Raw genomic sequence first — 56841 nt, 5'->3', positions numbered from 1 at the left:
GGAGCAGGCCGGGTTCCACGGTCTGACCGAGTCTGCGGTAATGCGTGAACAGTGCGCGTGAGGCTTCCAGCATGCCGGCGCCGGCGGCCGGGGAAGCCGGACCCGACCCGTCCGACCTCCAGGTCATCAGCGAGGCGACACCGGCACTCATCACCTCACGCCGGCCCACGGGCCCGAAGCAGCTCCGGCCGTCCGGTGACAAGTGCATCATCCAGTTCTCCTCCTCGGCCCGGCCTGGCGCCGACGCGGCAGGTGAATCGACAGCGGTAGGGGTGCTCAGGGCGATCAGTGCCCCGTCGGCACCGAGTGCGGCGTCGCACAGCCGCGCGAGATCACGACTGGGTGCCTTGATGCCCCGCTCGACCTTGCTGAGCTGCGCCTTGCTGTAGTGCACGAGACCGGACAGATCCGTAAGGCTCAGTCCGGCCTCCATACGCCGCTTCCTCAGTTCCTCGCCGAACAGGGTGGACGGATGTGGCACGGGAACCTCCAAACCCGGTCGTCCGGGCTGAGGCGGTACTGCACGGAAAGAGTGCGGTACCAAGTCCCGGACGGACAAGGCGATCGAAGCTGTTTCCCGTTTCCTTCTCCGACGGCGGGGCGCGGCAAGCCTCGTCAGCAAACTCCGATCACACTGCCCCTTCGGGCGGGCCTCTCGTACGCACTGGGCGCACCGACGCGGCTCCACCGGCGTGAGGCTCCGTACCGGGGGAGGCGCTGCGCACTACGGGGAGGCATGACGCGCCAGAGTCCCGGTGCCGAACCGCCGTGACGCTCATTTGACGCTCCGTGTGCCCGGCGGCCCTTGACCAAACTAGTGCGTCGCGATCCTGGAGCCTGCCACGAAGGGCGTCTGACCAGGACAACCTCGATGAGTCACAGGAAACGCCTGCTCAGGCTCCGGGGAAGTCCGTGGTGGGGGCGGAGGCGGCGGTGGCGGCGAGGTTGGCTCGCAGGGCGTCGACCTTCGCGGTGGCGAAGGCGTGCGCGTCGGAGCCCAGGAGCTGGCGCAGGGGGCCGTCCTCGAGGCCGGCGCGCTCGATGATGGCGGCGGCCCCCTTGACGGGGTCGCCGAGCTGGTGGCCCTGAAGCTTGAGGTGGTCCTCGACCATGGCCCGCACAGCCGGGTAGTGCTCCGTGGTCTCGCCGGGCAGGGCCAGCGAGTCCGAGGTGAGGAAGGAAGTGCGGAAGTAGCCGGGCTCTACGACGGTGACCTTGATGCCGAAGTCCGCGACCTCGGCGGCGAGCGCCTCGCTCAGCCCTTCGAGCGCGAACTTGCCCGCGCAGTACAGGGCCCAGCCGGGCATCGTGGTCAGACCCAGGATCGAGGAGACGTTGATGACGCGGCCCGCGCGCTGTTCACGCATGACCGGCAGCGTCGCGCGCAGTACGTTCCACACCCCGCCGACCTGGACGTCGAACATGTCCCGCACGTCCGTGCCGCTGGTCTCCTCGACGGCCGCGAGGTAGCCGTACCCCGCGTTGTTGACGACGACGTCCAGCCGGCCGAATCGCTCGGTGGTCCGGTCCACGGCGTTCTTGACCTCGGTCTCGTCCGTCAGGTCCACGGTCAGCGCGAGGAGGCGGCTGGTGTTCACCGTGCCGCCCAGCGCGGTCCGCAGGCGCTCGGTGGAGCGGGTGGTGGCGGCCACGTTGCTGCCCCGGGCGAGCAGTTGCCGGACCAGCTCCAGCCCGATTCCGCGGGAGGCGCCGGTGACGAACCAGGTGGTGGGGGTGGTGGTGGCAGACATGGGTGTTCCTCTTCCGTAGGTGCCGAGACGGGATGCCGCCGGACCGGGCTGCTGATCCGGCGCTGACTCGATCGTGGACCGCGCAGGAGGGGGTTGTGAGTGCCGTGGCGAGCCCTCCGCGTCCTGGGTCGCGCAGGAGTAGGACTGACAGACCTCCCTTGGAGAGGCCGTCGTCGTTCTGCAGGGGGCAGACTGCTCTCATGTCCCCCACCAACCGTGAGCTCGCGGACTTCCTCAAGCGCTCCCGCGCCCAGTGCGATCCCGAGCGGGCAGGCCTGCCGCCGGACGGCCGCGTCCGGCGCGTGCCCGGCCTCCGGCGGGAGGAGGTCGCCCGCCTGGCGGGTGTGTCCGCCGACTACTACGCCCGCCTTGAGCAGGGCCGCTCCATCAACCCGTCCGCTGCCGTGGTCGAAGCCGTCGGGCAGGCCCTGGGACTGGACGAGGCGAGCCTTGCCCATCTCAGGGATCTCGTGGGCATCACCGCCACTCGCCCCCCGTCTCGCGCGCCCAGCGTCCAGCGTCTGCGCCCCGGGCTCCATCGGTTGCTGGATTCCCTGGACACCTCTGTCCCCGCCCTCGTCCTCGGACGGCAGTCCGCCGTCCTGGGCGCGAACCGGATGGCCAGGGCCCTGTTCGCGGACTTCGACGCCATGCCGGCCGTTGAGCGCAACTACACCCGCTGGCTCTTCCTCGATCAGGACGCGCACGACCTGTTCGTCGACTGGGACGTCCAGGCCCGCGCCGCGGTGGAGAACCTGCGTCTGGACGCGGTGCGCGAATCGGACCGGCGGGCCACGGAGGCGCTCGTCACGGAGCTGAGGACGCGGAGCGACGACTTCGACCGCTGGTGGCAGCAGCACCGCGTGCACCAGCGCACTCATGGTTCCAAGCGGCTTCGGCACCCCTTGGTCGGTGAACTCACCGTGGAGTACGAGACGCTGTCGCTTCCCGGTGACGGCGAAACCACCCTGTTTCTCTACACCGCCGAACCGGGGTCGGCGTCCGCCCAGGCGCTGAGCCTGCTGGCCTCGTGGACACTGGCGGGACCCTCGACGGCTTCGAGGCAGTCGCGCGACTGACGTCGGCCACTGCGCGGTGTGGCCGACACGGTGCGTCGGTTTTCGGTCAGGTGACGGCTGGAAATGTACCAGCCGGGCAATTCATTGTTCATTGAACAACTCAAAGACCGTGTCTGGACTCCCGCTTTCCTCTTTCTTTACTCTGTGCTGCACGGTCCGGCGCGTTTTTTACGCTCAGTGATAGCCGATCTCGTGAGGGCGGCGCCCGCGGCTGCTGGTAGTCGGACCTGCGGCACAATGATCACCGCCGGACAGGGTTCCGTTGTCCATGAACAGGCGCAGATCACCGCGGTGCCGTCGGCATTCCGCTTTCCCTGCCGTGCGACGGAAAAAGATCAACAATGCCGCCCGTATTTTCTGAGGCGTTGACAGAAACCAGTTTCGGACTGTTGTATGACTGTCATCCAGGGGGAGAGAGGGCAAAAGGTGACCGGCCGGAAGGCCCGACGCCGTAGCGGCGTCGTATCGACCTGTTGCCGTCTCCGGTAGGGGGAGATGAATTGAGCAAGATTAAGCACACGCTTCCGATCGCGGCCGCGGCCATAGTCCTGACGGCCGGAAGCATCGCCGGCCCCAGATTCATCCAGACCGAGCCGGTGGCCGCCGCCGCGACCACCACCGCCGGGAGCCCGTCGACCACCGGGGCTTCGTCCGGCGCCGAGACTCCCGCGAACGCCGCAGCCAAGACCAAGGCGGGGGCGTGGCGGGCCGAGGCCACGTCCCCCGAGCAGCTGCTGAAGCTTCTGGGTGAGCGCATCGTGGCCAAGGACATCGACGGCATCATCGCGCTGCACGAGCCCGAGGCCGCAATCGTCGACTGGGACGGGTCGATCATTCGGGGCCACGCGGCGATCCGCGCCTTCTACATCGACTGGTTCGATTCGAATCCGGTACTCACCGTGAATCCCCGCCAGACCGTCGTGGCGGGCGGATGGCGTGGGTGGGACAACAAGGTGCGCCAGCGCACGGCGGCCATCATGGGCGACTACAGCCTGGAGCAGGACGCGGCGGACGGAACCCGCGAGAGTTTCACCGGCAATTTCTGCGACACCGTCCAGGAGCAGCTGGACGGCACCTGGCTGTACGTGCAGGACAACCCGTATCCGCCTCACGGTGACCCGGCCGCGCCGACGACCGCTCACCACTGACCCGACTCACTCGACAGTCCTCTCCGTATTTCCCGGCAGTCGACCGACCGGTTGAATCGCCGTGCTCGCGCACGCGTACTGCGTCGCATTCTCGGATTTCACCCACGTGTCGATCTGCCGCCCCGGCATGCCGAAATCGAGGAATTCCGGGGAGTCCACCACCCATGGCGGGTCACCCTCGGCCATGGGTGGTCGGGAGTCGGCCGTATTACCGCGCCGAAGCGGTATGCCGGCATGTCGGAGAGTGGGGAGCAGAATTGAACACCACATCGCTCCACTATTCACCAACCCTCGTCGCACAGCAGCAACCCCAATGGGAAGACCCGGCAGAGGTCGAGCGAATTCGGGACACGCTGGCGGACCTCCCACCACTGGTGGAGACCGAATCGCTCACCAGACTCCGAAGCCGGCTCGCCCAAGTCGCCGCCGGACAGGCACAGGTGGTGCAGGCGGGCGACTGCGCGGAGGACTTCGCCGAATGCACCGCGAGTGACGTCGAACGGAAGACCGCTCTCCTCGACGTGCTCGCCGGGGTCATGAGCGCGATCACCCACCAGCCCGTCATCAAGGTCGGCCGGATCGCAGGCCAGTACGCCAAGCCCCGGTCGGCTCCCACCGAGTCGGTCGGCGGCGTCGAGCTCCCGGTCTACCGGGGCCACCTGGTGAACGGCCCCGAGCCGGACCCCGAAGCGCGACGCCCCGACCCCCGGCGCCTGCTGGCCGGCTACCGTGCCGCCCGCCAGGTCATCACCCACCTCTGCCCGACGCCGCAGGACCGCGCCGACCCGGCCGTCTGGACCAGTCACGAGGCCCTGCTCCTCGACTACGAGATCCCGATGCTGCGGGCCGACCGGGGCGGCGGGCTCGCGCTCACCTCCACCCACTGGCCCTGGATAGGGGAACGGACCCGCCGGCTCGACGGAGCCCACGTCGCCCTGCTGGCCGACGTGGTGAACCCCGCGGCCTGCAAGGTCGGCCCCCGCATGACCACCACGGAACTGCTCGGGCTGTGCGAGCGGCTCGACCCCGGTAGGACACCGGGCCGGCTCACCCTGATCGCCCGCATGGGCGCCGACGCGGCGACGGACCTGCTGCCGCCGCTGGTCAGGGCGGTACGCGCCGCGGGGCACCCCGTGATCTGGCTGGTCGACCCGATGCACGCCAACACCGTGACCACCGCCGAAGGACGCAAGACCCGAGTCGTGGAAACCGTCGTCCGCGAGGTCACCGCCTTTCAGGCGGCCGTCCGCGCAGGCGGCGGAACACCGGGCGGGATCCACCTGGAGACCACCCCCGACGCGGTGACCGAGTGCGCCGACGCCCCGGACACCACCGACCGCGTCGGCGCCACGTACACGACGTTGTGCGACCCGCGACTCAACCCCCGCCAGGCCGTGTCGGTGGTGTCCGCCTGGCAGCCGCAGACGATGACGAACCGAGTCGAGGGAGAACCGTGCCGGGCCTAGCCCCGATCTCCGCCTACCCGCTGCCCACGGCGGCCGAACTGCCCCCCGGCACGGCCCGGTGGACACCCGATCCGACCCGCGCGGCCCTGCTCGTCCACGACATGCAGCGGTACTTCCTCGCCCCCTTCCCCCCGGCCGTACGAGACCCGCTCGTGCGCCACTGCGCACAGCTGCGGGAGCGGTGCGCCGCGCTGGGGGTCCCCGTCTTCTACACCGCGCAGCCCGGCGGCATGACGGACGAGGAGCGCGGACTCCTCAAGGACTTCTGGGGCCCGGGCATGCGCGTGAACCCCGTCGACCGCCAGATCGTCACGGAGCTCACGCCCGGGCCGGCGGACCAGGTGCTCACCAAGTGGCGCTACAGCGCCTTCTTCCGCTCGGACCTGCTGGCGCAGCTGCGCGCCCTGGGCCGCGACCAGCTGATCGTCTGCGGCGTGTACGCCCACGTCGGCGTGCTGGCGACCGCCGTCGAGGCGTTCACCAACGACATCCAGCCCTTCCTGGTCGCCGACGCCCTCGGTGACTTCTCCGCCGACCACCACCGGCTGGCCCTCGACTACGCGGCCGCCCGCTGCTCGGTGGTCACCACCACCGAGGAGGTCTTCCGATGAACGCCCCGCAGCTGCTCGAGCACGTGCTGGGCCCCGAACCGGGTGCCTTCGCCCTGCTGCACCGCCCCGAGACCGTGGGCCCGGACCGCGTGGAGATCCTGCTGGGCCGGGTCCGCACCCCGGCCCGGCTCGCCGACATCCCGTCGGCCGAGGGGACCGGGCGGCCCGGTGGAGCCCGGCACGAGACGCTGGTCCTGGTGCCCCACCGGCAGATCACCGAACGCGGCTTCGCCACCGTCGACGACGGCTCCCCGCTGCTCGCGATGGAGGTGACCCACCAGTCACTGACCAGCGCCTCCGAGGTGTTCAGAGCACTTCCGGACGAGCCGATCGCCCTGGCCGACGGACGCTTCGACACCGACGACGAAGCCTACGCGGACACCGTCCGCGCGGTCCTCGACAACGAGATCGGCACCGGCGAGGGCTCGAACTTCGTCATCAAACGCTCCTTCGTCACCAGCATCACCGGCTACTCGACGCACAGCGCGCTCAGCCTCTTCCGTCGGCTGCTCACCCGGGAGAGCGGCGCCTACTGGACGTTCATCGTGCACACCGGTACCCGCACCTTCGTCGGTGCCACCCCGGAACGCCACGTCAGCCTGCGCGACGGCGTCGCCGCGATGACCCCGATCAGCGGCACCTACCGCTACCCGGCCGCCGGACCGGTCCTGTCGGAGGTGATGGAGTTCCTCACCGACGGCAAGGAGACCGACGAGCTGTACATGGTCCTCGACGAGGAACTCAAGATGATGGCCCGGGTCTGCCGGGGCGGCGGCCGCGTGAAGGGGCCGTACCTGAGGGAGATGTCCCGGCTCGCGCACACCGAGTACACCATCGAGGGGAACAGCGACCTCGACCCCCGGGACATCCTGCGCGAGACGATGTTCGCCCCCACCGTGACCGGCAGCCCGCTCGAGAACGCCTGCCGGGTGATCGCCCGCTACGAGCCGGGCGGCCGCGGGTACTACGGGGGAGTCGCCGCGCTGATCGGCCGCGACGCCGCCGGCGCGCCCACCCTGGACTCGGCCATCCTCATCCGCACCGCCGACATCCTGGCCTCGGACCGCGGCGACACCGCCGACGTACGGGTCGGCGTGGGGGCAACCCTCGTCCGGCACTCCGACCCGGAAGCCGAGGTCGCCGAGACCCGCACCAAGGCGGCGGGCGTCCTCGCGGCCCTCGGTGCGCAGGAGCGGCTCGACGCGCATCCGCTGATCCAGGAAGCCCTGGAAGGGCGCAACGAGACGATCGCGAACTTCTGGCTCAGCGAGGCGGAGCAGCGCGCACGGCCCCACCCGGTACTGGACGGCCGCCGGGTGCTGATCGTGGACGCCGAGGACACCTTCAGCGCGATGCTCGTCCACCAACTGCGCTCCATCGGGCTGACCGTGGAACTCAGCCGCTTCGACGCGGCCCACCGCTTCGACGACCACGACCTCGTCGTCATGGGCCCCGGACCCGGCGACCCGCGGGAGACCGACCACCCCAGGCTGGTCCGGCTCACCTCCGCCATCGAGGAGCTGCTGGCCCGACGCATCCCCTTCCTGGCCGTGTGCCTGAGTCATCAGCTGCTCAGCCGGCGCCTCGGGCTCGAACTGCGGCGCCGGGACGTCCCGAACCAGGGCACCCAGCGGGAGATCGACCTGTTCGGCTCGCGCGAACGGGTGGGCTTCTACAACTCCTTCTCGGCCCGTGCCAAGGCCGGCCGGCTGGAGTGTCCGGGCATCGGCGAGGTGACGGTCTGCCTCGACGCCGGCACGGGCGAGGTGCACGCCCTGCGCGGCCCGCACTTCGGCTCGGTGCAGTTCCACCTCGAATCCGTGCTCACCCGGGACGGCGAACGGGTCCTGGCCGAGCTGCTCGCACCGCTGATGGAGACCGCGGAGGTACTGAACGCATGAAAGCCACCATCTCCTGGTGGGACCTCACCGGGTCCGGCCAGACCATCGACTCCTTGCGCGTCTACCTGCGCGACGAGGGCGTCGAGCCGTGGACGGAGGTCCACGGAATGAGGTTGAAGTTCTGGATCTCCGACCGGGAGACCAACCGGTGGGGCGCCGTGATGCTGTGGGACTCGGGGGCCGACCTGACGGCGCCGATGCCCCCGAACCGGGCCACCGAACTCATCGGATACCCGCCGACCGTCCGGATGCTGTCCGACGTCGAGGCCGTCGTCGAGGGGATCTCCTCCGGCGGGCCCGCCGAACGCGGCCTGGCCTTCGAAGCGATCGGGAAGTCGTCGTGAGCGCACCGCACTCCGCCGTGACCGCCGACGAGTTCACCGCCCCGCCCGCGGACCCGATGGAGCTGCTGCGGACCTGGTTCGACCAGGCGGTCGCGGACGCCGTCCTCCAGCCGGGCGCGCTGGCACTGGCCACCGTCGACCCCCGCGGCCAGGTCTCCAACCGGATCGTCCAGGTCCTCCACATACGCGGGACGGGCCTGGTGTTCGCCAGCCACTCCGACAGCCGCAAGGGCCGCGAACTGGCCGGCACGCCCTGGGCGTCGGGGCTCTTCTACTGGCGCGAGGCCGCACGCCAGGTGAGCGTGAGCGGCCCGACCCGCCCCCTGCCCGCCGAGGAGTCCGACGCCCTCTGGAACGCCCGGCCCGTCAGCACGCACCCGATGTCGGTGGCGGCGCACCAGAGCGCACCCCTGCTCGACGAGGAGGCACTGCGCGAGCAGGCCCGGGAACTGGGCCGGGACGGCTCGGCGCTGCCCCGCCCGGACCGCTGGACCGGCTATCTGCTGGAGCCGGCGTCGGTCGAGTTCTGGCAGTCCGAACCCGAGGACCGGCTGCACCGGAGGCTGCGTTACGAGCGCGAAGGTTCCGGCTGGCTCACGAGCCGGCTCCAACCCTGACCCCGCCGGGGGACCGAGGACTCGAGAGGAAGAAAGGCAAGTCGATGTGTGGAATCACGGGCTGGGTCTCGTTCGACCGGGATCTGACGCAGCAGCGCACGCAACTGGACGCGATGACGGAGACCATGGCCTGCCGGGGACCGGACGCCGGTGGCGCCTGGCTCGACCGGCACGCGGTGCTCGGCCATCGCAGGCTGGCGGTCATCGACATCGAGGGCGGGACCCAGCCGATGGTGCTGCCCACCGACGACGGACCGGTGGCGATCACCTACAGCGGTGAGGTCTACAACTACACCGAGCTCAGGAGCGAACTGCTGCGCCGGGGCCACCGCTTCGCAACCCGCAGCGACACCGAGGTCGTGCTCCACGGCTACGTCGAGTGGGGCGAGGCGGTCGCCGAACGGCTCAACGGCATGTTCGCCTTCGCGGTCTGGGACTCGCGGGTCGAGAAGCTGGTCATGATCCGCGACCGGATGGGCGTCAAGCCGCTCTACTACTACGCCACCGACGACGGCGTCATGTTCGGCTCCGAGCCGAAGGCCATCCTCGCCAACCCGCTCGCGGACCGCGCCGTCGACCTCGCCGGACTGCGGGAGCTGGTCAGCTTCACCCAGACACCGGGCAGCGCCGTGTGGTGCGGAATGCACGAGGTGGTCCCCGGCGGCCTGGTCACCGTCGACCGCTCGGGCCTGCGCGAGCACCGCTACTGGACGCTGCCCACCCGCCCGCACACCGACGACCGGGAGACCACCGTCGCCACCGTGCGGGAGCTGCTCGAGGACATCGTCAGCCGCCAGCTGGTCTCCGACGTCCCCCGCTGCACCCTGCTCTCCGGCGGCCTCGACTCCAGCGTCATCACCGCGCTGGCCGCCGCCAAGCTGGGCCGGCCCGGCGAGCACGGCGAGGCCGGCGAGAAGGTCCGCAGCTTCGCGGTGGACTTCGTCGGCCGGGAGGACGACTTCGTCGCCGACGAACTGCGGGGCACCACGGACGCCCCGTACGCCCGGGAGGTGGCCGCGCACGTCGGCTCGCAGCACGAGTCCATCGTGCTCGACCACGCCTCGATCGCCGACCCGGACGTGCGCCGGGCCGTCATCACCGCCCGGGACAGCCCGCTCAGCCTCGGCGACATGGACGCCTCGCTGTACCTGCTCTTCAAGGCGATCCGGCAGCAGTCGACGGTCGCCCTGTCCGGCGAGTCCGCCGACGAGGTCTTCGGCGGGTACCGGTGGTTCCACCTGCCGGAGGTCCAGGCCGCGCAGACCTTCCCCTGGATGGCCGTGTTCGTCAGCGGCGCGCGGGCCCAGGTGTCGGACCGGTTCAACCCCGACATCACCGCCGCCCTCGATCTGCCCGCCTACATCAAGGACCGGTACTCCGACGCGCTCGGCGAAGTGGAGCGGGCCGAGGGCGAGAGCGACCACGAGATGCGCATGCGGGAGCTGTGCTACCTGCATCTGACGCGCTTCGTGCGGATGCTCCTGGAGCGCAAGGACCGCATCAGCATGGCCGTCGGCCTGGAGGTCCGGGTCCCCTTCTGCGACCACCGCCTCGTCGAGTACGTCTACAACACCCCGTGGTCGATGAAGTCCTTCGACGGCCGGGAGAAGAGCCTGCTGCGCGCCGCGACCGCGGACCTGCTGCCGAAGTCGGTCCTGGAGCGGGTGAAGGCCCCCTACCCGGCCACGCTGGACCCGCACTACACGGGCGCGCTGCTCCAGCAGTCCAAGGAGCTCCTCACCACCGACGACCCGGTCTTCGACCTGGTCGACCGGGGCCGGCTGGAGAACATCACGCGGCAGGACCCGGCGACCATGCCGATCGACGTCCGCAACGGCATGGAGCGCGTGCTCGACCTGAGTACCTGGCTGGACATCTACCGGCCCGAACTCCGGCTCTGAGACCGGAGTCCGGACGGCACCGGACCACCCCACCGCCCGCACCGCGGCGGCCCGCACCCGAACCACGGATCGAGGGAGACGAGATGGGAACGGAAAACGCCCGGCCTCAGGGCACCGACGCCGGCCTCGACCTGCGCGCCCGGCACCGGGCCGTCGTCGCGGACTACATGACCCGCAAGGGCGAGAACCGGCTGACGCGCTACCTGCTCTTCACCGAGGACGGCAGCGCCGGCCTGTACACCAGCGACACCGGAGAACCGGTCGTTTCCGAGGGACACGCGAAGCTCAAGGCCCACGGCGAGTGGTCGCTGCGCATGTTCCCGGACTGGGAGTGGAAGAACGTCGAGATCTTCGACACCCAGGACCCCGACAGGTTCTGGGTCGAGTGCGACGGCGAAGGGCAGATCCTCTACCCGGACTACCCGCCCGGCCACTACAGGAACCACTTCATCCACGCCTTCGAGCTCGAGGACGGCAGGATCAAGCGGCAACGCGAGTTCATGAACCCGTTCCAGCAACTGCGCGCGCTGGGCATCGAGGTCCCGAAGATCAACCGCGGCGGAATCCCCACCTAGGGAAAAGGGCAGCAGCAGATGGCATCCCAGCTCAACCCGTACCTCGCCTTCGACGGCAACGCCCGTCAGGCCATGGAGTTCTACCAGCAGGTCCTCGGCGGCACGCTGGAACTGGGCACGTACGGCGACTTCGGGTCGGCGGAGATGCCCGACCCGGACAAGATCATGCACGCGACGCTCAGCACCGCCGGCGGCTTCACGGTGATGGCGTGGGACGTCCCGGAGCGGGTCCCCTTCGACCCGGGCACCAACGTCGCCCTCTACCTCGGCGGCGACGACCCCCGGCTGCGGGAGTACTTCGAGAAGCTGTCCGCGGGCGGCACGGTGGCCATGCCCCTCAGGAAGCAGATCTGGGGTGACGAGGCCGGCACGCTCGTGGACAGGTTCGGGATCACCTGGATGTGCAACATCAAGCAGCCGTCGTGACCGGCGGATCGGGAGGTGAGGTCTCCATGAGAGTCGACGTGCAGGCCACCCGGGACGTGGTCGACATCATCACCGGCGGGTGGCGGGCGCAGGCGCTCTACACCGCGGTCAAACTCGGACTGCCCGACCACGTCGAGGCCGGCCGCGACAACGACGCCGAACTCGCCAAGGCCACCGGCGCGAGCGAGCAGGGCGTCCACCGCCTGATGCGCCTGCTCGTGGCCCTGGGCGTCTTCGAGGGCAGCGACTCGACGGGCTACCGCGGCACCCGGGTGAGCGCGGCGCTCCTCGACGGCCCCCAGTCGCTGCGCGACATGTGCCTGCTGTACGGCGAGGAGTTCTACTCCGCCTGGGACCACGCCCACCATGCCATCAGCACGGAGAGCTCCGGCTTCGAAGTCGCCTACGGCCGGCCGTTCTACGACTACCTGGGCGAGCACGCGGCCACCGCCCGGCGGTTCCAGCTCACGATGAACGCCGCGAGCATGTTCTTCCACCAGGTGCCCGAGGTCTTCGACTTCACCGGCAAGAAGGTCGTGGACGTGGGCGGCGGCGGCGGGAACCTGCTCGCCACGATCCTCGCCGCCACGCCGGACGCCACGGGCACGCTCTTCGACCGCGACCACATGACGCCCAAGGCCCGCGAGCACCTGTCCGCCACCGTCGGCCCGGAGCGCGCCGAGGTGGTCGGCGGCGACATGTTCGAGGGCGTCCCGGAGGGCGGGGACGTCTACATCCTGTGCCGCGTGCTGGCCGGCCACGACGACGAGGACGTCGTCGGTGTCTTCGAGCACTGCCGCCGCGCCATGGCGGGCCCCTCGTCCCGGCTGCTGATACTCGACCGCTTCGTCGAGGACGAGAACTCCACCGTGCTTCCCGCGCTGTGGGACCTGCACCTGCTGGTGACCACGGGCGGCGAGCACCGCACCCTCGGCCGGATCACGCGGCTGCTGCAACGGGCCGGCCTGTCCGTCGAGAGCACGGCGGAACTGCCGATGGAGACGACCGCCCTGATCGTCGCGCCGCGCGCCCCGTAGCGGCACCCGGCACGGCCCGGAGCGGCCGGCAGCTTCGAGCGGAGTACGAGCGGCAGCGCGAACAGGAGAAGTCCCGTGCTCAAGTTGGCAACGATCGGCGTCTACGGCTTCGACGGCGATTCCCACCTCGAACGACTACGGCAGGCCGACGTGCGCCTGCTGCTCGACGTACGGCAGCGCCGCGGGGTCCGCGGCCCCGACTACGCCTGGGCGAACTCCCTGCGGCTCCAGGCGGCCCTCGCCCGGGCCGGGATCGCCTACGAGCACCGCCGGGAGCTCGCCCCGACGACCGAGCTGCGACAACTCCAGTACGCCGAGGACGACCGCCAAGGGGTCGGCAAACGCTCACGCCGGGAGCTCGCCGCCGAGTACACCCGCCGCTACACCGCCGAGATCCTCGACCCGGCCGACCTCGCACCGATCGTGGCGGCCCTGCCGGACAGCGGGACCGCGGCGCTCTTCTGCGTCGAGCGCGACCCCGAGGCGTGTCACCGGTCGCTGGTCGCACGGCGGCTCACCGAGGAATACGGCATCACCGTGGAACATCTGAGGCCGATGTGATGGGCGACATGCTCCCGGCCGGCGCACCGCGACCCAGGATCGCGGTCTTCGCCGGACCGACCGCGACGATCCTGAACACCCCGGACCTGGTCACGTCGAACAAGGCGCGCGCACGCCACGGCCTGCCGCCCCGGCCCGGCCGGTCCGACGTCCTGCGGCCCCAACGCCTCGCCGCCCCGGCGACGTTGTACGTCGAGGCATTCAGCGCGCACCCGCTCGAACAGGACGCCGCCGGCCTGTACGCCCCGCCCGACGGCTGGCTCGACGAGGGCGGCACGTTCCACACCGTACGGCCGTCCCCGGACGCCAAGCCGGTGCACGTCGTCGAACTCGAACCCGCCGACGGCCTCTACCCCCTGCCCTACATGGGGAGACAGGCGGACGGTTCCGCCTGGGAGGAGACCTCGGCGGCGCCGTACGCGGTCCCGGCGGAGGCCCGCCAGACCTTCTACCCGGACGCCCGGCGCCTCTACGAGGAGATCGAGCGGTTCGGCCTCGCCGACCACGGCACCCCCGTCGAACTGGGTTCTGTCGCCGACTTCGAGTTCTTCCGCGCGGCTCCCTCCGGCGGGTACACCACGGGTGCCGCCTCCGAGCGTCTCGGGCAGGACTTCTTCGTCTACTACCCGTACCACCTCCAGAGCGAGCCCGGCCTCGCGCACCTGGCCCGGGCCACCAACCAGGTCCAGGCCGTGCTCGCCACCGGGAAGTTCGACGGCGTGCAGTGGCTGGAGGGAAGCCCGACCGTCGACGAGACCCTGTACTGGTTCGGCCTCCTGATCGACACCGGGGTGCCGCTCGTCGGACACGCCGCGCAGCGCCGCCACCAGTCACTGAGCGCGGACGGCGACCGCAACGTGGTGGACGGCGTCAAGTTCATCACGTCGGGCGTCGCCCTGGACGAACGGGGCGAGAACCGCGTCGGTGCCTGCGTGATCGTCGACGAACTCGTCTACTCGGCCCGGGACGTGACCAAGGTCGATGCCCGGCCGGGCGGTTACGAGGTCACCGGCGGTCACGGGGGAGTCGTCGCCGACCTCGGGGGCTACGGCCCTCCGCAGCTCACCTACCTCCCCGCCCGCAGGCACACCCACCGCTCGGAGCTGCGCCTCACGGTGCTTCCCGAGACGGTGGCCGGCGTCGTCGGGAGCCTGGACGCCGGCGTCACCCCGGTCGACGTCCGGGTCAAGGACGCCGACGGGCTCGTGCCCTCCGCCATGCCGCACGTCTCGATCACCAAGTACAGCCGGTACGCGGCGACGGGCACCGGAACCGACAACCCGCCCGTCGCCGAGGAGGAGGTCGAGATCCTCGCGCGGATCGACGCCAACCTCGCCCGCCACCCGCTCTCCGGCCTCGTGTGCGAGGGCATGTCACCGTTCGGGATGGCGGACCCGACGAAGAACGCGGCGCTGAGCGTCGCCGTCTTCGCCGGTCTGCCGGTGGTCCGCACCGGACGCGGCACCACCGGGGGCATGGCGTACCGCACCGACCCGGCGTTCGTCTCGGGCAACAACCTGACGGCCACCAAGGCGCGCATGCTCCTCATGGCCGCGCTGCTCAGGTTCGGCGCTCTGCCCCCGGCCGCGGACCCGTTCGCCCCGACCCCCGACGAACGCGCGGCCACCGAGAAGGCGGTCGCCCAGTACCAGGCACTCTTCGACACTCACTGAACCGGACGGGAACCCATGGGCAGGTACGAGTACGTGGTGGCCGACGTCTTCACCGACGTCCCGCTGGCAGGCAACCCCACCGCGGTCTTCCCGGACGCCTCCGGCCTGCCCGCCGAGCGCATGCAGCAGATCGCGCGCGAGCTGCACCTGTCGGAGACCGTCTTCGTCCTCCCCCCGGAGAACGACGGCGACGTACGGGTCCGCATCTTCACCCCCGTCAACGAGCTGCCCTTCGCCGGGCATCCGACCCTCGGCACGGCCGTGGTGCTCGGCGAGTCGCACGACGCGAAAGAGCTGCGGATGGAGACCGCCAAGGGCACCGTGGCCTTCGAACTGGAGCGGGACGACGACGGCCGCACCGTCGTGGCCGAGATGTGGCAGCCCCTTCCGGTCTGGGAGCCCTACGACCGCGCGGACGAACTCCTCACCGCCCTCGACCTGGTGGACACCGGCAGCACCCTGCCCGTCGAGGTGTACGACAACGGGCCCAGGCACGTGTTCGTCGGTCTGGACGGCGTGCCGGCGCTCTCCTCCCTGGAGCCGGACCAGCGCGTCCTCGCGAGGCTGCCCGACATGGCGGCCAACTGCTTCGCGGGCTCCGGAACGCAGTGGCGGCTGCGCATGTTCTCGCCCGCCTACGGGGTGGTGGAGGACGCCGCAACCGGCTCGGCCGCTGGGGCGATCGCGGTACACTTGGCCCGGTACGGACTTGTCCCGTTCGGGGAGTGGATCGAGATCCGTCAGGGGGTCGAGATGGGGCGTTCCTCGACGATGCGCGCTCGCGCGACGGGGACGCCCGAACGGATCGAATCGGTCCAAGTGGCCGGAGCCGCCGTCGTTGTCGCCCGGGGCACGCTGTTCGCGTAGCCGCCGGGACGTACGAGTGACCGATCCACGAAGGAAGGGCGCGGGATGACGGCCGAGGACGACGGTCTGTTCGCGTTACCGCAAGCGGACGACGCTCCACCGGGCCCGCCGGAGGCGGCGACCGAGTCCCCACGGGCCGACGCCCCGCTCGCCGTGCGGATGCGGCCGCGGTCGCTCGCCGAGGTCGTCGGCCAGGCCCACCTGCTGCGCCCCGGCGCACCCCTGCGACGGCTGGCCGAGGGCGGCGAGGCGGCATCCGTGTTGCTGTACGGTCCGCCGGGCACGGGAAAGACCACTCTGGCGCGCCTGATGGCCGCCGTCGCCGCCCGGCAGTTCGTCGCCCTCTCGGCGCTGACCAGCGGCGTCAAGGAACTGCGCGACGTGATGAACGGAGCGCGCCGTCGCCGCGACGGCCAGGGCCGGCGGACCGTCCTGTTCATCGACGAGGTGCACCGCTTCTCCAAGACCCAGCAGGACGCGCTGCTCGGAGCCGTCGAGGACGGGCTGGTCCTGCTCGTCGCCGCCACCACGGAGAACCCGTCGTTCTCCGTGGTGTCCCCGCTCCTCTCCCGCCTGCTGGTACTGCAGCTCCAGCCCCTGGACGAGGACGACGTCCGCGAGCTGCTGCGCCGGGCGGTCAAGGACGAGCGCGGCCTCGATGGCGCGGTCTGTGTGACGCCGGAGGCCGAGGACGTCCTGGTGCGCCTCGCGGCCGGTGACGCCCGGAGCGCCATGACCGCGCTGGAGGCGAGCGCCGACGGGGTGACGGGTACCGGCGGCACCGTGGTCGACGTTCCGGCGGTGGAGCGCGCCGTCGCCGAGACCACGGTGCGGTACGACCGGCAGGGCGACCAGCACCACGACGTCGTCAGCGCGTTCATCAAGTCGGTACGCGGCTCGGACCCCGACGCGGCGCTGCACTACCTGGCCCGCATGCTCGTCGCCGGCGAGGACCCGCGCTTCATCGCGCGGCGCCTGGTGGTGCACGCGAGCGAGGACGTCGGGCTGGCCGACCCCACGGCCCTCCAGGCCGCCGTCGCCGCGGCCCAGACGGTCCAGCTCATCGGCATGCCCGAGGCTCGCCTGGCCCTGGCCCAGGCCACCGTGCACCTGGCCATGGCACCGAAGTCGAACTCGGTGATCACCGGGATCGACGAGGCCATGTCCGACGTCCGGGCGGGCGCCGTCGGCGAGATCCCCGCGCACCTGCGCCACAGCCGCTACACGGGCGCCAGGGAACTGGGCAACGGGATCGGCTACCGCTACCCGCACCGGGTCCCCGAGGGAGTGCTGGCGCAGCAGTACCCGCCGGGCGACCTCGTGGAGAAGGACTACTACCGCCCCACGCGGCACGGCGGGGAACGTGACCTGCACGAGCGCCTCACCAGGCTCCGCCGTGTCGTCCGGGGCGAGGAGCGGTAGCGCCGGCCTCACGGGCGTGAGGCCGGCGCTCGGACGCGTCACGCGACGGCGGTGCCCTCGAGCTCGATCATCTGACCGGGGATCGCCAGCCGCGTCACCCCGAGCATGGTGGTGGTCGGCGCCACGCCGGCGGCGCCCAGGCGGCCCGCCAGCACACCGTAGTGCTGGAAGAGCAGATCGACGTCGGTCGTGTAGACGTTCAGCCGGACGAGGTTCGAGAGGGTCATGCCCGCCTCGGCGAGCACCGCCTCGATGTTGTCGACGGCCAGCGCCAGCTGCGCCGCCATGTCACCGTCGTGCTCGGGCTTGCCTTCCTTGCTCATCGCCGTCTGGCCCGAGATGTACAGGGTGCGCGAGTGCCCGGAGACGACCTCGCCCTGGTTGAATCCCATCTCGACCGACCACGACACCGGGTTGACCGCGTTACGTTCCATTGACGCACCTGCTCCATTCGGTTCATGACACTGCGCACGCCCACCGCTTCGGCAACCGCCGCGCTCTGACGTCGTGCGATGAACCCTGTCAGGAATACGTGACACCCTTGGTCATGTATTTCGCTAGGGTTTTCCCATGCGCGCCGACCGGTTGGTTTCCCTGGTGCTGTTGCTGCGTCAGCGAGGCCGGATGACCGCGGAGACACTCGCCCGTGAGCTGGAGGTGTCGACCCGGACGGTGCTGCGCGACATAGAGGCGCTCTCCGCGGCCGGGGTCCCGGTCTACGCGGAGCGCGGGCGGCACGGCGGGTTCGCGCTGCTGCCGGACTTCCAGACGGCGCTCACCGGCCTGAACCACGACGAGGCGCTCGCCCTCGTGGTCGCCGGATCACGGCGCGGCGCGCAGTTGTTCGGCCTGGGGTCGGCGCTCGCCTCGGCCGTGCTGAAAGTGGTCGACGCGCTGCCCGAGGGGCTGCGGGACACCGCCGCCGGAGCGGCGCAGCGGCTGCTCATCGACCCGGAGACCGATCTCCTCTCGCGTCGCGTGGCGCCCGAGGAGGTCTCCGACTCCATCGCCGCCGAGGTCCGGCGCGCGGTGTTCGCCGGGCACAAACTGCGCATCTACTACGAGGCCGTGGGCCGGTCCCCGCAGTGGCGCACGGTGGACCCGATCGGTCTGGTCACCGTCAGGGACCAGGGCTACCTGCTGGCCAAGCGGGGCACCGAGGACCGCACCTACCGGTTGAGCCGGGTCCTGGCGGCCGAGGAGCTCGACGAACCCGCGCAGCGTTCGGACACCGTCGACCTGGACCGGGCCTGGCGCGAACGCAACGTGCGGTTCCGGACCGGCGGCGACAACACCGCCGTGGTGGTCCGCGTGGACCCCGCGCGCCGGGAGCACCTGGTCGCCACCGCACTGGCGGTCCGCTCCGAGGAGACCGACGAGGACGGCCGGCTCCGGCTGCACGTCGTCTTCCAGGACGCACGGCACGCGGAGTGGGCGCTGTGGCAGCACGCCATGTACGCGGAGGTGGAGGCCCCGCAGTGGCTGCGCACCTCGCTGCACCACCGCGCGACGGTGATCGCGGCCCGCTACGTGCCGCCGGCCTGAAAGCCCAGGCCACCCCTGCGAGGCCGAAACAACGGCCACGGCCACGGACACGGCCGGAAAGAGCCGCGTCCCACTGCGGTCGCCCGTGCGGGCGGCCGCACGGGTGTACGGCGAGCCGCTGCCGGACCTGGTGTACCTGCCGTGTGCGGGGACTCCGCGCCACGCCGCCCCGCTCCTCGTGGAAGGCGCGCGGCAGGTCGTCGCGGTCGACCTGTCCGAGCTGAGCCTGACCGCCGGACTCGGCCGCGACGTCCCCGCCGGTCTGCGCGGTCACGTCACCAGCGGTTCCCGCACGCGCTGGCCGTACCAGGTGGGCGACCTCGGCATGATGGGCGAACCCGACTGCTGGTACCGGGCGGTGCGCCCGTGAACGCCCCGGACGCCGCGACGGCGGGCCCCGGCCACCTCCGGATCGGCGCTTCCCCGGTCCACGGACGCGGCGTCTTCACCACCCGCGCCAGCACAGCAGGCGGGACCGTCGAGTCCTGTCCCGTACTCCTGGTACCCGCCGCCCAGCGCCATCTAGTCGACGACACGACCCTGTACGACTACTACCCCCTGTGGTTCGACCCGGCCCCGTAGCTTCGGAACACACGGGACGACGACCACGGTGAGACCCCGCGGGTGTCAGAGTGGCTGTGCCGGCGAGGTCGCGGCGGCGCTCGGTGCGAGGGTGCCCGGCTTCGTGCTCCGCATCCGTAGGAAGGCGATCACCAGGAGCAGGGCGGCGACGCCGATCAGGGCGAGCGGTGTCACGTCGGTCAGGACGGTCAGGAGCAGACCCGCGGAGGCCGCCGTCTCCCCGAGGTCCTTCGAGCTCTCGGGCGTGACGCCGAAGGCGAGGACGGACACCGGGAGCAGGGAGGTCGGCTCGCCGTCGACGGTGGCGGTGGCCACGATCTCCCGTGAGCCACTCCGCCGTACGCGGCGCGGTGGCGCCCGATGCCGCCGCCTTCGAAGCGCTCACGGACGAGACCACCCCCGACCGGCCACTGGCCGTGGTGTACACCCACCGGAACGTCACCCACGCGTCCCTGGCGCGGGACCGGCCCGTCACCGCTCCGGAGCACCCGCGGTTGGTGGCGCCCCGAGGTGTGGGAGAAGCTCGCCGCCGGCCTGCGGGCGAGACTCGGCACGCTGACCGGGGAACGGGCGGCGGAGGTGGAGCGGGCGCGCAAGCTCGCCCTGGACGAGTTCCACCTGCGCGCCGAGGGCCGGGACATGCCGCAGGACCGCGCCGCGGCGCTGCGGCAGCTCGACGAGCGGATCCTGAGGCCGATCCGGGCCGCCGTCGGGCTGGACGACTGCCACCGGGCCCTCGGCGGAACGGCACCGCTCCCCACCGGGGTCCTGGAGTTCCTGGCGAGTGTGGGACTTCCCGTGTACGAGGTGTGGGGCCCGCGCGAGACCAGGTGCCGGAAATCCGGTTCACGACTCCCTCACGAGCCCCGGGGCGGAGTGGAGGATTCGCGCCGGAAGCCCGGCCGGTCGGCCGAAGGTGGAGCCGGAGAGCGCGGACCAGCGTCCTACACGGCAGGCAACCACCATGGAGGGGCGACCCGATGGACCAGCGAACGTCCGACCGCGGCGCAGGCGTGACCACCGAGTTCGAGAGGGACGTCGTCAAGCTGATGCTGGAGACGATGCGCGCGGTGGCCAAGCAGGAACGCGACGATGTCGGCACGGAGGGCCTGTTGTACGCGCTCGTGTCGGGCGATTGGGCCGCGGGTTCCGCGATCGCCCCCGGGATGAGGGCCTCCGGTTCACTCGGCGGTTCGATCGGGAGCCGGGGGACATCCGTGTGGATCAGTGGGGACGCGGGTGACGACACGGCGGGAAGCCCGGAGGACGAGCGCGAGATCGATGCCGTCTGGCGTGAGGTCCGGCACGAGGAGGCGCGGAGGCTGCGCTGGAAGAATCGGAAGGAGGAGCAGACACGGGTTCGACTGCCTTCGACGACCGCCGCGGTGCGCGCCTGTCTGCGCAAGGCGCTGGAGGCCGCGCGGGAGGAGCGCACCGTCTCCGTTCGCGTCCGTCACGTGGCGCAAGCGCTGATGGCGCTGCCCGGTACGCGTGCCCACGAGGCCATGGTGGTGGAGAAGCTGGATGTCTCGGCCGCCTCGGCCGCGCTCGACGCGTTGCGGGGCAGCGACGAAGTGCCGGAGCCGGGTTCGGTGCTGATGATGCGCAAGGCGGGGGCGTTCGGGAAGAGCGGCAATCCGCTGACCCGGAAGTTCACCGCCTGGGTATTCGGGGGCGGCGCCGGGTTCGGCTCCCCGGTCGTGGCCGCGGTCCGTTCGGAGGCACAGCGGAGCGCGGTGCGGCGCGGGGCGCCGGAGACGGAACCCGCCGATGTGCTGCTCGGCATCCTGGCGCTGGACCGGTCGCTGGCCGTCGCGGAACGAAAGCTGCCCGAGGAACTGGCGGGAGCGAATCGAGGGGGAGAACTCCTGCGGCGGCACGGCGGCCGGCATGGTGCTGTGGCCCGCGTGCTGCTTCCCTCCACCGGAGTCGCGGAGGAGGAGCCCCCGGAGGTGGCCGGTTCCGCCGACTTCGAGCGACGGCTTCTGCACGTCACGCAGTTCACCGCCTCCGCGCAGGGCTCGCCGACGGTCGGCACGACTCACCTCCTGGCCGCCCTGCTGGACGAGAAGGGGACTGACGCGGACTCCGTGGCGGAGGTCGAGCGTGTGCTCACCGAGAGCGGTGTGGATGTCGACGGGCTGCGGGCGGAGCCGGAGCTGCGGGTCCCCGGAGGAGCGGCACAAGACGTCTGATGCTGCGGGCTCCCCGTGGGCGAAGCGGTGCGGGGAGCCGGAGCGGGGGCGTCCGGAGGACTCGATGTCACGGGGCCTCGATGTCACGGGTAGCGTGACCGTCCGCCTCCTCCGTCCGGCGGGCCGGCAGAGCCGCTCCGGCCGCGGCCGCGGCGCACCCCGCGCACAGCAGCCACACCACCACGTAGGCGCCCTCCCCCGGTACGGCGTCCGGCGTCGTGGTGGCGTGGGAGGAGGTGGCCGGCACGGCGGCCATCAGACCTCCGGCGATCGCCCCGCCGAACGTCTTCACGTTGTTGTGGAGAGCTGTCGCCACTCCGCTGCGGGACCGGTCGGCGGCCTCGACGATCACCGTGGGCACGGCGCTCAGCGGGCGCGGCTTGACCTTGACACGTTGTTAAGGTGTGCCCTGGGTGCAGGAGGTGGTCCCGATCAACACCACAGACGGAACCGACCGCAACACTCGCGTGGCCCGGGCCCTGAGCGCCGAGGACGGCTCGGTCCGGCTCCAGGCGGCCCTGGCGGCCGGCACGCGGCCCGACCCGGGCTTCCTGGAGGCGCTCGTCGAGCGGTGCGCCGTCGAGCCGGACTTCTTCGTGCGGGACATGCTGTCCTGGGCGCTGACCCGCCTGCCGCCGGAGGACACCCTGCCCCGCGTCCGCCGCGAACTCGGCTCCGAGCGCACCCAGGCCCGCAGCCAGGCGCTGCACACACTCTCCAAGATCGGCGACAGGAGCGCGTGGGCCTGGATCACGCGCGGCATGCTGTGCGACGCCGACGACGAGGTCGCGCGGACCGCGTGGCGCGTCGCCGTCGTCCTCGTGCCCGAGGAGGAGAAGGAGGACCTGGCGGGCGAACTGGCCGGGCAGCTCGGCCGCGGCGACCGCGAGGTGCGGCTGAGCCTGAGCCGGGCCCTCATCGACCTCGGGGACGTGAGCGGGCCGGCCCTGGAGAAGGCCGCGGCCGGCCCCGACCCGGCGGTGGCCGCGCACGCCCACGCCACGGAGCTGCTCCGGCGCGATCCCGAGGCCGGTTTCGATACGGCCGTCGAGGAGGCGAGGCGCCTGGTCGCACTCGGCCCCGAACGAGCCGCCGCCTGTGCCGCCGCGTCGGCCGGGGCCGCCGGGGCGGAGACCACGGAGTGCTGATCGGCGAAGTGGCCCGCCGCTCGGGGGTGAGCCCCCGCATGCTGCGGCACTACGACGCCCTCGGACTGGTGCGGCCGACCGGTCGCACCGTCGGCGGCTACCGCGAGTACTCGGCCGAGGACGTCCGCAGGATCTTCCACGTGGAGAGCCTGCGGTCCCTCGGGCTCTCGCTCAAGCAGATCGGGCGCGCGCTGGAGGACCCGGCCTTCTCGCCGTCCGCCCTGGTCGGCGACCTCATCCGGTGGACGGAGGACCGACTGGCACGGGAGCGGGAACTGCTGGAGCGGCTGCGGGCGATCGACGCGTCGGCACCCGCCGGCTGGCCGGACGTCCTGGACGTCGTCGCCCTCATGCAGGGGCTCGACTCGACCAGCGCCGCACGCCGGCAGCAGACCGTGCTGGTCCGGCCGGAGGGCGCCGCCGTGCCGCCCGAGCTGCTGGCCGGGGCGGTCCTGTCCGAGTCGGACCCCGTCGTCGGGGGCGCCCTGCGCTGGGCGCTCGCCCGGTCGGGCGGGGACGGCCTCGCGACCCTGGCGGCCGGTCTCCGCTCGGACGACACCGACGTCCGGCGGCGTGCGGTACTGGCGATCGCCGCGCTGCCCGAGGTCCCCGGGGCGGCCGAGGCGCTGGGGGACGCCCTCGGGGACGCGGACCGGACGGTGCGCGGGCACGCCGCGCTGGCGCTGGGCAGGCGTGGCGAGGAAGCGGCGGTGCCGACGCTGGTCGGCATGGTGGTCGAGGGGGCCAACGACGTGGACGCCGCGGAGGTCCTGGGGACGCTGTCCCAGGAGCCCGGGTGCGCGGAGCGGATCATGGCCGCCCTGGACGACGAACTCGCGGCGCCCACCGCGGACTCGGCGACGCGGATCCGGCTGGCCCAGGCCCTGGTCGAGCTGTCGGGGGACGCCCCGCTGGAGGTACTGCGCCGGCTGTCCCGGGGCGACGACCGTGCCGTCGCCCTCGTCGCGTCGGCCTTCGCCGGGGTCGTGGAGAAGCGGTCCTCCGACGGACCCGCGTGACCCACCGCTCGCGGACGCTCCCCTCAGCGGCCGACCAGCTCCGCGAACCGCCCGGCGTCGACGTTCCCTCCCGAGGCGATGACGCCGACCCGGCGCGGGCGGGGGTCCAGGCGTCCGGCCATCAGCGCCGCCAGCGCGGTGGCGCCGCTGGGCTCCAGGACGATCTTCAGGCGTTCGAAGGCGAAGCGCATGGCCGCGACGATCTCGTCGTCGCCGACGAGGGCGATCGCGTCGACCAGGCGCCGGTTGACGGAGAAGGTGATCTCGCCCGGGGTGGGCAGGGCCTGGCCGTCGGCGATGGTCCGGGGGACGGGAATGGTGACGCGTTCGCCGCTGTCCAGGGACCGCTTGGTGTCGTCGCCCGCCTCCGGCTCCACGCCGACCACCCGGATGCCGGGGTGCAGGGCCTTGGCGGCGGTGGCGCTGCCGGCGACGAGTCCACCGCCGCCGACGGGGACCACGAGGGCGTCGAGCGCGCCGGTCTCCTCCAGGAGTTCGAGGGCCGCGGTGCCCTGGCCGGCGATGACGTGCGGATGGTCGTACGGCGGGATGAGGGCGAGGCCGCGCTCCTCGGCGAGCGCTTCCCCGAGGGCGGTGCGGTCCTGGGTGTAGCGGTCGTAGGTGACGATCTCGGCGCCGTAGCCGGCGGTGGCCTCCCCCTTGGAGCGCGGGGCGTCCTCGGGCATGAGGATGACGGCGGTGGTGCCCAGTTCCCGGGCGGCCAGCGCCACGGCCTGGGCGTGGTTGCCGGAGGAGTAGGCGGCGATGCCCTTCGCCAGCTGCCCGGCGGACAGCCGGGAGGCCGCGTTGTAGGCGCCGCGGAACTTGAAGGCGCCGACCCGCTGGAAGTTCTCGCACTTCACGAACACCTCGGCGCCGACCAGGGCGTCGAGCGTGCGGGAGGTGAGGACCGGGGTGCGGTTGGCGATGCCGTCGAGACGTGCGGCGGCGTCCCGGACGTCGGCGAAGGTGACGGGCGGTGCGGTGGTCATGCGTGAGGTCCCTCCTGGAAACTCCGAGCGGGTCGGCCCGACCCGCGTGGCGTCGCGCGAGTCAACCTAGCCTCCCGCTCCGCCCTCCTCTCGGCCCGGCCGCCACCGTCCCCGATGTCCGGGGCTTGTTCCGCGCCGTACGGGAAACCTGAGGCGCCATGGCGAGACTCCCGACGCGGCGACCCGCGGACACCCCCGGCGGCCCGGCGCTCAAGCGCGCGCTGACCACCCCGCTGCTGTACTTCTTCATCCTCGGCGACGTCCTCGGCGCCGGCGTCTACGTCCTGGTGGGCCAGGTGGCCGCCGACGCCGGGGGCGCGGTGTGGGTGCCGCTGGGCGTCGCGCTGCTCCTGGCGATGCTGACCGCCGCCTCCTACGCCGAGCTGGCCACGAAGTACCCCCGCGCGGGCGGCGCCTCCCACTACGCCACCCGTGCCTTCGGGCCGTTCGCGGGGTTCGTCGCCGGCTTCTGCATGCTGGCGGCCGGCATCGTCTCCGTGGCCGCGCTGGCCCGCGGCTTCGGCGGCGACTACCTGTCGGCGTTCGTGACCCTGCCCGTGGGACTCGTCGCGGTCGTGTTCCTCGCCGTCCTCGCGCTGGTCAACGCGCGCGGCATCAAGGAGTCCACCCGAGCCAACGTCGCCGCCACCGTCGTCGAGGTCGGCGGCCTCCTCGTCATCGTCGCCCTCGGCGGCTGGCTGCTGCTGCGCGGCGACGGCGACGTGGGCCGGCTGGGACAGCTCGGCACCCCGGAGAAGGGGGCCGCGGCGGCCGTACTGAGCGGCTCCGTGCTGGCGTACTACTCCTTCGTCGGCTTCGAGACCTCGGTGAACGTCGCCGAGGAGACCCGAGACCCCCGCCGTTCCTACCCGCGCGCCCTGTTCGGTGCCCTGGCCACCGCGGGCGCCGTGTACGTCCTGGTGGGCCTCGCCGCGTCCGTCGCCGTCCCGACGGCCCGGCTGGCCGAGTCGAGCGGGCCGCTCCTCGAGGTCGTCGAGGAGGCAGGGGGCGTACCGACGTGGCTGTTCAGCGCCATCGCCCTGGTCGCCGTGGCGAACGGCGCGCTGCTCACCGGCATCATGTCCTCCCGCCTCGCCTACGGCATGGCCCGCGACGGCCTGCTGCCCGCCGCGCTGACCAGGGTCCTGCCCGGCCGCCGTACGCCGTGGGCCGCGATCGCGCTGACGACCCTGCTGTCGATGCTGCTCGCGCTGACCGGCAGCGTCGCCACCCTGGCGTCCACTCTGGTCCTGCTGCTGCTCGTGGTCTTCCTCATCGTCAACACGGCCGTACTTGTGCTGCGCCGCGACCCGGGGGAGGCCGGCCACTTCCGGGCCCCCACCGCGCTGCCCGTGCTGGGCGCCGCGTCCTGCGTCGCCCTCGCCACGCAGATCGAGGCCGAGGTGTGGCTGCGCGGACTGCTGGTGGTGGCCGTCGGGACGGTGCTCGCCGCGCTCGCCGCCGTTCGGCGCTCCGGACGGGCGCGGCGATGAGGGCGATGCCCTTCACCCCCTCCGGCGCCACTAGTACGGGTGGGCGCGGGAGTGGTGCGGCGCGGGGTCCTCGCCCGCGAGCAGCGAGCCGAACGTCGGCGGCGGCGCCGGCGACAGCGCGCCAGAGCTCGGCGGCTCGCTGGACACCGCCCAGGACTCCGTGGGCGGCGGGCCGGCCGTCGCCGAGCGGCTCGCGACCAGTCCGGAGGCCGGGCCCCAGCAGGCCCGGGCCACGGCCGACGCGGTGCACCAGGCCTTCGCCCACGGAGCGTCGGCGACCAGCCTCGTCGGCGGCGTCGTCGTGGCCGCCGGCACCCTGATCGTCATCGCGGTACCGCCCGGCCGCCGCGCCCGGCAGCGCCCCGGGGAGAAGCCGGCCGAGGCGCCGGACATGGCGTTCAGCGACTCGGCACACTGACCCCGGGTCCGCTCGCGTCACTCGGTCAGCGCGGCCAGCTCCTCCGCCGTGCGGGGGCCCGTCGCCGAGTCCGCCAGCAGCCCCCGCGCCCGCAGTACCCGCGCCGCCGCGACGCCCCACGGCAGGCGCAGCCCGGCCTGCCGCAGCGGTTCCGTGCGGGCCAGCGTCGCGGCCGTCGGGCCGGTGTGCACACCGGTGGGCGTGAGCAGCGCGGCGTCGTCCGACCAGCGCAGGGCGAGGTCGACGTCGTGGGTGGCCATCACCACTGTGGTGCCGCCCGCGCGGAGCCGGTCCAGGGTGACGAGCAGCCGCTCCTGCCCGTCCGGATCGAGCCCGGCCGTCGGCTCGTCCAGGATCAGCACCCGGGGCCGCATCGCCACGGCTCCGGCGATCGCGGCCCGCTTGCGCTGCCCGTACGACAGCAAGTGCGTGGGCCGGTCGGCCAGCCGGGCGATGTCCAGCGCGGCGAGCGCCTCCCCGACCCGGGACCGGACCTCCGCGTCGGACAGTCCGAGGTTCAGCGGTCCGAAGGACACGTCCTGCGCGACGGACGCCGCGAAGAGCTGGTCGTCCGGGTCCTGCACCACCAGCTGCACGGTGGTCCGCAGCCGGGTGAGCCCCCGGCGGTCGTACGTCACCGGCTCCCCGCCGAGCGTCAACCGCCCGGCGCGCGGCCGCAGTCCGCCGCTGAGCAGCCGCATCAGCGTGGTCTTGCCGCTGCCGTTGCGGCCCAGCAGCGCGAGCGCGCGACCCTCGCGCACCGCGAAGTCCAGGCCGGTCAGCACGTCCGGCCCCTCCTCGTAGGCGAAGGACACGCCCCGCAGGGCCACCAGGGCCGCTTCCGGCTCATTCACGACAGGGGTCCTTCCAGTACGAGGGTGAGGGCGGCCAGCGCCGCCAGCAGCGCCACGCTCGCCGCGGTGAACGGCACGGAGACGCGGGCGTCGGGCACCAGCACCCGCAGGGTGCCGTCGTAGCCGCGCCCGGCGAGCCCGCTCTGCAGCCGTGCCGCCCGGTCGAAGGCCCGCACGAACGCCGTGGCGCCGAGCCCGCCGAGCGAACGCCAGGCCGCGGCCCGGGTGGTGTGCCCCAGCCGCGCCGCCTGCGCCTGCCGCACCCGGCGCACGGAGTCCAGCAGCAGGAAACTCATGCGGTACGTCACCAGCGCCACGTCCACCACCGGCGCCGGCACCCCGGCCCGCACCAGCCGGGGCAGCAGGTCGGACATCGGTGTGGTGAACGCGAACAGCAGCACCCCGAGGGAGGCCGCCGAAGTGCGCAGCAGCAGCTCGCCGGCGCGTACCGGCCCGCCGTCCGCCGCCGTCAGGAACCCGTCCGGGCCCCCGACCTGAACGAGCAGCGGCAGCGCCCCCGTCACGCAGAAGCCCAGCGGCACCCGGTACGCCCGCCACAGCCTGCGCCCGGGCACCCCCGCGGGCCCCAGCAGCACGGCGAGCGCCGTCACCAGCACCAGCGCCGCGCCCGGCCAGGGCGGCAGCGCGACCGCCAGCACGGTCAGCCCGAGCCCGAGCACGGCCTTGTCCACGGGATGACGGCGACGCCAGCGACTGCTGTGCGCCGCCGCGTCGATCGGCAGCACTCAGTCCCCTTCGGGCGCGTCCCGCACAGCCGTCGCCGCCCTCGCCCGCTCCGCGCCCTGCCGCCGCCCCCGGCGCAGCCCGAAGTAGTACGCGAGCACGCCCGCGCCGATCGCGGCCTGCAGGGCGAACAGCGCCGACTCGACCTCCCCCGAGGGCGGTTCGTACAGCGGCGAGAACCACGGCTCGTAGTCCGGCTCGATCTCGGTGATCGCCGTCTCCGCCTCCGCGTCGGCCCCGGCGAACGGCTCCTCCTTGTGGTCGCCGAGTCCCAGCGCCAGCGGCAGCACCGCGAGCGCGGCCACGGCGAGCAGCAGCAGCGCGTTGATCTTGGCGTTCCGGCTCATCGGGCCACCTCCTGTCCCTCGGTCTTGGCGGCCCCCGTGGTCCCCGTCCTCGTCAGCAGCACGCCCAGCCGGGTCAGTTCCCCCTTGCTGGACTGCACCAGCAGCCGCATCACGACCACCGTGAGCAGGCCCTCGCTCACCGCGAGCGGGATCTGCGTCACGGCGAAGACGGACCCGAACTTGCCGAGCGAGCCCAGGAATCCGCTGCCCGGGTCGGGGAAGGCCAGCGCCAACTGCACGCTGGTGACGCAGTACGTGGACAGGTCGGCGACGAACGCCCCGCAGAACACGGTGACCATCAGCGGCACGTCGAAGCGGCGCAGCAACCGGTAGACGCCGTACCCGGCCCACGGGCCGACGATCGCCATCGAGAAGACGTTGGCGCCGAGCGTGGTCAGCCCGCCGTGCGCGAGCAGCAGCGCCTGGAAGAGCAGGGTGATGGTGCCCAGCACCGCCATGACCGGCGGCCGGAAGAGGATCGCGCCCAGACCGGTGCCGGTCGGATGGGAGCAACTCCCGGTGACGGACGGCAGTTTCAGGGCCGACAGGACGAAGGTGAAGGCCCCGGAGGCGCCGAGGAGCAAGGTGCTCTCCGGGTGCTCCCTGACCTCACGGGTGAGTGACCGTACTCCGTGGACGACGAACGGCGCGGACGCGACACCCCAGGCGATCGCGTGCGCCGGAGGCAGAAAGCCCTCGGCTATGTGCATGACTCGGCAGACCCTCTCCAGCACCTCGTGGATGGACGACGCGCCTTGGCCGGTCTCCTGGCTTACGGGTACCACCGCCCGTGCTCCGCCTTCCCGGATCGCAAGCGATCCAGTGGCTGCCCGCGAGGGCCGGAGCCGGACTTCCCGATTCACAGTGGCGAGGGCCGCACCGGCATCACACCGGATTTCCCGTTCACCAAGGCGTGACGACGGTAGTGCTCCCACGAGGGTGGTGACAAGCGGGCCTCCCGCCCGGCGGGCGCGTGCGCCCCCTCAGCCTTCCCGCGAGCCGGGCCGGTCCCGCCCCGTGCGCCGCACCACCATGTCGCGCATCCGCTGCGTCAGCGCGGTCGCGGCGGCGGTCAGGAACACGAAGCTGTACGCGATCTGCAGAACCGTCACGATCCGCGCCGACTGGCCCCGCGGGGTGATGTCGCCGTACCCGACGGTCGCCAGGGTGACGATCGTGAAGTACAGGGCGTCGACGCGGGTGTGCAGGCCGGTGAACTCGCCGGGCTGTTTGGCGAGGGCGTAGTAGGTGGCCGAGAAGACGTGCACGGACAGGACGATCAGCAGGGAGAGGACCATGCCGGGCCGGGAGTCCGGCCGGTCGACCAGTACGTGCCGGATCTGCCGGAGCAGCAGCACGGCCACGGCGGTCAGGACCAGGGCGAACAGCAGCCAGCTCAGCAGGGGGCGTTGCGGGCCCAGATGATCGAGGGGGAGGAGGAAGTAGGCCGTGACCACGACCGCCGCGGCCCCGGCCCGCAGCCCCCAGGGCCGCACCGCCCGCCACCCGGCCGACCGGCCCCTCACCGCCCCGCCCGCCACCCGGCCCACCGCCCCGTCACCGCCCCGTCCCGGCCGCCGGTCCGCCGTCCGTGTCCGGCCCCGCCCCTGGTCTCCCGTCCGCCTTCGTCCCCGGACCCCCGTCCGCGCTCGGCTCGGTCCGGCGGGTCACCTGGGCGACGATGAAGGCGACCACCGACCCGGTGACGATCAGCGGCATCTGGTCGTGCGCGTCGCCGCCCATCAGCAGTACCGCCAGCACGGCGCTGGCCAGCGGCAGCCCCGTCACCGCGGCCGCGGCGGCGGAGATGCCGAGGGCGAGGGCCGGCGTCGTTCCGAAGCCCGGCAGGCCGGAGCAGGCCAGGGCCGTCGCCGTGCCCAGCAGCACCGCCGGGAAGATCGGGCCGCCGCGCAGACTGCCCAGCGCGATGCCCCAGGCCAGCCCTTTGCACGCGACCAGTGCCACCAGCGCGCCCACCGACCAGGCGTGCGGGTGCGCGGCGAGCTCGGCGAGCGTGGCCTGCCCGGACAGTGCCGCCTGAGCCGGGGAGCGGCCGGTGATCAGGGCGTACGCGCTGACGCAGACGCCGACCGCCGTGGCGCAGGCGACGGTGCGGACGGCCGTGCGCTCCCGCGTCCAGGAGACCGTGCGCCGGCCCAGCTCGCGGCCCAGCGTGATCAGCACGGCGATCAGCGCCGCCGTGGGGATGCCCCAGAGGAAGTCCCCGGCGTCCGGATTGGCGCCCGGCGGCAGGTCGTGCAGCGTGAGGGCGCCGATCTTCAGGCCGGTCCACTGGCCGAAGCCGGTGAAGACCAGGGCGCCCGTCGCGCTGGCCAGCAGACAGGGCAGCAGCAGGGCGACCAGCTGGGCGCCGCCGAGCCCGGCCCCCTCGATGAGCAGCACGGCCGCGGCCACCGGGCCGCCGAGAATGGTGGAGATCGCGGCGGTGGAGCCGGCCGTGGCGAGGACCGCGCTCGCTTTCGGGTCCCCGGCCGCACCCGCCCGCCGCACCGCCAGCAGGGCGAGCCCGCTGCCCACGGCCATCAGCGGCGCCTCCGGCCCCAGCACCACCCCCAGGGGCAGCGTGGCCAGCGCGGCCAGGACCGCACCGGGCAGCGCGCGGGGGCCGACGGGCGCGCCGCCCAGCCCGTTCACCGGCAGATGACCGCCGCCGCCCGGCATCCGGGTCACGATCGGCGCCAGGATCAGCCCCGCCAGCACCAGCGCGGGCAGCGGCCACCACCAGGGCGGGGCGTCGTACCCCACCGCCTCGGGCAGCGCCGTCCACACCCAGTGCTGGAGCTCGTGCTGCAACCCGACGAAGAAGAAGCAGGCCAGCGCGATGGGCACACCCAGCAGCACGCACAGCAGCAACAGCCGCAGGTAGCCGGGGCTGAGCAGGGTGCGCCGCAGGGACTGCTCGGCCCGGCCCGGCACCGCGTTCGCCGGCGCGGGCTGCGTCGTCACGGGCCTCCTCCGTCCACCGCACCCGGTCCCTCACGAGCGTTCGCATGTGCGGCTCAGTAAACGCGAGGCGCACTGGGCCCGCACGCGCACGGCGCCCGTCCCGGGGACCGGGCGGCACGGCGCGGCAGCTGCCTGCCTCACCCGTTCGGCGGACCCGTATGGCCGGGCGGTGCGGGTGGCCGCAGGCTCGAATGACCTGTCGGCGCCTCGGGGTGCCGATGGGCGCAGGCCCGTACGGGGGACACGCAGAAAGGACTCCGCTCATGAGCCAGCACGCCGCACCTTCTCCCGGCAGGCCGACGCACGGCGCCGGCACCCCGCGGTCGGCGGACCGTTCCAGCGGCTGGGTGACCGGCGGCGTCGTCTTCGCGGGCGTACTGCTGCTGCTGAACGGCGCCCTCGCCGTCCTGCAGGGCATCGCGGCCATCGCCGAGGACGACGTGTACGCCCGCGTCGGCAGCTACGTCTACGAACTCAACCTGACGGGCTGGGGCATCATCCACGTCATCCTGGGCGCACTGGTCCTCGTCACCGGAATCGGCCTGCTCAAAGACATGGCCTGGGCACGCTTCGCGGGCATCTTCCTCGCCTCGCTCAGCCTGATCGCCCAGTTCCTGTTCCTGCCGTACTCGCCCGTCTGGTCGGTGATCATGATGGCGATCGACGTCTTCGTCATCTGGGCCCTGGCCAGCCGCCAGGACCAGGCCGCCTGAGGAGCCGTCAAGAAGGACCGTCCACCGCCGGTGACCTCCGGAGCCGCCCCGGCCTCCGGAGGTCACCGCCGTCCGGAGGCCGGGGCGCGGCCATCACCGGCGCCGCAGCGCCCGGCCCAGGGCCGCCGCGGCCAGCGCCGCGCCGACGGCGGTCACCCCCGTGCCCGCCACCGCCAGCGCCTTCGCCCGCAGCCCCGGCGCCGCCGGACGGGCGCCCGGCGCGGTGCCGTACGCGCTGCCCGGCACTTCGGTGTCCCCGGCGGGACGGGGCAGCGCCGAGGCCAGCAGCTCCGCCAGGTGAACGCCCTCGTGGCCGCCGCTGTCGAACTCGTGGATCTGCGTGCGGCAGCTGAACCCGTCGGCGAGGACCACCGTCGCCTCGTCCTCCTCCCGCAGCCGCGGCAGCAGCACCCGCTCCGCGCACGCCTCGCTGACGTCCAGGTGGCCCCGCTCGAAACCGAAGTTGCCGGCCAGCCCGCAGCACCCGGAGTCCAGCCGCTCGGCGTCGACCCCGGCCCGGCGCAGCAGTTCCCGGTCGGCCTCCCAGCCCATGATCGCGTGCTGGTGGCAGTGCACCTGGGCCAGCGCCTTCGCGGACCGCTCGGGCACCCGCGGCGGCTCGTAGCCCGGGGAGTGGTCGGTCAGCAGCTCGGACAGCGTGACCGTCTGTTCCGCCAGCCGGCGCACGTCCTGGTCGCCGGGGAACATCTCGCCCGCGTCCGCCCGGAACACCGCCGTGCAGCTGGGCTCCAGCGCCACCACCAGACCGCCCGCCCGCACGTGCTCGGCGAGGCTGCGCACGGTCCGGGTGAGGACCTTCCGCGCCGTCCCGAGCTGTCCGGTGGAGATCCAGGTCAGCCCGCAGCACAGCGGCTCGGACGGCAGCTCCACCCGCCAGCCGGCGTGCTCCAGCACCCGGACCGCGGCCCGTCCGATGTGCGGGTGGAAATGGTTGGTGAAGGTGTCCGGCCACAGCAGCACCGACCCGCGCCGCCCGTCGCCCTCCGGTTCGTGGCGTGCGAACCACTGCTCGAACGTCTGCTCCGCGAACAGCGGCACCTCCCGGTCCGCCACCCCGGCGGCCAGCACGGCCGCCTTCGACAGCAGCGGGGCGTGCGTGAGCGCGTTGACGACCGGCGCGAGCCGGGTGCGCCCCACCACTTGCGCGAGCGCGGGCAGCCAGCCCATCGACCAGTCCGAGCGGGGCCTGCGCCACGGCCGGCCCTCGTAGTGGTGGGACAGGAACTCCGCCTTGTACGTGGCCATGTCCACGTCCGCCGGACAGTCCTTCTTGCACCCCTTGCAGGCCAGGCACAGATCGAGCGCGTCCTTGACCGCCTCCGACCGCCAGCCGTCCCGCAGGGCGCCGTCGCCGTGCCCGTCGAGCATCTCGAACAGCAGCCGCGCCCGGCCCCGCGTCGAGTGCTCCTCCTCGCGGGTCACCTGGTACGACGGGCACATCACCGTGCCGTCACTGGTGTGCTGCCGGCACTTGCCGACCCCGACGCACCGGTTGGCGGCCTGCGAGAACGACCCCCCGTCGTGCGGGAAGCGGAAACGCAGGTCGCGGGGCTCGTACGGGGCCCAGTCACCGCCCAGGCGCAGGTTCTCGTCCAGCCCGTACGGCGCGACGACCTTCCCCGGGTTCATCCGGTCCAGCGGGTCGAAGACGGCCTTCAGCCGCCCGAACGCCTCGACCAGCGCCTCCCCGAACATCCGCGGCAGCAGCTCGCCCCGGCTCTGCCCGTCCCCGTGCTCCCCGGACAGCGACCCGCCGAACTCCACGACGAGGTCGGCCGCCCGCTCCATGAACCTCCGGTACGTCGCCACCCCGTCCGCGGTGTACAGGTCGAACGGGATGCGGGTGTGCACGCAGCCCTGCCCGAAGTGCCCGTACAGGCTGGGCCCGGTGTCGCTCAGGTAGCCGAACTCCTCGAAGAGCGCGCGCAGCCGCCGCAGGTAGTCGCCCAGTTTCCCGGGGGCGACGGCCGAGTCCTCCCAGCCCTCGAAGGTGTCGGGCTTGCCCGGGATGTGCGCGGTGGCGCCGAGCCCGGCCTCCCGGACCTGCCACAGCGCCTGCTCGTTCGCCGGGTCGTCGAGGAACGAGCAGTCCGCGTCGTGCTCGGAACGGTGCACCGCCTCCAGCATCCGGTGCGCCCGCGCGCCCGCCTCCTCGACGGTGTCGCCGCCGAACTGCACCAACAGGTAGGCGTTCCCGTCGGGCATCTCGGCGAGCGCCTTCTCGTTGAGGCCCTTGATCCGCTCGTCGCGGACCAGCCGGGCGTCCACGCCCTCCAGCGCGATCGGCTCGTGCGGCAGGACGTCGGGCACCGCGTCGGCGGCCTTGTCGATGGTGTCGAACCCGAGGACCACCAGGGCCCGTTCCTTCACCACCGGCACCAGTTCCAGCTCCGCCCGCAGGACGGTGACCAGCGTGGACTCGCTGCCCACCAGCAGTCCGGCCACGTCGAAGCCGTGCTCGTGCAGCAGCGAGTCCAGGTTGTAGCCGGAGACCCGGCGCGGGACGTCCGGGAACCGGCGGCGGATCTCGTCCCCGTAGGTGTCGCGCAGCGCACGCAGCCGCCGGTAGACGGTCGCCCGCAGGTCGCCCTGCCGCTCGATCGCGGCGTACTCCTCGTCGCTCGTCTCCCCGCACCAGAACCGGGTGCCGTCGTAGAGCAACACCTCCAGCCGGGCGATGTTGTCGACGACCTTGCCGTGCGCCTGGGCGGTGGCGCCGCAGGAGTTGTTGCCGATCATGCCGCCGACGGTGCAGTTGGCGTGGGTGGCGGGCTCCGGCCCGTAGCGCAGGCCGTACGGCGCGAGCTGCCGGTTGAGGTCGTCCAGCACGATCCCGGGCTGCACCACGCAGGTGCGGGCGTCGGTGTCCACGGACTCCACGCGGGTGCAGTACTTCGACCAGTCGAGCACCACCCCGGCGTTGGTGCACTGCCCGGCCAGGCTCGTCCCGCCGCCCCGCGACAGCAAGGGCGCACCGTACTCCCTGGCCACGGCCACCGCCCGGGCGCCGGCCTCCGGGGTGCGCGGGACGACCACTCCCATGGGCGTCTGCCGGAAGTTCGAGGCGTCCGTGGAGTACGCGGCCCGGCTGCCGGCGTCGAAGCGGACCTCGCCGTCGACCCGTTCGCGCAGCGCGGCCTCCAGTCCCCGGAGATCGACGGGCGCGGGGGCACCCTCGCGGACGACGGGTTCGGGCAGGTCCAGCGCACCCATGGGACTCTCCTTCGGCTGTCGGCGCGGCAAACGGCATCGCGCGCGTGGCGCGGCCGTCGCTGAGTACCCCGGCCCCTGTGGCGGCAACCACCGGACACGGAGCGTCGCGAACCGTGTCGGTGTTGGGCCGAACGGGTGACTTGGCGTAAGAATTGGCTGGTGCACGCAATGAAGGCGAGTGGATTTCGGGGGAACCGGTGAACAGCCACGACGTCACCGATGAACAGTGGGAGGGGCTCGCCCAGGTCGTTCCGTTGCGCGGGCGCGACGCCTGGCCGTCCTCGGTCGGGCACCGGGCGCTGCCGGAGGCGGTGACGGAGACCCGCCGCCGGTTCGTCGTCCTGCGGGTCAACGTGTTCGCGGACGCCCGCGAGGTCGCCGAGACGCTGATGACGGGCATCCCGGTCCTCCTGGACCTGACCAGCGCCGAGGGCGAGGTGGCCAAGCGGGTCCTGGACTTCAGCACCGGCGTCGTCTTCGGCCTGGCCAGCGGGATGCACCGGGTGGACCGCAACGTGTTCCTGCTGACCCCGGCCGGGACCGAGGTGAACGGCCTGATGGAGGGCGCGGCGGACGTCCCCGGAGTGTGACGGACCCGCCCGGTCCTGACGGCCGCGTCCCCCGATCGTAGGAACGCCTTCCGGGCAAAACGGTTCGCCCGTACGGCGCGGTCCTACGGTCCGGACATGGCAGCGTCACCCGCGTCGACGGCGTCCGTCACCCCGCTCCCGGACCGGCCCAGGGTCACCGAGCTGCGGCTGTCCGCCTTCGCCGGCCACCGGCGCGCCGTGCTGCCGTTCGGGCCGCTCACCGTGCTCGCCGGCCCCAGCGGCTGCGGCAAGACCACCGCCCTCCGGGCGTACGACGCACTCGCCCGCCTCGGCGGCGGCGCCGAGCTCGCGGTGGCGTTCCCCGACCCGGTCGCCTGCGTGCCCGAGCGGGCCCGGCCCGACGCCCAGCACCGCCGAGGTTTCCGCATCGGCTGCACGGCCGACGGGGCGGCGGGCCCGGTCCGCCTGGACGTCGCCGTGCAGGCGGAGCCCGAGCTGCGCATCGTGGGCGAACGACTGACGGCCGACGGGGTCGTGCTGCTGGAGACGGCCCTGCGCGACCCGGGCCGCCGCGCCGTGCAGGCCGCCTGGCACACGGCCGGGTCGGCGCCCGTGACCCGCGCCCCGCTGCCGGACGACCGGCTCGGCACCCCGCTGCTGCCGCTCAGGGTGGCCGGCAAGACGGACGGGCAGCGCAGGGTGCTGGCCGCGGCCGAGCAGATGGTGGTCGCGCTGCGTTCCGTCTTCGCCTGCGATCCGATGCCCGGCCGGATGCGGGAGCCCGTGCCCACCGGCTCCGGGCGCCTGCTCGGCGGCTGCGACAACCTCGCCGACGTGCTGTGGCGCACCCGCGCCGAGTGCGCACGGCGGCACGCGCGGTTCGTCGCGGCGGTACGCGCCGGATGCGCGGGCCCCGTCGCGGACGTCCTGGCCGAACCGGTCGTCGGCGGCGTGGTGCGCGCCCTGCTGGACCGGGGCGACGGCGTCCGCACCGGGCTCACCCGCCTCGGCTACGGCGAACTGCGCTACCTCGCCCTCGCGCTGGTGCTGTTCACCGGCCCGGGGGTGCTGGAGGTCGACCCGGCGGGCGAGGTGCCCGCCGCCCTGCAGACGCTCACCGTCCTCGCCGACGGTTTCGACCGCGGCCTGGACACGAGGCAGCGGGCGGAACTGCTGCGGCTGGCGGCCCACATGTGCGACCGCGGGCACATCCGCCTCGTCGCGGCGGTCGCCGACGCCTCCTGGGCGGCCGGGGCGGACGGCGTCACGGTGGTACACCTGGAGCCGTGACCGATCATCATCCCCTGGACCTCGCGGCACTGCAGCGCAGGCTGGCCGAGTTCGCCGCCGCGCGGCAGTGGCAGCCCTACCACACCCCCAAGAACCTGGCCGCCGCGCTCAGCGTGGAGGCGTCCGAACTCGTCGAGATCTTCCAGTGGCTGACGCCCGAGCAGTCGGCCGGCGTCATGACCGACCCGGACACCGCCCACCGGGTCCGGGACGAGGTGGCCGACGTACTGGCGTACCTGCTCCAGTTCTGCGAGGTGCTGGGCGTCGACCCGCTGGCCGCGTTGGAGGCCAAGATCGAGCGGAACGAGCTCCGCTTCCCGGTGCGCGGAGAGGAGTGACCAACTCCGCTATCACTCTCCGGAGTCGACAACGGGCCGGAAATCAATTTGTTGTCCGAAGATTTCCGCCTTCCTCTGGCTTTTCGTCCCACACGCCTTCACTCTGGGTAGTGGACAACGGAGTTCGGGCGGACGCGCCCTGGGCGCGTCGGACAAAGACGGGGGCAGCGCATGGACGCTGTGCGGCTCATCGTGACGAGTGGGCGTGCCCTGGCGGCCGGCGGCGAGGTGCCGGACGTCCTGACGGAGGTGTGGCAGGTGCAGGCCCTGGCGCAGGCGATCGGCAGTCGGCTGGCGGTCTACGGACCACCCGAACTGCGCGGCGAGGCGATCGGGCTGACCGAGCTGGCGGGCCGGGGCTGCGGAGTGCTGCGCACCCCTCAGCTGGCGCCGGGCGAGCTGCGCGCCGCCCAGCTGACCGAGCTGGGCGACGCCCGTCAGGCGCTGATGCGCCTGGGCACCCTGCTCGGCGAGACCGGCATCGCCCTGGTCGGCGTGGCCTGCGCCGCGGACGACGAGGCCACGTACTGGCAGTGCATGGAGGCCATCGACGCGGCGGACGAGTCCCGGGACCGGGTCCTGGAGATGCTGCGCAAACTGGCGGACCGGGACGCGGAGTTACCGGAGCGGGAGGCGGGCTAGCCACACCACCGGCCACCCGCCAGCAGCACCCGCGTACAGCTCAGTCGGCGCGCCGCTCCTCGCCCGCCGGCCGCCCCGGGTCCCCGGCCGACTGGAGGTCGGCGTCCAGGGCCGACAGGTCCGCGTTCAGCGCAGCCATGAGCTCCTCCATCTGCTGGAGCAGCCCCTTCGGTCGGGCATCCGCCCCGTCCTGCTGCGGCACGGTCTCTTCGGACATGGCGGCCTCCTCGGCCCCAGCCCCCACGGGGAGGCCGACACGGTTGACGCACCGGCGCACACGCCCCGGCGCGGACGCCGGACGATCCGGCTCCGCCCCGCCAAACGATCACCGTCCGGCCCGGTCACCGGCCTGCCGCGCACCGGGCCCGCGGTTGACGCGAATTCACCCGCCGGAGGCCCGGAAACGCCCCCGGAGCGGCCGGAGCCGGTGCGGCGCACCCGCGCCGAGCGGGCAGGATGGAGACATGGATCTCCGTATCTTCACCGAGCCCCAGCAGGGGGCCACCTACGACACCTTGCTCACGGTCGCCAAGGCCACCGAGGACCTCGGCTTCGACGCCTTCTTCCGCAGCGACCACTACCTCCGCATGGGCTCCGCGGACGGCCTCCCCGGCCCCACCGACGCCTGGATCACCCTGGCCGGCCTCGCCCGCGAGACCAAGCGCATCCGGCTCGGCACCCTCATGACCGCCGGCACCTTCCGGCTGCCCGGCGTCCTCGCCATCCAGGTCGCCCAGGTCGACCAGATGTCCGGCGGCCGCGTCGAGCTGGGCCTGGGCGCGGGCTGGTTCGAGGACGAGCACAAGGCGTACGGCATCCCCTTCCCGAAGGAGAAGTTCGCGCGCCTGGAGGAGCAGCTGGAGATCGTCACCGGGCTGTGGGGCACCGAGACCGGCAAGACCTTCGACTTCCACGGCAAGTTCTACGACCTCACCGAGTCGCCCGCGCTGCCCAAGCCCGCGCAGGCGAAGGTCCCGGTGCTCATCGGCGGCCACGGTGCGACCCGCACCCCGCGCCTCGCCGCGCGGTACGCCGACGAGTTCAACATCCCCTTCGCCTCGATCGAGGACACCGAGCGCCAGTTCGGCCGGGTGCGGGCCGCCGCAGAGGAGGCCGGCCGCCCGGCCGACGCCCTCACCTACTCCAACGCCCTGGTCGCCTGCGTCGGCAAGGACGACGCCGAGGTCGCCCGCCGCGCCGCCGTCATCGGCCGCGAGGTCGACGAGCTGAAGACCAACGGCCTGGCGGGCTCCCCGGCTGAGGTCGTCGACAAGATCGGCCGGTACGCCGCGGTCGGCGCCCGGCGGATCTACCTCCAGATGCTGGACCTCGATGACCTGGACCACCTGGAGCTGATCTCCTCCCAGGTCCAGTCCCAGCTGGCCTGAGACGGCCGTCCGAATAACCGAAGGCGCCGGTCACCCGCCCTGTGCGATGGTGTGACGGTCGTCCTGCCGGAGCCCCCGGGGAACACCGCCCGGGGGCTCCCGCACGTACGGCATCCCGCCGTACCACCCACCCGTCACATCCACCCAGCCGGAGAGGCCCTCCGCATGTTCCTGACCCTCACCACCACCGGTACTCCCGACCGCCCCGCGACCGACCTCGGTTTCCTGCTGCACAAGCATCCCGACAAGGCGCAGGCGTTCTCCACCTCCTTCGGCACGGCCCACGTGCTCTACCCGGAGGCGGAGGAACAGCGCTGCACGGCGGCGCTGCTGCTGGAGGTCGACGCGGTGGCGCTGGTCCGGCGCGGCAAGGGCAAGGGACGCGGCGGCGCCCCCGACGCGGCCCTCGCGCAGTACGTCAACGACCGCCCGTACGCGGCCTCCTCGCTCCTCGCCGTGGCGCTGAGCAACGTCTTCTCCAGTGCCATGCGCGGCGTGTGCAAGTCCCGCCCCGAGCGCGCGGCCGAGCCGCTGCCGCTGCGCGTCGGGATTCCGGCGCTGCCCGCCCGCGGCGGCCCCGACCTCGTACGGCGCCTGTTCGAACCGCTCGGCTGGACGGTCACCGTCGAGCCCGTCCCCCTGGACACCGAGTTCCCCGAGTGGGGCGACTCCCGCTACGTCCGCCTCGAACTGGAGTCCACGGCCCGCACCCTCGCCGAGGTCCTGCGCCACCTGTACGTCCTGCTGCCGGTGCTCGACGACGCCAAGCACTACTGGGTCGCCCCGGACGAGGTCGACAAGCTGCTGCGGGCCGGCGAGGGCTGGCTGCCGGGCCACCCGGAGCAGAAGCTGATCACCAGCCGCTACCTGTCCCGCCGCTGGTCCCTGACCCGCGAGGCGATGGACCGGCTGGAGCTGCTCCGGCTCGCCGAGACCGACGACAGCGACGTCGAGGAGATCGACAACGCCGTCGCGGCGGAGGCGGAGCAGGAGGAGAAGCCGACCCCGCTCGCCGTACAGCGCCGCGAGGCGATCCTCACCGCGCTGCGGGACAACTCCGCCGCCCGTGTTCTCGACCTCGGTTGCGGCGAGGGCCACCTGGTGCGCGAGCTGCTCAAGGAGCCGCGCTTCACGGAGATCGTCGGCGTGGACGTGTCGGTACGCGCGCTCACCATCGCCTCCCGGCGGCTCAAGCTGGACCGCATGGGCGAGCGGCAGGCCGCGCGCGTCCAGCTCTTCCAGGGCTCCCTCGCCTACACCGACAAGCGCCTGGGGGGCTACGACGCGGCCGTCCTCAGCGAGGTGATCGAGCACCTCGACCTGCCGAGGCTGCCCGCCCTGGAGTACGCCGTCTTCGGCTCGGCCCGCCCGCGCACCGTCGTCGTCACCACCCCCAACGTCGAGTACAACGTGCGCTGGGAGACCCTCCCGGCCGGCCACGTCCGCCACCGCGACCACCGATTCGAGTGGACCCGCGAGGAGTTCCGCACCTGGGCGGGCACGGTCGCCGAACGCCACGGGTACGCCGTCGAGTTCCGCCCCGTCGGCCCCGACGACCCCGAGGTGGGCCCGCCCACCCAGCTGGCCCTGTTCACCCTGACCACCACCGCGACCGAGAAGGAGGCGAAGGCTGCATGAACACCACCGACACCACCGACACCGCCCCGCGAGGGCGCGCCCTGCCGGTCACCGACCTCTCCCTCGTCGTGCTGATCGGCGCCTCCGGCTCCGGCAAGTCCACCTTCGCCCGGCGCCACTTCAAGCCCACCGAGGTCATCTCCTCCGACTTCTGCCGGGGCCTGGTCTCCGACGACGAGAACGACCAGAGCGCCAGCCGGGACGCCTTCGACGTCCTGCACTACATCGCCGGCAAGCGCCTCGCCGCCGGCCGCCGCACCGTCGTCGACGCGACCAACGTGCAGCAGGACGCCCGGCGCCAGCTCATCGACCTGGCCCGGAAGCACGACGTGCTGCCCATCGCCGTGGTCCTCGACGTCCCCGAGCAGGTGTGCGCCGAGCGCAACGCCACCCGCACCGACCGCGCCGACATGCCCCGCCGGGTCATCCAGCGCCACACCCGCGAACTCCGCCGCTCCCTGCGCCACCTGGAGCGCGAGGGCTTCCGCAAGGTGCACGTGCTGCGCGGCGCCGAGGACGTCGAGCACGCCACCGTCGTCACCGAGAAGCGCTACAACGACCTCACCCACCTCACCGGCCCCTTCGACATCGTCGGCGACATCCACGGCTGCGCGTCCGAGCTGGAGACCCTGCTCGGCAAGCTCGGCTACACCGACGGGGTCCACCCCGACGGCCGCACCGCCGTCTTCGTCGGCGACCTGGTCGACCGCGGCCCGGACAGCCCCGGCGTCCTGCGCCGCGTGATGTCCATGGTGAACTCGGGCAACGCCCTGTGCGTCCCCGGCAACCACGAGAACAAGTACGGCCGCCACCTGCGCGGCCGCAAGGTCCAGCACACCCACGGACTCGCCGAGACGATCGAGCAGATGGACGGCGAGAGCGAGGAGTTCCGCACCGAGGTACGGGAGTTCATCGACGGCCTGGTCAGCCACTACGTCCTCGACGGCGGCAAGCTGGTGGTCTGCCACGCCGGCCTGCCCGAGAAGTACCACGGCCGCACCTCCGGCCGGGTCCGCAGCCACGCCCTGTACGGCGACACCACCGGCGAGACCGACGAGTTCGGGCTGCCCGTGCGCTACCCGTGGGCCGAGGACTACCGGGGCCGCGCCGCCGTCGTCTACGGCCACACCCCGGTCCCCGAGGCGACCTGGCTCAACAACACCATCTGCCTGGACACCGGCGCCGTCTTCGGCGGCAAGCTCACCGCGCTGCGCTGGCCGGAGCGCGAGCTGGTCGACGTACCGGCCGAGCGGGTCTGGTACGAGCCGGCCAAGCCGCTGCGCACCGAGGCGCCCGGCGGACACGACGGCCGGCCGCTGGACCTGGCGGACGTGCACGGCCGCCGGGTGGTGGAGACCCGGCACGCGGGGCGGATCACCGTGCGCGAGGAGAACGCGGCGGCGGCCCTGGAGGTCATGAGCCGCTTCGCGACCGACCCCCGGCTGCTGCCCTACCTCCCGCCGACCATGGCGCCGACCGCCACCTCCGGCGTGGACGGCTATCTGGAGCACCCGGTGGAGGCCTTCGCGCAGTACGCGGCGGACGGTGTGGCGCGGGTGGTGTGCGAGGAGAAGCACATGGGCTCGCGGGCGGTGGCGCTGGTCTGCCGCGACGCCGACACCGCCCGCACCCGCTTCGGGGTGGACGGCGGCCCCGCCGGGTCCCTCTACACCCGTACCGGCCGCCCCTTCCTCGACGACGCTTCGGTCACCGAGGCGATCCTCGACCGGCTGCGCACCGCGATCGGCGAGGCCGGCCTGTGGGACGAACTGGCCACCGACTGGCTGCTCCTCGACACCGAGCTGATGCCCTGGTCGCTGAAGGCCGCCGGGCTGCTCCGCTCCCAGTACGCCGCCGTGGGCGCCGCCTCCGGCGCGGTGTTCCCGGGCGCGCTGGCCGCCCTGGAGGGCGCCGCCGCGCGCGGCGTCGAGGTCACCGACCTCCTCGCCCGCCAGCGGGCCCGGTCCGCCGACGCCGCCGCGTTCACCGACGCCTACCGGCGCTACTGCTGGCCCACCGACGGCCTGGACGGCGTCCACCTGGCCCCGTTCCAGATCCTCGCCGTCCAGGGCCGCAGCCTGGCCGCCCTGCCGCACGACGAACAGCTGGCCCTGATCGACCGGATGGTCGAGCACGACGGCAGCGGCCTGCTGCGCACCACCCGGCGGCTGTACGTCGACACCGCCGACCCCGAGTCGGTGCGCGCCGGCGTCGACTGGTGGCTGGAGATGACCGGCCGCGGCGGCGAGGGCATGGTCGTCAAGCCGGTCGGCGCGCTGGTGCACGACCCCAAGGGCCGCCTGGTGCAGCCCGGCATCAAGTGCCGGGGCCGCGAGTACCTGCGGATCATCTACGGCGCCGAGTACACGCGCCCCGACAACCTCGCCCGGCTGCGGCAGCGGTTCCTGGGTCACAAGCGGTCCCTGGCGATCCGCGAGTACGCCCTCGGTCTGGAGGCCCTGGACCGCATGGCGGACGGCGAGCCGCTGTGGCGGGTGCACGAGGCGGTGTTCGGCGTGCTGGCGCTGGAGTCGGAGCCGGTGGACCCGCGACTGTAGGACACGTTTTCGGCCGGGTTTCCCCTCTGGGGGAGGCTCGGCCGGACGTCGTGCCGCGAGACCCCACGTGTCCCTGGTTAACCGTCAGTTGCCGTGCTAACTTCGCAGGTCGGTCAGGCATGACAACCGACTCATGGGGGACAGTCGGTGGAGACAGGCGCGGGACTCGGCGGAGCCGAGGGCGACTCCGGACAGGCGCGGGGACTGGCACTGCTGCTGGAGCTGACCGAGGCCCTGTGCGGATTCGGCTGCACGGAGGACGCGCAGGGGCGCGTCCATTTCGCCTCGCTGCTCGAAGGGCAGCTGGGGCGTGCCGTCGACCTGCGCGGCGTCAAGCAGCGTGAGGACGTGGTCGTCCTCGTCCGCGCCGCCCTGAACGTGACGGGCGGCGAGCGCGTACTCGCCGACGTGGTGCGCATCCTCGAAGGAGGTCCCGCCGGCGACGAGGTGCTCCGGCTGGTCACCCCCGAACCGGCCGCCGCGCCTCAGGCACCGCCGGGCCCGCTCGGCCGTGACGACGAGAGCGCGGCGCGCGCCGTACTCGCCAGGGGCGAACTGCCCGCCGGAACGCTGCGCGACGACCTCGTCGAGGAACTGAGCGGCCTCGACCTGCCCACCGGCCTCCTGCCCGACCAGCTCTTCCTCCACGTACTGGCGTGGAACGCCCAGCCGGACGGCCTGCCGCCCGCCGTTCTCCTCCTCGACCGGGCGGCCCCGCTCGCCGCCGCACACGGCCACCGCGTCGCGCTGCGCGGCTGGGTCGACGAGTGGGCCGGGCGGGTCGGCCTGGCCCCCGAGCTGAAACGGCGCCGGGAGGCACGTGCGCGGACGGTGCGGGACCCGGACATCCCCCGCTGCCTGATCGTCGCCGTCGAACCGGCCCGCGACGGCACCGACGACGTCGTGGTGCGGCCCTGGCTCAACACCGCGCCGGGTCACTGGGACCCGCAGCCCGGAGCACCCGCGGTGACCACCCTGGAGGATCTCGGCCCGGCCGTGGACGACGCGCTGCGGCAGGGCGCCCGGCTCTGGGGAGGGCCGCAGGAGCCTGGTGCCGGTGGACAGGGCCGGCCGTCGGCGTACGTGGAGTTCGTCCTTCCGTACGACCTCCTCAACCACGATGTGGCCAGTCTGACGTACCGGATCGGCGACGGGCGGCCGTTGCCGCTCGGGCTGAAGTACGGCGTGCACCTACGGAGTCTGGAGCGGATGCGCACGGACGACGCGCTGGTCCGGCACCAGTGGCAGGAGCGCTGGCAGGCGCTGCGGCAGCACGGGGTCGGCGTGCACGGCTGGACCGAGCCGGACGCGCGGCGGCTCGACGCGTGGCAGGCGACCCTCGCGGGGGACACCAGGCACACGGCCGTGGTGCTGGACGCTCCGGCGGGCCTCTCCGCCATGGAGGCGCTCAAGGCCGCCATAGCGGAGGGCATCGGGCTGGCGGTGTGGGACCGCAGAGGGGCCTTCCCCGAGGAGCGGCGCGAAGTGGTGACGGCCGTGTTCGCGTCGGTGCCGACGCCCGGACAGATCCCGGTCGCCATCCACCGGCTGCGGCGGAGCGCCGAACTCAACCAGCAGGGCCCGGGCAGACTCCTGGGGCGGCACATCGGGTTCTTCTGGGATGATCCCACCCGAATCGTCGACATGCACACCATCGAACCCGGCGATCTCGCCGACGAGGAGGCACCGGCATGAGCACGCAGGAGCAGACGTCCCCGAACGGCTGGCGCGTGTTCCACGGCACCGGCCGGCCGCCGGTCGTCGCGCCCCCGCTGCCCCAGGCGCCGCCCTGGCGACGGTTCCTCGGCGCACCGGCCCAGCCCGCCCCGCCGGACGAGCCGGAGGCGGCGGTGCGCAGGCTGGGCCCCGGCGAGGTCACCCCGCAGCTCGGCCCCGAGGAGATCGACACCGTCAACGCCGCACTGCTGCTGCGCAGGCCGCTGCTGATCACCGGCCCGCCCGGCATCGGCAAGTCCACACTGGCCTACGTGATCTCCCGGGAACTGGGCCTCGGCCGGGTCCTGGAGTGGAACATCGTCAGCCGCACCACCCTGCGCGACGGGCTGTACGTCCACGACGCGATGGGCCGCGCGCAGGCCATCGCGGCCTGGCAGGCGGGCCTGCGCGGCACGGTCGCCCCCGAGGCCACGGCTGCCACGGGGGACGAACCGGACGGCGTCAACCCGGCGGTCGTATCATCGGAACGTCAACTCCCGCCCGTACTGGGGGACTTCATCACCCTCGGCCCCCTGGGCACCGCCCTGCTGCCCTACGATCGTCCCCGGGTGCTCCTCGTCGACGAACTCGACAAGAGCGACATCGACCTGCCGAACGACCTGCTGCACGTCCTGGAGAACGGAAGTTATGAGGTCCCGGAACTGGTGCGCGACGCCGCGGACACCGCGCGCGTGCACACCAGCGACCCCGCGGGCCAGGCGCTGGTGCGGGACGGACACGTCGAGTGCCGGGAGTTCCCGGTCGTGGTGATCACCAGCAACGGAGAGCGCGAGTTCCCCGCGGCCTTCCGCCGCCGCTGCCTGCCCCTGGAGCTGCGCACCCCCGACCACGAGCAGCTGCTCGCCCTGGTGGAGGGGCACTTGGGCGTCCGTCCCGAGGGCACCGAGGACCTCGTGGACGAGTTCGTACGACGGATCCGCTCCGGCGGCACCCACTCCCTGGATCAGCTACTCAACGCTGTCCAGATGACTACCGCGGGTGGTTTCCAGGCGGCCGGTGACGGGCGTAAGCTCGTGGAAATGCTGCTCCGCGACCTCGCGAAGGGCCGCTGAATGACCGGCTTTCCCAGGGAGCGCGCATCCGGACCGGGCGACGGTGATCCCGTATCAGGGACGTCGCCTCCGTCGGCGTTCCCCGAGTCCGTCGAAGGCGCGAACGGGTACGGAGCGGCGCCCGGCGCTGCCCCGGCCCGGCAGGCGTCCGCCCGCGACCAGCCGCACCCGGACGGGAGCGAACCGTCCGACGCGCACTGGCGGGAGGTCGCCGAGGCGGTCTGGCTCGCCGCGTACTGGGACCGGCACGGCGGCCCGGACGGCGGCCGTCCGGAACCGGAGTCCGAGCCCGCACGCGCCCACGCTCACCCGCGTCTCCCACGGGCGGGCGAGAGCGGGAGTGCGCCCGGAACCGGAGCGGAGGACGCACGCCCGCCCGAGCCGTCCGCGACCGACGACGGCGCCGACACCACCGACTCCGGCCCCGGAACGGCCCCGCGGCCGACCGCCCCCGGCACCGGCGTCCCCGCCGATCCCGCGCCGCAGCCCGACCTCGCCGACGGCACCGCGCCCACCGACCCCCGGGACGCCACACTCCCCGAACAGGGCACCCGACGGCGGCTGTTACCCGACACCGAGGGCACCTTCACGCTGCACATCGGGCGCCCGCTGCTGCCCACCGAGGAACGCCCCCAGCCCGGCCCCGGCCGCACCACCGCACTGCTCGCCCGCGCCCTGCACCGGCTGGCCCGGCGCATCCCCTCCCGGCACACCCTGGAACTCGACGAGGAGGCCACCGCCGAGCAGGGCGTGTCCGACGGCCTCTGGCTGCCCTTCCTGCGGCCCGCCCGGGCCACCGCCTTCGACCTCGTGCTGCTCGTCGACGACGCCCCGACCATGCGCATCTGGCAGGAGACCTGCGCCCGCCTCACCGAGGCCGCCGAGCACAGCGGCGCCTTCCGCGGCGTCCGCGCCGTCCGCGTGCACCTGCCGCGCACCGGCACCGCCACCCTGCGCCGCCCCGACGACCGCGCCCCCGCCGACCCCGCCGAACTCCTCGACGGCCGGGGCGGCCGGGTCTTCCTCGTCGTCACCGACGGACTCGCCCACGGCTGGGCCGCCCAGGCCGCCGACGACCTGCTCGGCCGCCTCGGCCACGCCGGCCCCACGGCCCTCGTCCACCTGCTGCCGCCCCACCTGCGGCACCGCACCTCCCTCTACCCGTACCAGGCGGTCCTGGAGGCCGGCGGGTTCGGCGCCCCCAACGAAGGCCTCGGCCACTGGGCCCCGCCCGGCGGCCCCGACCCGCTGCGCCCGCTGCCCGAGGCCGGCGACGGCTCCCTGCCGGTGCCCGTGCTCTCCCTCAAGCCCGGCTCGCTCGGCACCTGGGCCGACCTCGTCACCGGCGAGCGGGGCGTACGCCGGTCCCTGCCCGTCGTGCTCGCCGGCGCCCTCGCCAAGGGCGCGCCCGCGCCGGGCCTGCGCGCGCCCCGGCTGCCGCGCGCCGCCACCGCCGCCGTGCGCCGCTTCTTCACCCTCGCCACACCGGCCGCACGCCGGCTCGCCACTCAACTGGCCGCCGTGCCCTTCGACTTCGACCTCGTGGAACAGCTGCGACGCCGCACCATGCCGGAGACCGGACCCGACCACCTCGCCGAGATCCTCATGGGCGGGCTGATCGACTGGAACAGCGGCGGAGAGGGCCGCCCGGAGTTCGCCGACGGCGTCCGCGAGGCACTGCTCGCCACCACCACCCGCAGCCAACTCGCCCGCACCGTCAGCATGGTGGGCGAGCTGCCGGCCGCCGGCACCCGCGGCGTCGCGCTGCGCGCCGCGCTGCACGACCCGGCCGGAGCCGCCCTGCCCGACCCCGCCGAACGGGGCTGGGCACGCAGCGAACTGGCCGTGATGCGCGCCCTCTCGGGCCCCTACTCCGACCGGGCCAGGCGCATCGAACCCCGACTCTCCGGGCGCCCGCCGTCCGGTGCGGCCGAACGGGTGGGCACCGGTTTGCCCCCGGGTACACCCACTGAGGTGAACCCTGCGGGCGGCGGGGGATCATCCGGCGGCCGAGCAGGCAGGGATCCAGCGTCGAACAACCCCGACGAACCTGGAGACCCCGTGCCGCCCCTGGTAACCGACGCCACCCCACCCGAAGCCCCGGAGGCTGAGCAGCTCATGCAGAGCACCACGACCGCGACGCCCGCCATGCTGGTGAACGTGCCCCTGCGCAACACCTCGTTCGTCGGCCGGCAGGGACTGCTGAGGGCCGTGGAGGAGCAACTGGGTGCCCAGGACACGGCCGCGGTCCTCCCGCACGCGCTGCACGGACTCGGCGGCGTCGGCAAGTCCCAGCTCGCCCTGGAGTACATCTACACCCACCAGCACGACTACCGGGTGATCTGCTGGATCCCCGCCGAACGCGAGAGCCTCATCCTGGCCGCGCTGGGCAACCTCGCCGCCCAGCTGGGCGTCGCCCCCTCCAGTCAGGACCGCGCGGGTGCGCCGGCCGCCAACACCGCCGTGCCCGCCGTGCTGGAGGCACTGCGCAACGGGACGCCGTTCAACGACTGGCTGCTCGTCTTCGACAACGCCGAGGACGTCGAGGCGGTACGCCAGTACTTCCCCACCAACGGGCCGGGCAAGGTCATCGTCACCTCCCGGAACCGGGCCTGGGAACGCGTGGCGACCCCGCTGCCGGTGAACGTCTTCGACCGCGCCGAGTCCGTCGAGCTGCTCCAGAAGCGTTCGCCCGACCTGAGCACCGAGGACGCCGACCGGCTCGCCGAGGCCCTCGGCGACCTGCCGCTCGCCGTCGAGCAGGCCGGCGCCTGGCGCGCGGTCACCGGGATGCTCGTCGACGAGTACCTCGACCTGCTCGCCCAGCGCAGCCCCGAGATCCTGGAACTCGACCCGGCACCCGACTACCCGGTCTCCGTCGCCGCCGCCTGGGACCTCTCGCTGGAGCGCATCCAGCAGAACAACCCCGGCGCCCGCCAGCTCCTCGACATCTGCGCCAGCATGGCCCCGGAGCCCATTCCGCGCTCCATCCTCCGCGGCAGCCGGGGCGTCAGCATCACGCCCGAGGTCGACCCGCTGCTGCGCCAGTCGATCCGGCTGAACCGCGCGGTGCGCGACCTCAGCCAGTTCTCCCTCATCAGGGTCGACCCGCGCGCCGACACCCTCCAGATGCACCGCCTGCTGCAGACCGTGCTCCTGGCCAAGCTGGGCGAGGAGGAGCGCGAGCGGATGCGCGGCGCCGCGCACCAGCTGCTGTCCGCGGCCAAGCCGGGCCCGTACGGCTCCTCCCTCGAATGGCCCGCCTACCAGGCGCTGCTGCCCCACGTCCTGGCCTCGCAGGCCGTGAGCAGCTCCGACACCTGGGTGCGGGACCTGGTCGCCGACACCGTCTGGTTCCTCTACTACTGGGGCGACCACGAGGGTGCCGCGGACTTCGCGCGGGAGGCCTGGAACCGCTGGCTCGCCGCTTCCGGCGAGGAGGACATCCACGTCGTCCGCATGACGAAGAGCTTCTCCTTCCTGCTGCGGCAGACCGGGCAGGTGCCGGAGTCGATCCCGCTGATCGAGAAGGCGCTGGAGACCTCCCGCCGGCTGGAGGTCGAACCGGAGGAACTCATCGACTCCCTGTGCGAGATGGCCGACGCCCGCGGCTACCAGGGCCGGCTGGAGGAGGCACGGAGCGTGAGCCGGGAGGCCACCGAGCTGGCCCGGTCCCTCTTCGGCACCGACGACCCCGCCACCCTGCGGGCGACGCACTCGTGGGGCGTCAACCTCCGGCTGGTCGGGGAGTTCCGCGAGGCCCTGCGGCTGGACCAGGAGAACGCCCGGCTGCGCGACCTGCTGTTCGGCCCGGCCAGCTTCTTCACCCTCAACACCCTCAACGGCCTGGCCATCGACATGCGCGAGAGCGGCGACTACCCGGGCGCCCGCGACTTCCAGGAGGACGTGTACCTCCGGGCCCGCACCGCGTTCGGCGACGAGCACCCGCTCACCCTGCGCATCGCCCGCAACCTCGCGGTCTGCCGGCGCCGCGACGGGGCGGTCGACAAGGCGGCCAAGCTCACCGAGGAGACGCTGCGGCGCTTCGTCAACCGGTACGGCAGCGACCACTTCGACTCGCTGGCGACCGCGACCAACCTCTCCGTCGACCGGCGCCTCGCCGGTGACCTCGACAGCTCGCGGCAGCTCGCCGAGGACACCGTCCGGCGCTACGAGCAGCGGCTCGGCGCCAACCACCTGTGCACCCTGCTGACCCGTGCCAACCTGGCCGCCACGCTGCGCAGCCTCGGCGCCCTGGACAGCGCGCAGGAGGAGGAGGACGACGCGGCCCGCCGGCTGGCAGAGACGGTGGGGGAGCGGCACGTCACCACGCTGACCACCGCCATCGGACAGGCCAGCACGGCCTACGCCCGGCTGGACTTCGACCGGGCCCGCGAGATCGACGAGGCCAACCTGCCGCTGCTCGCCGAGGTCGCCGGCGAGGACCACCCGCTCACCCTCGCCTGCACCGCCAACCTCGCGCTCGACCTGCGGGGCCTGGGCCGGGGCGCGGAGGCCGACGAACTGGAGCGCCGGGCCGTCGAGGGCTTCACCGAGAAGGTCCGCGCCGACCACCCCTGGCTCACCGCCGCACGCCGCCGCCGCCGCATCGAGTGCGACATGGCTCCGATGCCGCTGTAGCCTCCGGCGGTCGGGCGGGGTGCCGGGCTCGGCGAGCGCGGCACCCGGCGGTACGTGGTGGGTGCCGTGACCGTCGGGCAGTCGTCCGGGACGTGCGCTGTGGGCCGCGGCAGGTGTCGGCGCCGATGCCTCCGTGGATGCCGGGCGCGGCGGGCGCACGTCGGGCGCCGCAGCCGGGCAGGCAGGGCACCGGGCCCGTGCTCGGCGAGCTGGACACCGGGTGCGCCCACGCCCGTGCGGGACCGCGCCAGGTGCCGGGTGCGTCAGGGGAGTACTGGGCGCCCCCCGTATCCGGGTGCGGGGTCAGCCCAGGTCCGCCGGTGCCGTCGTCGTGCCGTCCTGGGAGGGCGGCGAGGCGAGGCGGGCCGGGGGAGGACGTCGGGTGCGGTCGCGTTCGGCAAGGCGGCGGGTCAGGAGCAGGAGCGGCTGGGTGAACAGGGTGGTGGCGAGGGCCATGAGGACCAGCACCGTGTACAGCGCGGGGGAGAGCAGGCCCGCTCGAAGGCCGGCGTCGAGGGCGATCAGCTCGGTGAGGCCCCGGGCGCTGAGGAGCACGCCGACGGTCCGCGCGTCGTGCCGGTCCAGTCCGCCGAGCCGGGCGGCGAGCGTCCCGCTGCCGACCTTCGTCACGACCGCCAGCACCGTCACCACCAACAGGACGGCCCAGCCCGTGCCGTCCATGCCGTTCAGCGTCACCGACTGACCCGAGAGCACGAAGAAGAACGGCAGCAGCAGCGAGCTGACCTCGTGCAGCGGACGCAGCAGGTCCGGATCGAGCGTGCCGCCCTCCTCGCGAGGGACCACCACCCCCGCGAGCAGCGCACCGAAGATCACATGCAGGCCCAGGGAGTGCGTCACCCACGCCGACCCGAGAGCGAACCCGATGAGCAGCGCCAGCCGCAGCGAGGGCTCCAGCCGCGTCCGCCACAGCAGCCGGCGCAGCACCGGCCGGGCCGCGAGCAGCATCACGGTGACGAAGCCGACGGCCAGCACCACCCGCCACGGCCAGTCCAGCGCCGTCGCCTCGCCGCCGTCCATCAGCGCCGCGGCCAGCACCGTCCAGCAGACCGCGTCCAGCACCCCGGCCGCGGACACCGCCACCACCCCCGGAACCGACCGGGACAGCTCGTTCTCCCGCACGATGGCTGTCAGCACGGGCACCGCCGTTATCGACAGGGCGATCCCGGCGAACACCACCATGGCGGGGGACGGCTCCCGCGGCATGCCCAGGTCGTGCAACTGCTCCCGGAACAGCAGCGCGCCCCCGCAGCCCACCGCCATCGGCACCACGAACGAGGCCAGGGCCACGGTCAGCGAGGTGCGGGCCCGGTCGCCGAGGATCTTCAGATCCAGCTCGTAGCCCACCGCGAACAGGAAGACCACCAGCGCGAACTGCGCGAAGCCGGTCAGTGCCGGCCCGATCTCGGAGGGGAAGAGCGCCGCGTACGCGTCCGGAGCCACCGTGCCGAGCAGGGAGGGACCGAGCGCGATGCCCGCCGACAACTGGCCCACGATGTACGGCTGCTTCAACCTCCGGGCCAGCCAGCCCGCCGCGTGGGCGGCCACCAGCACGAGGGCCGAGGCCCCCACGAAGTGCGTGATCAGCGCGTCAGGGCTCATCCTGTCCCCCCGTTGGTCCGACGGCCCGCTGTTCGGCGGCCCCGCGTTCGAAGCGTTCCCACGAATACGGCTCAACTTGCCTAGAATGAAAATGATCTGACGGTCCATCGAGAGCCGTAAGTCGTACACGGACAATCACCAGGGTCACGGGGGGCACATGACGGCGGTCGTCTTCATCCACGGCACAGGAGTGCGCGAACCGGGCTTCTCTGCGCTCGCGGGGCGCTTCTCCGTCGGAGTGACGGCACTGCGCGACGGCCTGCGCGTCGTCCCGTACTACTGGGGCGGCGAGCACGGCGCCGCGCTGGCCGCCGGCGGGGCGAGCCTGCCCCCCGCCTCCGGTACCGGCCGGGGCCCGCTCGCGGCGGACGCCCCCGGCGACGACGACACCGCCGACTGGGCGGCCCTCTACGCCGACCCGTACGCCGAACTGGCGCTCGCCGCCGCCGGTTCGCCCCCGCCCGCGGAGTTGCCGCCCGGCTCCCTGCCACCGGACCAGCACCTCCGGACCCGGCTCGCCGCCCTCGCCGCCGAGGGCGACGGACCGGCGGCCGAGCTGGGGCCCGGCCTGGCCCGCGCCGCCGTCGACCTGGCGGCCCATCCGCTGCTGGCCGCCGCGGCCGCCTCCCTCGCCCCGGACGACCTCGCCGAGGCCGCGGCCCGCTGCCTGACCGCCCGGGTCGTCGCCGGCCTCCTCGACTCGGACGCGCCCCTCGTGCCCGTCGGCGCCACCCGGGACGCCGTCGCCGGCCGGCTCTCCGCCGCCCTCGGGGCATCCGCCCGCGGCACGGAGCGCGGCGTGCGTTCCCTGGCACTGCGGGTCGCGGGCTCCGCGGCCTCCCGCGCCGTCGTACGCCGCCGCCGCGCCCTCACCGAGGCCGCCCACCCCGCCGCCGGTGACGTCCTGCGCTACCTCAGCCGGGGCGAGGCGGTCCGCGCCGGACTGCGCACCCTGATCGCCGGACTGGAGCCGCCCGTCGCGATCGTCGCCCACAGCCTCGGCGGCATCATCGCCCTGGACACCCTGGTCCTCACCCCACTGCCCCAGGTCCGGCTGCTGGTCACCGCCGGTTCCCAGGCACCCTTCCTGTACGAGTCCGGGTCCCTGCCCTCCCTCGAACACCCCGCGCCCCTGCCGGCCCACGTCCCCGACTGGCTGAACCTCTACGACCCCCGGGACCTGCTCTCCTACCTCGGCGCCGGCCTGTTCCCCGGCCGGGTCACCGACGTGGCCGTCGACAGCCGCCAGCCGTTCCCCGCCGCGCACAGCGCCTACTGGACCAACCCGGCCGTGTACCGGGCCATCGCGGACCGGCTCCCGTGACCGGCCCGACGCCCGCCCCGGCCATGGACCCCGCCCGCGTGCACGCCCTCGTCGTCGGCGTCGAGACCTACGACGCCGGCCCCGGCTGGGACCTGCCCGGACCCGCCCGGGACGCCGTCCGCTTCCACCGCCTGCTGCGCGCCGCCGGAGTACCGGACGCCAACATCCGCCTCCACCTCGCGCCGTTGCCGCCGTACGTCCCCGAAGTCCCCTACGCCCCCGCCGACCACGCCACGCTGCGCCGGCAGTTCGTACGCGAACTGCCGACCGCCCGGGGCGACGTGCTCTGGGTCTGGTGGGGCGGGCACGGCGTCCTCGACCGGGCCGGGCACCTGCGGCTGTTCTGCGCGGACGCCACCACCGAGGACAAGCTGGGCATCGACCTGGACTCCGCGCTGGAACGCTACGCCGGGGACGCCGTGCCGGGCCTCGCGGACCAGCTGTGGCTGGTGGACGCCTGCGAGACCTTCGAGGAGGCGCTCGCCTTCCGGGAGCCGCTGCCGCCGGACGCGCTGCCCGTCGGCAGGCGTGGCACCGCGCACCGGCAGACCGTGCTGCGCGCCGCCGGACGGGGCCGGACCGCGGCCAACGACCCGGTGCGCGCGACGGGTCTGTTCTCCGACGTCCTGCTCGCCCTGCTGGCCGACCGGGCGGCCGTACTGCCCGCCCCGCCCGATCCGGAGGAACTGTTTCCGGCCGTGCGAGCGCGTATCGCAGCCCTCAGGGAGGCGGGTCGTACTCTGCAGTATCCCGAGATCCGGCTGCAGAGCCCCGAACGCACCGAGGTCCTCGTCCCGGCGGTGCCCGGCGGCCGGGAGCGGCCGGCCACCCCGCTGCTGCGGGCCGTGGACGCGCTCCTCGCCTATCCGCTGATGAGCGACCCGGCCGAGCGGCAGACAGTGGTCGCCGCGCTGGACCCGGGCGTCACCGGGATACTTCCCCGTCACTCCAAGGCGCGCACGGACGCGGCCGGCATCCTGGGCGGGCTCCTGAGGCGCCGTCCGCAGGCGCTGTGGGATCTGTTCGACGCCGTGGTGACGGTCGACGACGACCCGGATCGGAAGGGCGAACTCGCGGAGGCGATAAGGGAATTGGCGGACTCCGCGGGACGCTCGCACACCAGGTGATGATCGGGTGGCGTGATCGTACGGTTTTCGACATGCGTTCAAATGGCCATGATGGAAAGAGACGCGGGGCATCGAGTGCCACCGTGCGAGAAGGGGGAGCATCTTGGACCAGCCGCCCGCTCTGCGCCATGCCGAAGCCGCCGCCCGTGCGCGACCGGCCGCCCCCGGGCGCGCCGACGCCGTCTGGGAGTCGGATCTGGCGGACGTCGCGGCGCTGCCCCTGACCGCCGTGGACGGTCTCACGCCGCTCGGCCCCACCGCCCGCCTGCTCGAAGAGGTCCTGCGCGCCCGCGGCGGCGTCAGAGGGGGCAGCGAGGGCGGTGGCGGCGGCGCCCGGGCCGAATAGCCGCCGCCCGCACCCGACCACAGAGCTCATCGCGTCCGACCCCGCAGCCCGGCCCGGCCCCGGCGACCCCGACGGCGTCGGAACCCGACGGGACCGCGTGCCCGCCGGGGTTCGGGCATGCCCGCCCCGACCCGGAGGTCCCCGCCCATGACCAGCGAGCCGCGCCCCGCCCCGTTCCGCGTACCGGACCGGCTCTTCGCGGAACTGGCCGCCGGAGGCGGTTCCGCGGAGGCCGTCGCCTTCCTGGAGCGCGGCGAACGGGCCCGGCGGCTGCTCCTGCTGCGGACGCTGCTGGACCGGCTCGCCCCACTGCCGACGCCCCTGACACCGGTCGCGGAGGCCTGGGAGGTGTTCAAGGCGGCCGCCGAGCGGGCGCCCGAGGCGGTCGACGCGCTGCTGCTCGCGCCGACCACCGGCGGCTGGATCGCCCACATGCTCCGCCGGGTGCACGGCACCGCGACCGGGCCGCCGCTGTGGGCCGAGGCCGGCCGGCTGAACGTCCTGGCGGTCACCGCGGCACTGCACGCGGGCGTGGACTCGGCCCTGACGGTCCCGCTGGCCGACGGCGGCCTGCACCTGCCGGGCCTGGGCCTGCTCCGCCTCCCGGACGCACCGCCGGGCCCGTCCGTCGCCCGGGCCACCACGAGGACGGGCGAACTGACCCTCACCGGCCCTCCGGACCACGCCCCCCGGTCATCGGTGACATGCCGCCCGAAAACCGCTCCGACGAAGAACCCGCCTCCGAACCACCCGCCGGCGCCCCCTGCCGCCGGACCGGACAGCGCGGGCGGTGCTGCGACACCGACGAACCAGTTCCGGAGAGGTTCCCCGGTGTCTCCGTCCGCCGGTGGGGACGACGGTGAGGGCTCGTCCTCTGGCGCGGTGCCCTCGGCTTCCGGCGCGACGCCCCCCACCACCGGCACGGACCCCTGGCTCCCCCTCCGCACCCTCACCCACCC

53 protein-coding genes, 2 pseudogenes and 1 riboswitch (1 of these 56 only partly in view) are annotated in these 56841 nt (G+C 73.2%); of the genes and pseudogenes, 40 read left to right on the top strand and 15 right to left on the bottom strand.

Annotation, left to right across the window (positions count from 1 at the left end; all coding sequences use genetic code 11):
* Together KUM03_RS06135 and KUM03_RS06130 are read right to left on the bottom strand one after the other, a co-directional pair.
* Positions 1-433 carry the beginning of a helix-turn-helix transcriptional regulator gene (locus KUM03_RS06135; protein ID WP_254398913.1) on the bottom strand. The gene continues 830 nt to the left of window position 1, outside the view, so only the first 433 of its 1263 coding nucleotides appear in the window; the start codon lies at positions 431-433; its stop codon lies beyond the left edge, outside the window.
* Between the two features lie 460 nt (positions 434-893).
* The gene (locus KUM03_RS06130) at positions 894-1751 is read right to left on the bottom strand and encodes an SDR family oxidoreductase (protein WP_217245976.1); all 858 of its coding nucleotides are present in this window, start codon (positions 1749-1751) and stop codon (positions 894-896) included.
* A gap of 200 nt (positions 1752-1951) precedes the next feature.
* Here KUM03_RS06130 and KUM03_RS06125 point away from each other — a divergent pair, with 200 nt between their 5' ends.
* The 16 genes from KUM03_RS06125 to KUM03_RS06050 all read left to right on the top strand — a co-directional run bounded on the left by KUM03_RS06125 (position 1952) and on the right by KUM03_RS06050 (position 17379).
* Entirely contained in the window at positions 1952-2830 is an 879-nt protein-coding gene (locus KUM03_RS06125; RefSeq protein ID WP_217245975.1) for a helix-turn-helix transcriptional regulator, read from the top strand.
* A 63-nt stretch (positions 2831-2893) separates the two neighbouring features.
* Entirely contained in the window at positions 2894-3199 is a 306-nt protein-coding gene (locus KUM03_RS06120; RefSeq protein ID WP_217245974.1) for a hypothetical protein, read from the top strand.
* A gap of 131 nt (positions 3200-3330) precedes the next feature.
* Positions 3331-3978, top strand: coding sequence for a hypothetical protein (locus tag KUM03_RS06115; protein WP_217245973.1), 648 nt, complete (start codon positions 3331-3333; stop codon positions 3976-3978).
* Positions 3979-4235: 257 nt separating this feature from the next.
* On the top strand, positions 4236-5444 hold the full coding sequence (locus KUM03_RS06110; RefSeq protein ID WP_254398912.1) for a 3-deoxy-7-phosphoheptulonate synthase: 1209 nt from the start codon (positions 4236-4238) through the stop codon (positions 5442-5444).
* On the top strand, positions 5432-6055 hold the full coding sequence (locus tag KUM03_RS06105) for an isochorismatase family protein (RefSeq protein ID WP_217245971.1): 624 nt from the start codon (positions 5432-5434) through the stop codon (positions 6053-6055). Before KUM03_RS06110 ends, KUM03_RS06105 begins: the two co-directional genes overlap by 13 nt.
* Positions 6052-7956 carry an anthranilate synthase family protein gene (locus KUM03_RS06100; RefSeq protein ID WP_217245970.1) on the top strand — a complete coding sequence of 635 codons (1905 nt, stop codon included), beginning with the start codon at positions 6052-6054 and terminating at the stop codon, positions 7954-7956. The genes KUM03_RS06105 and KUM03_RS06100 overlap by 4 nt, the downstream gene beginning before the upstream one ends.
* Positions 7953-8300 carry a hypothetical protein gene (locus tag KUM03_RS06095; RefSeq protein ID WP_217245969.1) on the top strand — a complete coding sequence of 116 codons (348 nt, stop codon included), beginning with the start codon at positions 7953-7955 and terminating at the stop codon, positions 8298-8300. Before KUM03_RS06100 ends, KUM03_RS06095 begins: the two co-directional genes overlap by 4 nt.
* Complete coding sequence (gene phzG, locus KUM03_RS06090; protein WP_308406261.1) at positions 8297-8917, top strand: phenazine biosynthesis FMN-dependent oxidase PhzG; 621 nt, start codon at positions 8297-8299, stop codon at positions 8915-8917. Before KUM03_RS06095 ends, phzG begins: the two co-directional genes overlap by 4 nt.
* Positions 8918-8961: 44 nt before the next feature.
* Positions 8962-10818 carry an asparagine synthase (glutamine-hydrolyzing) gene (asnB, locus tag KUM03_RS06085; protein ID WP_217245968.1) on the top strand — a complete coding sequence of 619 codons (1857 nt, stop codon included), beginning with the start codon at positions 8962-8964 and terminating at the stop codon, positions 10816-10818.
* A gap of 83 nt (positions 10819-10901) precedes the next feature.
* Positions 10902-11393 carry a PhzA/PhzB family protein gene (locus tag KUM03_RS06080; RefSeq protein WP_217245967.1) on the top strand — a complete coding sequence of 164 codons (492 nt, stop codon included), beginning with the start codon at positions 10902-10904 and terminating at the stop codon, positions 11391-11393.
* 18 nt (positions 11394-11411) lie between these two features.
* Positions 11412-11819 carry a VOC family protein gene (locus KUM03_RS06075; RefSeq protein ID WP_217245966.1) on the top strand — a complete coding sequence of 136 codons (408 nt, stop codon included), beginning with the start codon at positions 11412-11414 and terminating at the stop codon, positions 11817-11819.
* Between the two features lie 26 nt (positions 11820-11845).
* Positions 11846-12856 carry a methyltransferase gene (locus KUM03_RS06070; RefSeq protein ID WP_217245965.1) on the top strand — a complete coding sequence of 337 codons (1011 nt, stop codon included), beginning with the start codon at positions 11846-11848 and terminating at the stop codon, positions 12854-12856.
* Positions 12857-12931: 75 nt separating this feature from the next.
* Entirely contained in the window at positions 12932-13417 is a 486-nt protein-coding gene (locus KUM03_RS06065) for a DUF488 domain-containing protein (protein WP_217245964.1), read from the top strand.
* Positions 13417-15090 carry an asparaginase domain-containing protein gene (locus tag KUM03_RS06060; RefSeq protein ID WP_254398911.1) on the top strand — a complete coding sequence of 558 codons (1674 nt, stop codon included), beginning with the start codon at positions 13417-13419 and terminating at the stop codon, positions 15088-15090. Before KUM03_RS06065 ends, KUM03_RS06060 begins: the two co-directional genes overlap by 1 nt.
* 15 nt (positions 15091-15105) lie before the next feature.
* Positions 15106-15957: a PhzF family phenazine biosynthesis protein gene (locus KUM03_RS06055; protein ID WP_217245963.1), complete on the top strand. Its 852-nt coding sequence runs from the start codon at positions 15106-15108 to the stop codon at positions 15955-15957.
* A 45-nt stretch (positions 15958-16002) separates the two neighbouring features.
* Complete coding sequence (locus KUM03_RS06050; RefSeq protein WP_217245962.1) at positions 16003-17379, top strand: replication-associated recombination protein A; 1377 nt, start codon at positions 16003-16005, stop codon at positions 17377-17379.
* A 38-nt stretch (positions 17380-17417) separates the two neighbouring features.
* Here KUM03_RS06050 and KUM03_RS06045 read toward each other — a convergent pair whose 3' ends face one another.
* The gene (locus KUM03_RS06045; RefSeq protein WP_217245961.1) at positions 17418-17813 is read right to left on the bottom strand and encodes a RidA family protein; all 396 of its coding nucleotides are present in this window, start codon (positions 17811-17813) and stop codon (positions 17418-17420) included.
* A gap of 136 nt (positions 17814-17949) precedes the next feature.
* On the opposite strand from KUM03_RS06045, the gene KUM03_RS06040 reads away from it, so the two are divergent.
* The 3 genes from KUM03_RS06040 to KUM03_RS06030 all read left to right on the top strand — a co-directional run bounded on the left by KUM03_RS06040 (position 17950) and on the right by KUM03_RS06030 (position 19506).
* The gene (locus KUM03_RS06040; RefSeq protein ID WP_217245960.1) at positions 17950-18924 is read left to right on the top strand and encodes a YafY family protein; all 975 of its coding nucleotides are present in this window, start codon (positions 17950-17952) and stop codon (positions 18922-18924) included.
* A gap of 85 nt (positions 18925-19009) precedes the next feature.
* A complete protein-coding gene (locus KUM03_RS06035; protein WP_217245959.1) occupies positions 19010-19294 on the top strand; it encodes a hypothetical protein in 285 nt (94 codons plus the stop codon).
* Positions 19291-19506 carry a hypothetical protein gene (locus KUM03_RS06030; RefSeq protein ID WP_217245958.1) on the top strand — a complete coding sequence of 72 codons (216 nt, stop codon included), beginning with the start codon at positions 19291-19293 and terminating at the stop codon, positions 19504-19506. Before KUM03_RS06035 ends, KUM03_RS06030 begins: the two co-directional genes overlap by 4 nt.
* A 45-nt stretch (positions 19507-19551) precedes the next feature.
* Here the strand turns inward: KUM03_RS06030 and KUM03_RS06025 are convergent, their stop codons facing one another.
* Positions 19552-19821, bottom strand: a complete 270-nt coding sequence (locus KUM03_RS06025; RefSeq protein WP_217245957.1) for a hypothetical protein — start codon at positions 19819-19821, stop codon at positions 19552-19554.
* A gap of 195 nt (positions 19822-20016) precedes the next feature.
* Between KUM03_RS06025 and KUM03_RS06020 the strand changes: the two genes are divergently transcribed.
* Complete coding sequence (locus tag KUM03_RS06020) at positions 20017-20523, top strand: hypothetical protein (protein WP_217245956.1); 507 nt, start codon at positions 20017-20019, stop codon at positions 20521-20523.
* A complete protein-coding gene (locus KUM03_RS06015; RefSeq protein ID WP_217245955.1) occupies positions 20487-21701 on the top strand; it encodes a Clp protease N-terminal domain-containing protein in 1215 nt (404 codons plus the stop codon). The genes KUM03_RS06020 and KUM03_RS06015 overlap by 37 nt, the downstream gene beginning before the upstream one ends.
* A 67-nt stretch (positions 21702-21768) precedes the next feature.
* Here the strand turns inward: KUM03_RS06015 and KUM03_RS06010 are convergent, their stop codons facing one another.
* A complete protein-coding gene (locus KUM03_RS06010; protein ID WP_217245954.1) occupies positions 21769-22062 on the bottom strand; it encodes a hypothetical protein in 294 nt (97 codons plus the stop codon).
* 52 nt (positions 22063-22114) lie between these two features.
* Here KUM03_RS06010 and KUM03_RS06005 point away from each other — a divergent pair, with 52 nt between their 5' ends.
* Both KUM03_RS06005 and KUM03_RS06000 read left to right on the top strand, forming a co-directional pair.
* The gene (locus KUM03_RS06005) at positions 22115-22849 is read left to right on the top strand and encodes a HEAT repeat domain-containing protein (RefSeq protein ID WP_217245953.1); all 735 of its coding nucleotides are present in this window, start codon (positions 22115-22117) and stop codon (positions 22847-22849) included.
* Positions 22843-23868, top strand: a complete 1026-nt coding sequence (locus KUM03_RS06000; protein WP_217245952.1) for a MerR family transcriptional regulator — start codon at positions 22843-22845, stop codon at positions 23866-23868. Before KUM03_RS06005 ends, KUM03_RS06000 begins: the two co-directional genes overlap by 7 nt.
* A gap of 23 nt (positions 23869-23891) precedes the next feature.
* Here KUM03_RS06000 and KUM03_RS05995 read toward each other — a convergent pair whose 3' ends face one another.
* A complete protein-coding gene (locus KUM03_RS05995) occupies positions 23892-24860 on the bottom strand; it encodes a threo-3-hydroxy-L-aspartate ammonia-lyase (protein ID WP_217245951.1) in 969 nt (322 codons plus the stop codon).
* Between the two features lie 158 nt (positions 24861-25018).
* Between KUM03_RS05995 and KUM03_RS05990 the strand changes: the two genes are divergently transcribed.
* Together KUM03_RS05990 and KUM03_RS05985 are read left to right on the top strand one after the other, a co-directional pair.
* Complete coding sequence (locus KUM03_RS05990) at positions 25019-26353, top strand: APC family permease (protein ID WP_217245950.1); 1335 nt, start codon at positions 25019-25021, stop codon at positions 26351-26353.
* Positions 26354-26417: 64 nt separating this feature from the next.
* Positions 26418-26771: pseudogene (locus KUM03_RS05985) on the top strand (MFS transporter); the annotation flags it as partial.
* Between the two features lie 17 nt (positions 26772-26788).
* On the opposite strand, the gene KUM03_RS05980 reads toward KUM03_RS05985, so the two are convergent.
* The 6 genes from KUM03_RS05980 to KUM03_RS05955 form a co-directional block, all read right to left on the bottom strand.
* Positions 26789-27625, bottom strand: a complete 837-nt coding sequence (locus KUM03_RS05980) for an ATP-binding cassette domain-containing protein (protein WP_217245949.1) — start codon at positions 27623-27625, stop codon at positions 26789-26791.
* Complete coding sequence (gene cbiQ, locus KUM03_RS05975) at positions 27622-28371, bottom strand: cobalt ECF transporter T component CbiQ (RefSeq protein WP_217245948.1); 750 nt, start codon at positions 28369-28371, stop codon at positions 27622-27624. The genes KUM03_RS05980 and cbiQ overlap by 4 nt, the downstream gene beginning before the upstream one ends.
* On the bottom strand, positions 28372-28716 hold the full coding sequence (locus KUM03_RS05970) for an energy-coupling factor ABC transporter substrate-binding protein (protein WP_217245947.1): 345 nt from the start codon (positions 28714-28716) through the stop codon (positions 28372-28374). It lies immediately after the preceding gene.
* On the bottom strand, positions 28713-29426 hold the full coding sequence (locus KUM03_RS05965) for an energy-coupling factor ABC transporter permease (protein WP_217245946.1): 714 nt from the start codon (positions 29424-29426) through the stop codon (positions 28713-28715). The genes KUM03_RS05970 and KUM03_RS05965 overlap by 4 nt, the downstream gene beginning before the upstream one ends.
* Positions 29427-29455: 29 nt before the next feature.
* Positions 29456-29642: riboswitch (cobalamin riboswitch) on the bottom strand.
* 57 nt (positions 29643-29699) lie between these two features.
* Complete coding sequence (locus KUM03_RS05960; protein WP_308406260.1) at positions 29700-30212, bottom strand: potassium channel family protein; 513 nt, start codon at positions 30210-30212, stop codon at positions 29700-29702.
* Positions 30213-30273: 61 nt separating this feature from the next.
* The gene (locus KUM03_RS05955; protein ID WP_217245945.1) at positions 30274-31683 is read right to left on the bottom strand and encodes a chloride channel protein; all 1410 of its coding nucleotides are present in this window, start codon (positions 31681-31683) and stop codon (positions 30274-30276) included.
* A 263-nt stretch (positions 31684-31946) separates the two neighbouring features.
* Between KUM03_RS05955 and KUM03_RS05950 the strand changes: the two genes are divergently transcribed.
* On the top strand, positions 31947-32396 hold the full coding sequence (locus KUM03_RS05950) for a hypothetical protein (protein WP_217245944.1): 450 nt from the start codon (positions 31947-31949) through the stop codon (positions 32394-32396).
* 93 nt (positions 32397-32489) lie between these two features.
* Here the strand turns inward: KUM03_RS05950 and KUM03_RS05945 are convergent, their stop codons facing one another.
* The gene (locus KUM03_RS05945) at positions 32490-35630 is read right to left on the bottom strand and encodes an FAD-binding and (Fe-S)-binding domain-containing protein (RefSeq protein ID WP_217245943.1); all 3141 of its coding nucleotides are present in this window, start codon (positions 35628-35630) and stop codon (positions 32490-32492) included.
* Positions 35631-35827: 197 nt separating this feature from the next.
* On the opposite strand from KUM03_RS05945, the gene KUM03_RS05940 reads away from it, so the two are divergent.
* From KUM03_RS05940 to KUM03_RS05925, 4 genes are all read left to right on the top strand, one after another.
* Positions 35828-36220 (top strand): cell division protein SepF, encoded by a 393-nt coding sequence (locus KUM03_RS05940; RefSeq protein ID WP_217245942.1) that lies wholly within the window; start codon positions 35828-35830, stop codon positions 36218-36220.
* A 96-nt stretch (positions 36221-36316) separates the two neighbouring features.
* Positions 36317-37471, top strand: a complete 1155-nt coding sequence (locus KUM03_RS05935) for an ATP-binding protein (RefSeq protein ID WP_217245941.1) — start codon at positions 36317-36319, stop codon at positions 37469-37471.
* Complete coding sequence (locus KUM03_RS05930) at positions 37468-37809, top strand: nucleotide pyrophosphohydrolase (RefSeq protein WP_217245940.1); 342 nt, start codon at positions 37468-37470, stop codon at positions 37807-37809. Before KUM03_RS05935 ends, KUM03_RS05930 begins: the two co-directional genes overlap by 4 nt.
* 171 nt (positions 37810-37980) lie before the next feature.
* Positions 37981-38451, top strand: a complete 471-nt coding sequence (locus tag KUM03_RS05925) for a DUF6099 family protein (protein WP_217245939.1) — start codon at positions 37981-37983, stop codon at positions 38449-38451.
* A gap of 40 nt (positions 38452-38491) precedes the next feature.
* On the opposite strand, the gene KUM03_RS05920 is transcribed toward KUM03_RS05925, so the two are convergent.
* Positions 38492-38668, bottom strand: a complete 177-nt coding sequence (locus tag KUM03_RS05920) for a hypothetical protein (RefSeq protein ID WP_217245938.1) — start codon at positions 38666-38668, stop codon at positions 38492-38494.
* 247 nt (positions 38669-38915) lie between these two features.
* Here KUM03_RS05920 and KUM03_RS05915 point away from each other — a divergent pair, with 247 nt between their 5' ends.
* The 6 genes from KUM03_RS05915 (at position 38916) to fxsT (ending at position 51465) form a co-directional block, all read left to right on the top strand.
* Entirely contained in the window at positions 38916-39839 is a 924-nt protein-coding gene (locus tag KUM03_RS05915; RefSeq protein ID WP_217245937.1) for an LLM class F420-dependent oxidoreductase, read from the top strand.
* A 165-nt stretch (positions 39840-40004) separates the two neighbouring features.
* Positions 40005-41477 carry a 3' terminal RNA ribose 2'-O-methyltransferase Hen1 gene (locus KUM03_RS05910; protein WP_217245936.1) on the top strand — a complete coding sequence of 491 codons (1473 nt, stop codon included), beginning with the start codon at positions 40005-40007 and terminating at the stop codon, positions 41475-41477.
* The gene (locus KUM03_RS05905) at positions 41474-44035 is read left to right on the top strand and encodes a polynucleotide kinase-phosphatase (protein WP_217245935.1); all 2562 of its coding nucleotides are present in this window, start codon (positions 41474-41476) and stop codon (positions 44033-44035) included. Before KUM03_RS05910 ends, KUM03_RS05905 begins: the two co-directional genes overlap by 4 nt.
* A 147-nt stretch (positions 44036-44182) precedes the next feature.
* Positions 44183-45730 carry a hypothetical protein gene (locus KUM03_RS05900; RefSeq protein WP_217245934.1) on the top strand — a complete coding sequence of 516 codons (1548 nt, stop codon included), beginning with the start codon at positions 44183-44185 and terminating at the stop codon, positions 45728-45730.
* Positions 45727-46824 carry a MoxR family ATPase gene (locus KUM03_RS05895; RefSeq protein WP_217245933.1) on the top strand — a complete coding sequence of 366 codons (1098 nt, stop codon included), beginning with the start codon at positions 45727-45729 and terminating at the stop codon, positions 46822-46824. Before KUM03_RS05900 ends, KUM03_RS05895 begins: the two co-directional genes overlap by 4 nt.
* Complete coding sequence (gene fxsT, locus KUM03_RS05890; protein ID WP_217245932.1) at positions 46825-51465, top strand: FxSxx-COOH system tetratricopeptide repeat protein; 4641 nt, start codon at positions 46825-46827, stop codon at positions 51463-51465.
* Between the two features lie 303 nt (positions 51466-51768).
* Here fxsT and KUM03_RS05885 read toward each other — a convergent pair whose 3' ends face one another.
* Positions 51769-53085 (bottom strand): cation:proton antiporter, encoded by a 1317-nt coding sequence (locus tag KUM03_RS05885; RefSeq protein WP_217245931.1) that lies wholly within the window; start codon positions 53083-53085, stop codon positions 51769-51771.
* Positions 53086-53242: 157 nt separating this feature from the next.
* Between KUM03_RS05885 and KUM03_RS05880 the strand changes: the two genes are divergently transcribed.
* From KUM03_RS05880 to KUM03_RS05865, 4 genes and pseudogenes are all read left to right on the top strand, one after another.
* Positions 53243-54409: a hypothetical protein gene (locus KUM03_RS05880; RefSeq protein WP_217245930.1), complete on the top strand. Its 1167-nt coding sequence runs from the start codon at positions 53243-53245 to the stop codon at positions 54407-54409.
* Positions 54406-55536 carry a caspase family protein gene (locus tag KUM03_RS05875; RefSeq protein ID WP_308406259.1) on the top strand — a complete coding sequence of 377 codons (1131 nt, stop codon included), beginning with the start codon at positions 54406-54408 and terminating at the stop codon, positions 55534-55536. The genes KUM03_RS05880 and KUM03_RS05875 overlap by 4 nt, the downstream gene beginning before the upstream one ends.
* Before the next feature lie 103 nt (positions 55537-55639).
* Positions 55640-55882, top strand: a complete 243-nt coding sequence (locus tag KUM03_RS05870) for a hypothetical protein (RefSeq protein ID WP_217245929.1) — start codon at positions 55640-55642, stop codon at positions 55880-55882.
* A gap of 147 nt (positions 55883-56029) precedes the next feature.
* A pseudogene (locus KUM03_RS05865) lies at positions 56030-56841 on the top strand (HEXXH motif domain-containing protein); the annotation flags it as partial.

Source organism: Streptomyces sp. AC602_WCS936 (assembly GCF_019049125.1).
Taxonomy (GTDB): Bacteria; Actinomycetota; Actinomycetes; order Streptomycetales; family Streptomycetaceae; genus Streptomyces.
Note: the sequence above shows the minus strand (reverse complement) of the source record. Positions and strands in the feature narration are given on the sequence as shown.

What these genes read in the sequence shown, in the direction of transcription:
- KUM03_RS06130 (WP_217245976.1), bottom strand. Translation starts at nt 1,751, where the DNA reads ATGTCTGCCACCACCACCCCCACCACCTGGTTCGTCACCGGCGCCTCC.
- KUM03_RS06125 (WP_217245975.1), top strand. Translation starts at nt 1,952, where the DNA reads ATGTCCCCCACCAACCGTGAGCTCGCGGACTTCCTCAAGCGCTCCCGC.
- KUM03_RS06120 (WP_217245974.1), top strand. Translation starts at nt 2,894, where the DNA reads ATGTACCAGCCGGGCAATTCATTGTTCATTGAACAACTCAAAGACCGT.
- KUM03_RS06100 (WP_217245970.1), top strand. Translation starts at nt 6,052, where the DNA reads ATGAACGCCCCGCAGCTGCTCGAGCACGTGCTGGGCCCCGAACCGGGT.
- KUM03_RS06095 (WP_217245969.1), top strand. Translation starts at nt 7,953, where the DNA reads ATGAAAGCCACCATCTCCTGGTGGGACCTCACCGGGTCCGGCCAGACC.
- asnB (WP_217245968.1), top strand. Translation starts at nt 8,962, where the DNA reads ATGTGTGGAATCACGGGCTGGGTCTCGTTCGACCGGGATCTGACGCAG.
- KUM03_RS06080 (WP_217245967.1), top strand. Translation starts at nt 10,902, where the DNA reads ATGGGAACGGAAAACGCCCGGCCTCAGGGCACCGACGCCGGCCTCGAC.
- KUM03_RS06075 (WP_217245966.1), top strand. Translation starts at nt 11,412, where the DNA reads ATGGCATCCCAGCTCAACCCGTACCTCGCCTTCGACGGCAACGCCCGT.
- KUM03_RS06070 (WP_217245965.1), top strand. Translation starts at nt 11,846, where the DNA reads ATGAGAGTCGACGTGCAGGCCACCCGGGACGTGGTCGACATCATCACC.
- KUM03_RS06060 (WP_254398911.1), top strand. Translation starts at nt 13,417, where the DNA reads ATGGGCGACATGCTCCCGGCCGGCGCACCGCGACCCAGGATCGCGGTC.
- KUM03_RS06055 (WP_217245963.1), top strand. Translation starts at nt 15,106, where the DNA reads ATGGGCAGGTACGAGTACGTGGTGGCCGACGTCTTCACCGACGTCCCG.
- KUM03_RS06050 (WP_217245962.1), top strand. Translation starts at nt 16,003, where the DNA reads ATGACGGCCGAGGACGACGGTCTGTTCGCGTTACCGCAAGCGGACGAC.
- KUM03_RS06045 (WP_217245961.1), bottom strand. Translation starts at nt 17,813, where the DNA reads ATGGAACGTAACGCGGTCAACCCGGTGTCGTGGTCGGTCGAGATGGGA.
- KUM03_RS06040 (WP_217245960.1), top strand. Translation starts at nt 17,950, where the DNA reads ATGCGCGCCGACCGGTTGGTTTCCCTGGTGCTGTTGCTGCGTCAGCGA.
- KUM03_RS06015 (WP_217245955.1), top strand. Translation starts at nt 20,487, where the DNA reads ATGGACCAGCGAACGTCCGACCGCGGCGCAGGCGTGACCACCGAGTTC.
- KUM03_RS05995 (WP_217245951.1), bottom strand. Translation starts at nt 24,860, where the DNA reads ATGACCACCGCACCGCCCGTCACCTTCGCCGACGTCCGGGACGCCGCC.
- KUM03_RS05990 (WP_217245950.1), top strand. Translation starts at nt 25,019, where the DNA reads ATGGCGAGACTCCCGACGCGGCGACCCGCGGACACCCCCGGCGGCCCG.
- KUM03_RS05970 (WP_217245947.1), bottom strand. Translation starts at nt 28,716, where the DNA reads ATGAGCCGGAACGCCAAGATCAACGCGCTGCTGCTGCTCGCCGTGGCC.
- KUM03_RS05965 (WP_217245946.1), bottom strand. Translation starts at nt 29,426, where the DNA reads ATGCACATAGCCGAGGGCTTTCTGCCTCCGGCGCACGCGATCGCCTGG.
- KUM03_RS05950 (WP_217245944.1), top strand. Translation starts at nt 31,947, where the DNA reads ATGAGCCAGCACGCCGCACCTTCTCCCGGCAGGCCGACGCACGGCGCC.
- KUM03_RS05945 (WP_217245943.1), bottom strand. Translation starts at nt 35,630, where the DNA reads ATGGGTGCGCTGGACCTGCCCGAACCCGTCGTCCGCGAGGGTGCCCCC.
- KUM03_RS05935 (WP_217245941.1), top strand. Translation starts at nt 36,317, where the DNA reads ATGGCAGCGTCACCCGCGTCGACGGCGTCCGTCACCCCGCTCCCGGAC.
- KUM03_RS05925 (WP_217245939.1), top strand. Translation starts at nt 37,981, where the DNA reads ATGGACGCTGTGCGGCTCATCGTGACGAGTGGGCGTGCCCTGGCGGCC.
- KUM03_RS05920 (WP_217245938.1), bottom strand. Translation starts at nt 38,668, where the DNA reads ATGTCCGAAGAGACCGTGCCGCAGCAGGACGGGGCGGATGCCCGACCG.
- KUM03_RS05915 (WP_217245937.1), top strand. Translation starts at nt 38,916, where the DNA reads ATGGATCTCCGTATCTTCACCGAGCCCCAGCAGGGGGCCACCTACGAC.
- KUM03_RS05910 (WP_217245936.1), top strand. Translation starts at nt 40,005, where the DNA reads ATGTTCCTGACCCTCACCACCACCGGTACTCCCGACCGCCCCGCGACC.
- KUM03_RS05905 (WP_217245935.1), top strand. Translation starts at nt 41,474, where the DNA reads ATGAACACCACCGACACCACCGACACCGCCCCGCGAGGGCGCGCCCTG.
- KUM03_RS05895 (WP_217245933.1), top strand. Translation starts at nt 45,727, where the DNA reads ATGAGCACGCAGGAGCAGACGTCCCCGAACGGCTGGCGCGTGTTCCAC.
- fxsT (WP_217245932.1), top strand. Translation starts at nt 46,825, where the DNA reads ATGACCGGCTTTCCCAGGGAGCGCGCATCCGGACCGGGCGACGGTGAT.
- KUM03_RS05885 (WP_217245931.1), bottom strand. Translation starts at nt 53,085, where the DNA reads ATGAGCCCTGACGCGCTGATCACGCACTTCGTGGGGGCCTCGGCCCTC.
- KUM03_RS05880 (WP_217245930.1), top strand. Translation starts at nt 53,243, where the DNA reads ATGACGGCGGTCGTCTTCATCCACGGCACAGGAGTGCGCGAACCGGGC.